Source organism: Azoarcus taiwanensis, assembly GCF_012910885.1.
Lineage (GTDB): Bacteria > Pseudomonadota > Gammaproteobacteria > Burkholderiales > Rhodocyclaceae > Azoarcus_F > Azoarcus_F taiwanensis.
In genome coordinates this window covers 1-42,639 of sequence record NZ_WTVM01000018.1, presented here as the reverse complement: position 1 = coordinate 42,639, position 42,639 = coordinate 1, and the positions used below count along the sequence as shown (strand labels likewise).

At 60.8% G+C, this 42,639-nt stretch carries 50 protein-coding genes and 4 tRNA genes; 48 read left to right on the top strand and 6 right to left on the bottom strand.

Annotated features, from left to right (window positions below; genetic code table 11):
- On the top strand, positions 1–286 hold a 286-nt coding region (locus tag GPA21_RS04820; protein ID WP_211163419.1), incomplete at its 5' end, for an AEC family transporter.
- Positions 287–298: 12 nt separating this feature from the next.
- Here GPA21_RS04820 and GPA21_RS04815 read toward each other — a convergent pair.
- The 3 genes from GPA21_RS04815 to GPA21_RS04805 all read right to left on the bottom strand — a co-directional run bounded on the left by GPA21_RS04815 (position 299) and on the right by GPA21_RS04805 (position 3,801).
- Entirely contained in the window at positions 299–760 is a 462-nt protein-coding gene (locus GPA21_RS04815) for a PhaM family polyhydroxyalkanoate granule multifunctional regulatory protein (protein ID WP_168987079.1), read from the bottom strand.
- A 157-nt stretch (positions 761–917) separates the two neighbouring features.
- Positions 918–2,846, bottom strand: coding sequence for an ATP-binding protein (locus tag GPA21_RS04810; RefSeq protein ID WP_168987078.1), 1,929 nt, complete (start codon positions 2,844–2,846; stop codon positions 918–920).
- The gene (locus GPA21_RS04805) at positions 2,839–3,801 is read right to left on the bottom strand and encodes an ABC transporter substrate-binding protein (RefSeq protein WP_168987077.1); all 963 of its coding nucleotides are present in this window, start codon (positions 3,799–3,801) and stop codon (positions 2,839–2,841) included. The genes GPA21_RS04810 and GPA21_RS04805 overlap by 8 nt, the downstream gene beginning before the upstream one ends.
- A gap of 289 nt (positions 3,802–4,090) precedes the next feature.
- On the opposite strand from GPA21_RS04805, the gene GPA21_RS04800 reads away from it, so the two are divergent.
- A complete protein-coding gene (locus tag GPA21_RS04800) occupies positions 4,091–4,726 on the top strand; it encodes a response regulator (protein ID WP_168987076.1) in 636 nt (211 codons plus the stop codon).
- 14 nt (positions 4,727–4,740) lie between these two features.
- Here the strand turns inward: GPA21_RS04800 and GPA21_RS04795 are convergent, their stop codons facing one another.
- The 3 genes from GPA21_RS04795 to GPA21_RS04785 all read right to left on the bottom strand — a co-directional run bounded on the left by GPA21_RS04795 (position 4,741) and on the right by GPA21_RS04785 (position 10,050).
- Entirely contained in the window at positions 4,741–5,445 is a 705-nt protein-coding gene (locus GPA21_RS04795) for a nucleotide-binding protein (RefSeq protein ID WP_168987075.1), read from the bottom strand.
- Positions 5,446–5,544: 99 nt separating this feature from the next.
- The gene (locus tag GPA21_RS04790; RefSeq protein WP_339379821.1) at positions 5,545–6,369 is read right to left on the bottom strand and encodes a class I SAM-dependent methyltransferase; all 825 of its coding nucleotides are present in this window, start codon (positions 6,367–6,369) and stop codon (positions 5,545–5,547) included.
- 114 nt (positions 6,370–6,483) lie between these two features.
- Positions 6,484–10,050, bottom strand: coding sequence for an indolepyruvate ferredoxin oxidoreductase family protein (locus GPA21_RS04785; RefSeq protein WP_168987074.1), 3,567 nt, complete (start codon positions 10,048–10,050; stop codon positions 6,484–6,486).
- Positions 10,051–10,334: 284 nt separating this feature from the next.
- Here GPA21_RS04785 and GPA21_RS04780 point away from each other — a divergent pair.
- From GPA21_RS04780 to rplQ, 46 genes are all read left to right on the top strand, one after another.
- Positions 10,335–10,419: transfer RNA gene (locus GPA21_RS04780), tRNA-Tyr, on the top strand.
- Between the two features lie 68 nt (positions 10,420–10,487).
- Positions 10,488–10,561: transfer RNA gene (locus GPA21_RS04775), tRNA-Gly, on the top strand.
- 24 nt (positions 10,562–10,585) lie between these two features.
- A tRNA-Thr gene (locus GPA21_RS04770) sits at positions 10,586–10,660 on the top strand.
- A gap of 75 nt (positions 10,661–10,735) precedes the next feature.
- Positions 10,736–11,926 (top strand): elongation factor Tu, encoded by a 1,191-nt coding sequence (gene tuf / locus GPA21_RS04765; RefSeq protein WP_168987073.1) that lies wholly within the window; start codon positions 10,736–10,738, stop codon positions 11,924–11,926.
- An 84-nt stretch (positions 11,927–12,010) separates the two neighbouring features.
- Positions 12,011–12,086: transfer RNA gene (locus GPA21_RS04760), tRNA-Trp, on the top strand.
- A 23-nt stretch (positions 12,087–12,109) separates the two neighbouring features.
- A complete protein-coding gene (gene secE / locus GPA21_RS04755; protein WP_168987072.1) occupies positions 12,110–12,457 on the top strand; it encodes a preprotein translocase subunit SecE in 348 nt (115 codons plus the stop codon).
- A gap of 4 nt (positions 12,458–12,461) precedes the next feature.
- Positions 12,462–12,995, top strand: a complete 534-nt coding sequence (gene nusG / locus GPA21_RS04750; protein ID WP_168987071.1) for a transcription termination/antitermination protein NusG — start codon at positions 12,462–12,464, stop codon at positions 12,993–12,995.
- A gap of 94 nt (positions 12,996–13,089) precedes the next feature.
- Positions 13,090–13,521: a 50S ribosomal protein L11 gene (rplK, locus tag GPA21_RS04745; RefSeq protein ID WP_168987070.1), complete on the top strand. Its 432-nt coding sequence runs from the start codon at positions 13,090–13,092 to the stop codon at positions 13,519–13,521.
- A 2-nt stretch (positions 13,522–13,523) separates the two neighbouring features.
- Positions 13,524–14,222: a 50S ribosomal protein L1 gene (rplA, locus tag GPA21_RS04740; protein WP_168987069.1), complete on the top strand. Its 699-nt coding sequence runs from the start codon at positions 13,524–13,526 to the stop codon at positions 14,220–14,222.
- Positions 14,223–14,495: 273 nt separating this feature from the next.
- The gene (gene rplJ / locus GPA21_RS04735) at positions 14,496–15,020 is read left to right on the top strand and encodes a 50S ribosomal protein L10 (protein ID WP_168987068.1); all 525 of its coding nucleotides are present in this window, start codon (positions 14,496–14,498) and stop codon (positions 15,018–15,020) included.
- A gap of 51 nt (positions 15,021–15,071) precedes the next feature.
- Entirely contained in the window at positions 15,072–15,455 is a 384-nt protein-coding gene (rplL, locus tag GPA21_RS04730; protein WP_168987067.1) for a 50S ribosomal protein L7/L12, read from the top strand.
- A 167-nt stretch (positions 15,456–15,622) separates the two neighbouring features.
- Positions 15,623–19,756: a DNA-directed RNA polymerase subunit beta gene (rpoB, locus tag GPA21_RS04725; RefSeq protein ID WP_168987066.1), complete on the top strand. Its 4,134-nt coding sequence runs from the start codon at positions 15,623–15,625 to the stop codon at positions 19,754–19,756.
- Between the two features lie 46 nt (positions 19,757–19,802).
- A complete protein-coding gene (gene rpoC / locus GPA21_RS04720; protein ID WP_168987065.1) occupies positions 19,803–24,032 on the top strand; it encodes a DNA-directed RNA polymerase subunit beta' in 4,230 nt (1,409 codons plus the stop codon).
- A gap of 145 nt (positions 24,033–24,177) precedes the next feature.
- On the top strand, positions 24,178–24,555 hold the full coding sequence (gene rpsL / locus GPA21_RS04715) for a 30S ribosomal protein S12 (RefSeq protein WP_168987064.1): 378 nt from the start codon (positions 24,178–24,180) through the stop codon (positions 24,553–24,555).
- A gap of 30 nt (positions 24,556–24,585) precedes the next feature.
- Entirely contained in the window at positions 24,586–25,056 is a 471-nt protein-coding gene (rpsG, locus tag GPA21_RS04710) for a 30S ribosomal protein S7 (RefSeq protein ID WP_168987063.1), read from the top strand.
- A gap of 109 nt (positions 25,057–25,165) precedes the next feature.
- Positions 25,166–27,262 carry an elongation factor G gene (fusA, locus tag GPA21_RS04705; RefSeq protein WP_168987062.1) on the top strand — a complete coding sequence of 699 codons (2,097 nt, stop codon included), beginning with the start codon at positions 25,166–25,168 and terminating at the stop codon, positions 27,260–27,262.
- Positions 27,263–27,289: 27 nt separating this feature from the next.
- Positions 27,290–28,480: an elongation factor Tu gene (gene tuf / locus GPA21_RS04700; RefSeq protein WP_168987061.1), complete on the top strand. Its 1,191-nt coding sequence runs from the start codon at positions 27,290–27,292 to the stop codon at positions 28,478–28,480.
- Between the two features lie 56 nt (positions 28,481–28,536).
- The gene (gene rpsJ, locus GPA21_RS04695) at positions 28,537–28,848 is read left to right on the top strand and encodes a 30S ribosomal protein S10 (protein WP_168987060.1); all 312 of its coding nucleotides are present in this window, start codon (positions 28,537–28,539) and stop codon (positions 28,846–28,848) included.
- Between the two features lie 117 nt (positions 28,849–28,965).
- Positions 28,966–29,610: a 50S ribosomal protein L3 gene (gene rplC, locus GPA21_RS04690; protein WP_168987059.1), complete on the top strand. Its 645-nt coding sequence runs from the start codon at positions 28,966–28,968 to the stop codon at positions 29,608–29,610.
- Positions 29,611–29,621: 11 nt separating this feature from the next.
- Positions 29,622–30,242 carry a 50S ribosomal protein L4 gene (gene rplD / locus GPA21_RS04685; RefSeq protein ID WP_168987058.1) on the top strand — a complete coding sequence of 207 codons (621 nt, stop codon included), beginning with the start codon at positions 29,622–29,624 and terminating at the stop codon, positions 30,240–30,242.
- Positions 30,239–30,544 carry a 50S ribosomal protein L23 gene (gene rplW / locus GPA21_RS04680; protein ID WP_168987057.1) on the top strand — a complete coding sequence of 102 codons (306 nt, stop codon included), beginning with the start codon at positions 30,239–30,241 and terminating at the stop codon, positions 30,542–30,544. The genes rplD and rplW overlap by 4 nt, the downstream gene beginning before the upstream one ends.
- A 6-nt stretch (positions 30,545–30,550) precedes the next feature.
- Complete coding sequence (rplB, locus tag GPA21_RS04675) at positions 30,551–31,378, top strand: 50S ribosomal protein L2 (RefSeq protein ID WP_168987056.1); 828 nt, start codon at positions 30,551–30,553, stop codon at positions 31,376–31,378.
- 10 nt (positions 31,379–31,388) lie between these two features.
- Positions 31,389–31,664: a 30S ribosomal protein S19 gene (gene rpsS, locus GPA21_RS04670; protein WP_168987055.1), complete on the top strand. Its 276-nt coding sequence runs from the start codon at positions 31,389–31,391 to the stop codon at positions 31,662–31,664.
- Positions 31,665–31,673: 9 nt separating this feature from the next.
- Positions 31,674–32,003, top strand: coding sequence for a 50S ribosomal protein L22 (gene rplV, locus GPA21_RS04665; protein WP_168987054.1), 330 nt, complete (start codon positions 31,674–31,676; stop codon positions 32,001–32,003).
- Positions 32,004–32,012: 9 nt separating this feature from the next.
- Positions 32,013–32,795, top strand: a complete 783-nt coding sequence (gene rpsC, locus GPA21_RS04660) for a 30S ribosomal protein S3 (RefSeq protein WP_168987053.1) — start codon at positions 32,013–32,015, stop codon at positions 32,793–32,795.
- Positions 32,795–33,208, top strand: a complete 414-nt coding sequence (gene rplP / locus GPA21_RS04655) for a 50S ribosomal protein L16 (protein ID WP_168987080.1) — start codon at positions 32,795–32,797, stop codon at positions 33,206–33,208. Before rpsC ends, rplP begins: the two co-directional genes overlap by 1 nt.
- A gap of 2 nt (positions 33,209–33,210) precedes the next feature.
- Complete coding sequence (gene rpmC / locus GPA21_RS04650; RefSeq protein WP_168987052.1) at positions 33,211–33,405, top strand: 50S ribosomal protein L29; 195 nt, start codon at positions 33,211–33,213, stop codon at positions 33,403–33,405.
- Positions 33,402–33,671 carry a 30S ribosomal protein S17 gene (gene rpsQ / locus GPA21_RS04645; protein ID WP_168987051.1) on the top strand — a complete coding sequence of 90 codons (270 nt, stop codon included), beginning with the start codon at positions 33,402–33,404 and terminating at the stop codon, positions 33,669–33,671. The genes rpmC and rpsQ overlap by 4 nt, the downstream gene beginning before the upstream one ends.
- 151 nt (positions 33,672–33,822) lie before the next feature.
- Entirely contained in the window at positions 33,823–34,191 is a 369-nt protein-coding gene (rplN, locus tag GPA21_RS04640) for a 50S ribosomal protein L14 (protein ID WP_168987050.1), read from the top strand.
- A 10-nt stretch (positions 34,192–34,201) separates the two neighbouring features.
- Positions 34,202–34,519: a 50S ribosomal protein L24 gene (gene rplX / locus GPA21_RS04635; RefSeq protein WP_168987049.1), complete on the top strand. Its 318-nt coding sequence runs from the start codon at positions 34,202–34,204 to the stop codon at positions 34,517–34,519.
- 9 nt (positions 34,520–34,528) lie between these two features.
- Complete coding sequence (rplE, locus tag GPA21_RS04630; RefSeq protein ID WP_168987048.1) at positions 34,529–35,068, top strand: 50S ribosomal protein L5; 540 nt, start codon at positions 34,529–34,531, stop codon at positions 35,066–35,068.
- A gap of 7 nt (positions 35,069–35,075) precedes the next feature.
- A complete protein-coding gene (gene rpsN / locus GPA21_RS04625) occupies positions 35,076–35,381 on the top strand; it encodes a 30S ribosomal protein S14 (RefSeq protein WP_168987047.1) in 306 nt (101 codons plus the stop codon).
- A 12-nt stretch (positions 35,382–35,393) separates the two neighbouring features.
- Entirely contained in the window at positions 35,394–35,789 is a 396-nt protein-coding gene (gene rpsH, locus GPA21_RS04620) for a 30S ribosomal protein S8 (protein ID WP_168987046.1), read from the top strand.
- A gap of 9 nt (positions 35,790–35,798) precedes the next feature.
- Complete coding sequence (rplF, locus tag GPA21_RS04615; protein ID WP_168987045.1) at positions 35,799–36,332, top strand: 50S ribosomal protein L6; 534 nt, start codon at positions 35,799–35,801, stop codon at positions 36,330–36,332.
- Positions 36,333–36,344: 12 nt separating this feature from the next.
- Complete coding sequence (gene rplR / locus GPA21_RS04610) at positions 36,345–36,698, top strand: 50S ribosomal protein L18 (protein WP_168987044.1); 354 nt, start codon at positions 36,345–36,347, stop codon at positions 36,696–36,698.
- 12 nt (positions 36,699–36,710) lie between these two features.
- Positions 36,711–37,238, top strand: a complete 528-nt coding sequence (gene rpsE / locus GPA21_RS04605) for a 30S ribosomal protein S5 (RefSeq protein ID WP_168987043.1) — start codon at positions 36,711–36,713, stop codon at positions 37,236–37,238.
- 3 nt (positions 37,239–37,241) lie between these two features.
- Complete coding sequence (gene rpmD / locus GPA21_RS04600; RefSeq protein ID WP_168987042.1) at positions 37,242–37,424, top strand: 50S ribosomal protein L30; 183 nt, start codon at positions 37,242–37,244, stop codon at positions 37,422–37,424.
- Between the two features lies 1 nt (position 37,425).
- A complete protein-coding gene (gene rplO, locus GPA21_RS04595; RefSeq protein ID WP_168987041.1) occupies positions 37,426–37,863 on the top strand; it encodes a 50S ribosomal protein L15 in 438 nt (145 codons plus the stop codon).
- 17 nt (positions 37,864–37,880) lie between these two features.
- Positions 37,881–39,206, top strand: coding sequence for a preprotein translocase subunit SecY (secY, locus tag GPA21_RS04590; RefSeq protein ID WP_168987040.1), 1,326 nt, complete (start codon positions 37,881–37,883; stop codon positions 39,204–39,206).
- A gap of 3 nt (positions 39,207–39,209) precedes the next feature.
- Entirely contained in the window at positions 39,210–39,428 is a 219-nt protein-coding gene (gene infA / locus GPA21_RS04585) for a translation initiation factor IF-1 (RefSeq protein WP_168987039.1), read from the top strand.
- A 22-nt stretch (positions 39,429–39,450) separates the two neighbouring features.
- Positions 39,451–39,564, top strand: a complete 114-nt coding sequence (gene rpmJ / locus GPA21_RS04580) for a 50S ribosomal protein L36 (protein WP_136349046.1) — start codon at positions 39,451–39,453, stop codon at positions 39,562–39,564.
- A gap of 53 nt (positions 39,565–39,617) precedes the next feature.
- Positions 39,618–39,983 (top strand): 30S ribosomal protein S13, encoded by a 366-nt coding sequence (gene rpsM / locus GPA21_RS04575; protein ID WP_168987038.1) that lies wholly within the window; start codon positions 39,618–39,620, stop codon positions 39,981–39,983.
- Positions 39,984–39,995: 12 nt separating this feature from the next.
- Positions 39,996–40,385 carry a 30S ribosomal protein S11 gene (gene rpsK / locus GPA21_RS04570; protein WP_168987037.1) on the top strand — a complete coding sequence of 130 codons (390 nt, stop codon included), beginning with the start codon at positions 39,996–39,998 and terminating at the stop codon, positions 40,383–40,385.
- A 13-nt stretch (positions 40,386–40,398) separates the two neighbouring features.
- Complete coding sequence (gene rpsD, locus GPA21_RS04565; RefSeq protein WP_168987036.1) at positions 40,399–41,028, top strand: 30S ribosomal protein S4; 630 nt, start codon at positions 40,399–40,401, stop codon at positions 41,026–41,028.
- 36 nt (positions 41,029–41,064) lie between these two features.
- Complete coding sequence (locus GPA21_RS04560) at positions 41,065–42,051, top strand: DNA-directed RNA polymerase subunit alpha (protein ID WP_168987035.1); 987 nt, start codon at positions 41,065–41,067, stop codon at positions 42,049–42,051.
- 27 nt (positions 42,052–42,078) lie between these two features.
- On the top strand, positions 42,079–42,483 hold the full coding sequence (rplQ, locus tag GPA21_RS04555; RefSeq protein WP_168987034.1) for a 50S ribosomal protein L17: 405 nt from the start codon (positions 42,079–42,081) through the stop codon (positions 42,481–42,483).
- Positions 42,484–42,639 lie beyond the last annotated feature (156 nt).

Below are 42,639 nucleotides of genomic sequence, written 5' to 3'. Positions count from 1 at the left end.
GGCGTTGCGCTGGGGGCGGATAGAAGGATCCTGGGCAGGCGCCGGGTGGATCGTGGTGGTCAAGCTCATGTTGCTGCCAGCGATTGCCTGGCTGCTCGGCCGCCAGCTTGGCCTGGACGGCATGATGTTCGAGCTCTTGATTCTTTTCGCGGCCTTGCCGTCGGCAAGTTCCGCCTACATCCTCGCGATGCGCATGGGTGGTGACGGACCAGGCGTGGCCTGGCTGATCTCGGTCACCACCTTGCTTGCGATGCCGACAATCGCGCTGTGGCTTCAGGTTATCTGAAACCTCTCCGTATCAGCTCTTGCCACGCGTCTTGCTGCTGCTTGCGCTGCGCGAAGTCGCGCCGCTGCGGCCTTTGGGTTTCGGCTTCTCATCGGGCTTGCTGCTGGCCTGCTCAGCCGGCTCGGCGTGCGGAGTGCCCATGAAGCTCCAGGGCCACATTGCAGCAGCAGCGGCAAACGGGTTGGCGTCGCCATCCTGCGCACCGGGTGCGCCACGGTGTTCGCTCGCCTGCTCGCTCATCGCCTTCACCGCAGCAAGGGCGGCACGCTGCATCTCGAGACCCTGGGTCGTCATCTGCAACATGTTCAGATTCATCTTGAGCCAGTGTTCGACTGCCTTGAGATCCTGAATGCGCTTGTCGAGCTCGTCGATATCCAGAGTGGGTGTCACCATCCCGGGTAGTGGAAAGCCCATGCTGTTCCACATTTTGCTCACGAACTCGAGTGGATCCTGGGCGCTATGCTCTTCGGACATCGTAGGTCTCCGGCTACATCCTGTATCCCGATAGTACCCCATCATTCTCAATGCAGGTATCGATCCCATGATCCTGGAAGCCGCGGTTGAGCGCGTAGCGGGCTCGCCCGTTTGCCATGGCCCATCCAGTGCAGGAATCCGAGTTCATGCGGGGTGATCAAGGGTGGGATGAGTCACTGCGGTTGATGCTGCGGCTGAGAAAGGCTCGCAGGCGCGCGGGGCGAACCGGTTTGTGCAACAGCGGAAGGCCCGCCTCCTGGCAACGCGCGAGCACTTCCGGTGCGGTGTCGCCGCTGACCAGGGCGGCGGGCAGTTCATTCCCGAAACGGGAGCGCAAGGCGGCCACCGCTTCCACTCCGGAGCCTTCGCCAAGCCGGTAGTCGCTGACAATGATCTGTGGTGCTTCATCGGTGGGCAGGTCGGCGAGGAGGTCTTCCAGGTTGGTTCCCATGTGCACGATGCATCCCCAACTGCTGAGCAGGCTTTCCATTGCGGCCAGTACCAGCGGGTCGTCCTCGATCAATGCCACCCGAACCCCTTCGAGGTCGCCAGGTTCGCGATCGTCGGGCTGCTGCGATGCGGTTTCACTGCTGTCATGCGAAAGCGGAAGGGCGATTGAGAAGACTGCGCCCCGTCCAGGGGTTGATCGCAACGCCAACTGCAGTTGGAGTAGATCGCTCAGCCGACGCACGATCGCGAGGCCGAGGCCGAGCCCCTGGTCGCGGGCACGCCCTGGGTTGCGCAGTTGCACGAACTCCTGAAAGACGATGCCTTGGGACTCTGGCGCGATACCCGGTCCATTGTCGCGCACTTCGATGACAACGCTGTCCCCGCGGCGTCGGCAGGCGACCAGTACTCGCCCGCCGTCTCCGTGATGAATGGCGTTGCTGACAAGATTCACGATAATGCGCTCGATCAGCATCGGGTCGCTGCTGACTTGGCAGTCGATCGTCCTAAAGCGCAGGGTGACCCCGTGCTCGGAGGCGATTTTTTGCTGCAATCCGGCAATTCGTTCGAGCAAGGGTTGTAGCGAGAAGCTGCGGATGGACGGTTTCAGCACGCCGGCATCCAGCTTCGAGATGTCGAGCAGTCCGTCCATCAGCGTTTCCATTGCCGTTGCCGACGCGGCGATCTGATCAAGGAGCTGGCGCGTCTGGGGGGCGAGTTGGTGCTGACCGAGCTCGGCGATGAACAAGCCGAGGGCGTGCATCGGCTGGCGCAAATCGTGGCTGGCTGCGGCGAGAAAACGTGACTTGGCCATGTTCGCGAATTCGGCTTCTTCCTTGCGCGCACGGAGCTCGGCGGTTGCCTCGGCAATGCGTTGACTCATCTGCTGATGCATGGCCGAGAGCTCACTGGCCATCTCATTGACCCCTTCGGCGAGCGTCCGCAGGCTGCCGCCACCGACGATTGGAACGCGGTCTTCGAAACGTCCCTTTCCGATACTGCTTACCGTCCTCGCAACTCGTCTGATCGGACCGCTCACATCGCGACTCATTCTGACCGCCAGCATCAGCGCAGCGAGCAGGACGGCGGCGACAGTGGCCGCGCCGGTGGCAAGCAGTTCGGTTCGCTGTGCGTCCAGACGCGCAAGTGACAGGTCAAGCACGATGTAACCGAGCGAGGTGGGGCCGCCATCCGGATCCGAGTCGATCGATATCGCCATGAACTCATCGCCGATATCGATGCGACCGGGTTGAATCGGCTCGGAAATACGAAGCACGTCACCGTGCCTCTGTGCAGCGGAAAGGTCTGGCAGGAGTGTTAGCGTGGCCGACACTTCGAGTGTGCCGCTCTGTGCAAGGGTGTCGCCGAACCGGTCGAAGACTGAAACACCCAGAACGCCCTCTTCCTCGAGCAGTGCATTGGTCAGTTGCTGCAATGCGTCCCGGTTGCCGGAAAATACCGCGTATTCACTTGCGGCTGTCAGCTGCCGGGTAAACGCGCTGCCACGGTTGTAGTAGCTTTCCTCCAGGTCTGCCAGGCGAACAGTGGCGTAGAAGCCGGTCAGCAGAACTGCAAGCACCAGCGTTGGAAGCACCGCGACAAGTATCACGCGGGCGCGAATGCCCCAGTTTTCAGTCACGCTCGCCCCCCCCTTCGAGCAATCGGAGCCTGGCCTCGATCACTCTGGCCGAGTTCAGTCGAATCCCGAGCGAGCGGGCTACCGTCTGGTTGATGTCGACTTCGAAGGCAACGGGATAACGGGGCGGCGGCATGGCATTGCCATGCAAGACTGCGGCCACCGCCTCGGCCGCTTGAGCGGCGACTTGGGCCGGATGGGAATAGACGGCAAGCAGCGCGCCCGCGCGCACATAGGCCGCTGAAAAGCCGACGAGGGGCGAGTTGCGGCGATAGGACGTCAGGAGAATGTTCTGTATCGTCCTGCTGTTGTACAGGTCGCGGTCCGGAACCGCGATCAGCAGTGCCGGACTCTCGAGGGTCTGTTGAAGCGCGCGGAACAACTCTCGGTCTGAGTTGATGTCGCTGCGTCGCACCGAAAGGCCCGATTGCCTGGCCTCGGTCTCGATCGCCATGCTCAGTTCACGAGTGGTCGGCCCGCTGATCAGAGCGAGGTTCGTCCAGTCGGGCAGCGCCTCGCGCAGCAGGGCGATTTGTCTGCGCACGGGCTGATCGAGAAAGACCGCGGTGATGCGCTTCATTTCGTCAGCGCTGCGACCGCTGTGAATCTGCGCGAAACTGTGGCTCGGTAGCAAGGTGTTGACCACCACGGAGGCTTCTGCTCCCGTCCCGACCTCGGCGGCGGCTTTTGCGCCGATGGTGACAATCACGCGTGTTGTGGCGGCCGGAACGGCCTCGTCCCATTGCCGCACTTCGATGCTTGGTGAAGGCTGAAGCCCCCCGAGTTCGGTCAGCAGTATGTCGATGGTCTCCTCGTAGGCGCCGCCACGTTCGCTTGGGACGATCAGGACCTCAACGGCTGCGCCGGCCTTCGACGCGGTTTCGGCTGCGGCCACCGGGGCGAGCGAGATCAGAAGCGAGAGCAGCAGCAGGAGAAGATGACCGCCCGGGTGTCGCATGGGTTGCTCAGAACGCTTGCAGCTCGTGGGAGTTTCGGCAGTCGATGCCCACGCCCGTGCCCGTGTCGGGGCGCGCGCAGAGTTCGCCGGATCGAAGCGAGGGGGCCTGCTTCCGTTCCTTTCTCATGCGGCACAGTCGGTGCAGAACGGAGAGATCGGGGTGCATTCGAAGTGTTCGGTATATATGATACTCGCTGCAACATACCGGATTTGCCGCAGGATGCAATCAGCAACATGCATGCTATGCTCCGGGCATTGACCGGCCGGTGGCCAACGTTCGAGGTACGGTGTGACGAGAATACTCATTGTCGAGGATCATGCGCTTGTACGGGAGGCGATGTCGCAGACTCTCGCCCGCCTGGAGCCTGGGCTGGAGTGTGTCGAGGCGGCATGTTCCGAGCAGGCCATTGCGATGCTGGAACAGCACGACGACTGGGATCTGGCAGTAGTCGATCTCATGCTCCCTGATCTGAATGGGATATCCCTGCTTGGCATCATGGCCAAGCGCTTCCCGGATGTGCCGGCGGTCGTTGTTTCCGCCTTCGACGATCAAGCGTCGGTTCGCCGCGCGATGCGTGCCGGAGCCTCGGGTTTCGTGTCCAAGGCGCGCAGCGGTGAAGTGCTGCGTGACGCGGTTCGCAATGTACTTGATGGTGGCGTCTATTTCCCTGACGGTGAGCCCCGGGTCGCCGCGGGCGCGGCGCGCAGCGGCGGGTCTCTCGCCGAGCGGTTCGGCCTGACCGCCGCTCAATGCAGAGTGGCGGAGCTGCTCGGTCAGGGGAAGACGAATCGCGAGATAGCCGAACTGCTCGGCCTGTCGGAAGGGACGATCAAGGTGCACATGTCCGCAATCTTCCGTGCAATGAATGTGCGTAACCGTGCCCAGGCTCTGGTGTTGATCTCGCGACGCAACAGTCGTCCGTAAGCGCGCCCTGCATTTCAGTCCGACCTGGCGCCGACGGAGAAACGCAGCGGCATGTCTTCGGCGCCCAGGCGCATGTCCGTCACCGGGCTCTCAGGCTCGTCCATCGTGTCCTGAAACTCAATCTCAAGTACTTCTAGAATCTGCCGAGCAACGGCACGGCAGGCGTTGGCCAGCGGTGTCGGCAATTGTTCGGGCACGTTCTTGTGCAGCAGCAGCTTGCTTGCCGACAAGGCATTGACGGGTTTGAGAATGCGGTGGCTGTACGGACGCATCATGCGGCCGACAGTGCGGTCGGCGTTCTCACGCTGCCAGGGGTTGGTCGGCCACTGCGTCGGAACCGCATAGGCCCGCGGGAACATCTCAAGATCGCGGATGACCGTCCGGATATCCTCATGCGACTCGCGAAACGGTAGCAGTACGATATCCGACAAGGCGTAGAGCTTGCGGTCCATTTCGGTTCGGTTGCCGCCGCCGTCGATGACGCCGATCCAGTTCTCGAGCGTTCGTAGCTTGTCGACGACTCGCGTGAGCGATTCGCGCGTGCGGGCGTCGGCCGTGATGTAGCGACGGCCCTCAGGGTGGAGCGGTTCTCGACTGGTGTCGGTGAGTATGCACGCAGAGCGGTGGCCAAGCAGCCCCAAGCCCTGGCAGAGCATGTGGGACAGGGTGGTCTTACCGGTGCCGCCCTTGTTTCCAATGACGCAGATGATTTCAGCCATGGCATCGATTCCTGGAACGCCTGATTGGTTTGCCGATGGAGCGGAATTATGCGTGGTGGGGCGGCGGCGAATCGAGGGAACACACAGCGTTTACCACAGCTATTCGACCGACTTGGCCCCGCTTCTTTCTTGTGCCCGATCTACAGTGTAGACAAACAGGCGCGTGCCGCGTTTGTCTCCAACTTCCACGATTCGTTCCGGTCGCCAACCCGGCACCTCGAAGCTGTTACTGACCAACAGGGCGCCGGGTTTGAGTTCGCGGCGCGCCTTCTTGCCGACCTCGGTCATCGGCACCGGCGAAAGGAATGCATAGATGATGTCGTACTCCGCCCATGAATGGCGGAAGAAATCACCCCGTTGCACGCACAGCGCCCTGCGCGAACGGGCCAGAAGACGTGCGATCAGGAAGGGCGCCGGAGCGGATTCGATGCCGACCAGGCGGGCGTCCGGACGCAGCTCGGCCAAGGGTAGAAGCAGGGCTCCGGTACCGCTGCCGATGTCCAGCAGACTGGCACCCCTTTGTTGTGGCAGCAACTCTGCCACCGCTTCTGCCGTTTCGCGATTGCTGAGAAACAGGGGGACGCCGGTACGGAAACTGCTCCAATAGATGAGGCCGAGCGCGACGAAGCCGCCGAGATACCAGGCAGGTGCAAGCGCCAATGATCTTGCCGCGAACAACAGTGGCGAGAAGAGGAGGTGGATCGCAACCCACCAGATGTCACTGCGCAGCGACCACGCTATTGCGGCGGCACATAAGGCTTGTGTGCCGACCACAGCCCAGACGTCATGTGAAACAAGGCCGGTTCGGGCGAGTAGCAGTGCAAGCGCCCAGCCGCCGGCCTGTGCGGCGGCGGCCTTGGCCAGCGCGGGCAGGCGGTCGCGTGGCACGGGCTGGTCGACTGGCGGATGTTCCTGATGGGTCACCGGGTATTCGGCAGAGTGTTCTCGAGCGGTAAACGATACCTCTGCCGGCATGTGTCGGGGTGGTTCACCGCCGGTTTTTCTTTGCCATGGCGACCTAAACGGGCTCCGCGTTCGTCAGGCCGATCGGCGCCCGGCACCGGCGGCAGGCGTGGTGTCCTCCCGCCAGCGCTCCAGCAGCTTTTGCCGAGATTGCTCGGCTCGTTGATGGCTGCGCAGCTTGATCGGCCCGAAGCCCCGCACAGCGTCTGGCCAGGTGGCGATGTCGACTGCCAGCGGCAGGCGCAGAAAACTCAGCCCTTCTAGCAGTTCGGCTATGTCGTTCTCGTACTGCGCGATCAGCGCCCTCTCCATGCGGCGCTCGTCAGTACGCCCGAAGATATCCCAGCGCGTGCCGCGCAGGTGCTTCATTCGGGCCAGCAGGCCGAACACACGGCGCATCCAGGGCCCATAAACCCGCTTCGGAATGCGCCCGGTGAGTGGGTCTGGTCGGGAAAGGAACGGCGGCGCGAGGTGGAAGCGCACTTCGTAGTCGCCGTCGAAGACGTCTTCGAGTTGCTTCCAGAAAGCCGGGTCGCTGAAGAGGCGGCCGACTTCGTACTCGTCCTTGTAAGCCATCAGTCTGAACAGATTGCGCGCGACCGCGGTGCCCAGGCGTGTCGATCTGGGGTCGCCGGTGACGCGCAATTCGGCCTCGCGAACCTTTTCGACCAGATTGCGGTAGCGGACTGCGTAGCGTTCGTCCTGATAGGCTGTGAGCGCTGCGACTCGCCTCTCGATGGTCTCGTCGAGCGAGTGCACCTTGATCGAGACAACCTCGGCCGGGCTGGCGAACCGTTCGACCGCCTCCAGACGGTGAGCGGCGCGGCGCCCCCAGAGAAAGGCTTTGCGATTGGTCTCGATGGCAACCCCGTTAAGTTCTATCGCGCGCATCAGTGCGTCGTGACTCACCGGGACCATGCCGCGCTGCCAGGCGAAACCGAGCAGGAAGAGATTGGTGGTGATGGCGTCCCCCATGAGACGTGTCGCCAGGTGCTGGGCGTCGAGCGTGTCGAGGCCCGTGGCTGAGCCATCGCTGGCGACCGCTTCGCGAATGCCGCTCAGCATCCTGTCGAGCGGGAACTGCCAGTCGGGGTTGCGAGTGAATTCGGATGTGGGCGTTTCCGCGCAGTTGACAACCACCCGGGTGCGACCTGCTGCCATCTTGGCGAGCGCGTCGGTGCTTGCGGTCACGACCACATCGCCGCCGATGACCGCGTCCGCTTCGCCGGCGGCAATGCGCACCGCATGCAGGTCCTGCGGGTCATCGGCAAGCCGGATATGACTGAAGACCGAACCGCCCTTTTGCGCCAGACCGGTCATGTCGAGCACCGTCACACCCTTGCCGTCCAGGTGGGCTGCCATCCCGATCAGCGCGCCGATGGTCACCACGCCGGTACCGCCGACCCCGGTCACCAGGATGCCGAACGGCTGTCGCGTGGCCGGGAGCTCGGGCATTGGCAGGTCGTCGAACATCGACTCGTCAGCCGCGAGCGCCTGTCCCTTGCGCACCGTGCCACCTTCGATCGTGACGAAGCTCGGGCAGAAACCGTTCAGGCAGGAGTAGTCCTTGTTGCACGAGGACTGGTCGATCTGGCGCTTGCGACCGAATTCGGTCTCGACGGGCAGTATCGACATGCAGTTGCTGACCCGGCCGCAATCCCCGCAGCCTTCGCACACCGCTTCGTTGATGAACACGCGACGGGCCGGATCCGGGAACAGGCCTCGCTTGCGGCGCCGGCGCTTCTCGGCTGCGCATGTCTGGTCGTAGATCAGCGCGGTGACCCCCGGTGAGGCCCGCAGGTCGCGCTGAATGGCGTCCAGTTCGTCCCGGTGCCGTATTGGTATATGAGGGATGTCCGCCGGCCCGTAGTGTCGCTCGGTACCGTCGGTGACGACGACGATGTTGCTCACTCCCTCTGCCTGCAGTTGCTGAACGATTCGAGGCACAGTCAGGATGCCATCGACCGGCTGGCCGCCGGTCATCGCGACCGCGTCGTTGAAGAGGATCTTGTAGGTGATATTGACGCCCGCGGACACAGCCTGGCGGATCGCGAGCAGTCCCGAGTGGAAGTAGGTGCCATCGCCCAGATTGGCGAAAATGTGCTGCTCACTGGTAAAGGGCGCCTGACCGACCCAGGGTACGCCTTCACCGCCCATCTGGGTGAAGGTGCCGGTACGCCGTTCGGGCATCCAGGTCACCATGTAGTGACAGCCTATGCCGGCGAGTGCCCGGCTGCCCTCGGGTACATGGGTCGACGTGTTGTGCGGACAGCCCGAACAAAAGGTTGGTACTCGGTCGATGGCGATGGTGCGTTGGGCGAGCGCCTCTTCCTTGGCCTCGAGAAACGCCAGGCGGTCCTTGATGGTTTCGGAGGTGAAGAATCGTCCCACGCGTTCGGCGATGACGCGCGCAATCATTGCCGGCGTCAGTTCGCCGGCAGCCGGCAACAGCCACTGGCCGTGGTCCACCGTCCCGTCCACCTGGATGATCCGCGCCCATTCGCCCTTCTCGTCGAACTTGCCGACGACCCGAGGGCGCACGTCCTCACGCCAGTTGTAGAGCTCTTCCTTGAGCTGGTACTCGAGCAATTGGCGCTTTTCCTCGACCACCAGAATTTCGTCGAGCCCTTCGGCAAAGTGTCTTACGCCATCGGCCTCGAGAGGCCAGACCATACCGACCTTGTAGAGTCGTATGCCGATCTCGGCGGCGAGGGCGTCGTCGATGCCGAGGTCGTCGAATGCCTGCCTCACGTCGAGGTAGGACTTCCCTGAAGTGATAATGCCGAGCCTGGGTTGCGGCGAGTCGATGACGATGCGGTTGAGCCGGTTCGCACGACAATAGGCCAGGGCCGCGTATAGCTTGTAGTGCAGCAGTCGTCGCTCCTGTACCAGCGGTGGGTCCGGCCAGCGAAGATTGAGTCCGCCCTTGGGTAATGCGAAATCGTTCGGTATGACCACTTCCACCCGCTGCGGATCGACGTCCACCGATGCTGATGTCTCGACCGTGTCCGCGAGTGCCTTGAATGCGACCCAGCAGCCCGAGTAGCGCGACAGTGCATAGCCGTGCACCCCGAGGTCGATGTATTCCTGCACGCCGGCAGGCGCCAGCACCGGCATCATCATCGACTTGAAGAAGTGATCGGTCTGGTGCGGCAGGGTGGACGATTTTGCCGCGTGATCGTCGCCGGCCACCACGAGCACACCGCCATGTCGGGAGCTTCCAGCGGCATTGCCGTGGCGGAACACGTCGCCGCAGCGGTCCACTCCAGGGCCTTTGCCGTACCACATCGCAAACACACCTTCGTGTCGCGCCTGCGGCGAAAGGTTCACCTGCTGGGATCCCCATACCGCCGTCGCGGCGAGATCCTCGTTGACGCCTGGCTGGAAAACGATGTCGTGGTCCGCCAGATGCTCGCGCGCTTTCCAAAGCGTCTGGTCAAGCCCGCCAAGCGGGGATCCGCGATAGCCGGATACGAATCCCGCGGTGTCGAGGCCCTCGGCCCGATCCCGCTCGCGCTGGATCATCAGCAGCCGCACCAGCGCCTGATAACCACTCAGGAACACCCGGCCGGAAACAAGATACTTGTCCTCGAGGCTGACTGCGGCGGGTGCCTCAGCAGTCTTCGCTACAGAATCAGACATGAACCAACCTCCTGTGAAGCGTTGGTGAGGTATCGGCCAACCGCGCCTTGTGGGTGAAGTCCGCCGGCGATGCAACTGCCCGTGAGCCCAAACGCAGTCGCGTGGCCCGGACCGCGTTCGCAACTTCGAGCCTAATCAAAACAGAAGCCGCATCAAATACATGGATACCCTGAACCGGTTGAAAGTGCCCGATCTGACGGCCACCTGTCGATTCGCCACAATCACATCCGACAAAAAGTTTGACATCCGGCCTGTGCTCCTCTATAGTGCGGCGCTTCTCGCTTGGAGGGGTACCCAAGCGGTCAACGGGAGCAGACTGTAAATCTGCCGGCTCAGCCTTCGAAGGTTCGAATCCTTCCCCCTCCACCAAGCTTCGCGAGCGAGTCGGCTAGTTTGCCGGTCGCGGTGTGGCGTGTTGCGGGTCGTCTGCGTTGTACGCGGGTGTAGCTCAATGGTAGAGCAGAAGCCTTCCAAGCTTACGACGAGGGTTCGATTCCCTTCACCCGCTCCAGGCAAGGTGCTGAAGATTTTTCGTGCCCATGTAGCTCAGTGGTAGAGCACTCCCTTGGTAAGGGAGAGGCCACGTGTTCAATCCACGTCATGGGCACCACTCTCTTTGGTCCGCTGCGCGACTGTCGAAGTGACTTTGATCCGGATTTACTGAAACTGAACTAGGGGTTCCAAGATGGCTAAAGGCAAGTTTGAGCGGACGAAGCCGCACGTGAACGTTGGCACGATTGGCCACGTTGACCATGGCAAGACGACGCTGACCGCGGCGATCACCACGATTCTGTCGAAGAAGTTCGGTGGCGAAGCCAAGGGTTACGACCAGATCGACGCGGCGCCGGAAGAGAAGGCGCGCGGCATCACGATCAACACCGCGCACGTCGAGTACGAGACGGAAGGTCGTCACTACGCGCACGTTGACTGCCCGGGTCACGCGGACTACGTCAAGAACATGATTACCGGTGCGGCGCAGATGGATGGCGCGATTCTGGTGTGCTCGGCCGCTGATGGTCCGATGCCGCAGACCCGCGAGCACATCCTGCTGGCCCGTCAGGTCGGTGTGCCGTACATCATCGTTTTCCTGAACAAGTGCGACATGGTCGACGACGAAGAGCTGCTCGAGCTGGTCGAAATGGAAGTGCGCGAGCTGCTGTCCAAGTACGACTTTCCGGGCGACGACATTCCGATCGTCAAGGGTTCTGCGCTCAAGGCACTCGAAGGCGACCAGTCGCCGATCGGTGAGCCGGCGATCATGGAGCTGGCCGCTGCGCTGGACTCCTACATCCCGACGCCCGAGCGTGCGATCGACAAGCCCTTCCTGCTGCCGATCGAAGACGTGTTCTCGATCTCCGGTCGCGGTACCGTGGTGACCGGTCGTGTCGAGCGTGGGATCGTGAAGGTTGGTGACGAAATTGAAATCGTCGGCATCAAGGCGACCACCAAGACCACCTGCACGGGCGTGGAGATGTTCCGCAAGCTGCTCGATCAGGGTCAGGCTGGCGACAACGTTGGCGTGCTGCTGCGCGGCACCAAGCGTGAGGAAGTCGAGCGTGGTCAGGTGCTGTGCAAGCCGGGTTCGATCAAGCCGCACACCCACTTTACCGGTGAGGTGTATGTGCTGTCGAAGGAAGAGGGTGGTCGTCACACGCCGTTCTTCAACAACTACCGTCCGCAGTTCTATTTCCGTACGACCGACGTGACTGGTTCGATCGTGCTGCCGGAAGGCACCGAGATGGTGATGCCGGGTGACAACGTGTCGATGACGGTCAAGCTGATTGCTCCGATCGCGATGGAAGAGGGCCTGCGCTTCGCGATCCGCGAAGGTGGCCGTACCGTCGGCGCCGGCGTGGTGGCGAAGATCGTCGAATAAGCTTCATCGGAAGAACTGTCGCAGCGACCCGAAGGTTCGCCTTCGGGTCGCGGCGCCTAGATCTTCCGAAGTAGTCTCTGCTGCAGGGGTATAGCTCAACTGGCAGAGCGTCGGTCTCCAAAACCGAAGGTTGGGGGTTCGATTCCCTCTGCCCCTGCCATTTTTCCTCATAGCAACGAATCCATGGCCGATAAGATCAAGCTGGTACTGGCACTCGCCCTTATTGGGGCCGGTATTGCCGGCTTCTACATTCTTTCCGACATGGCACTGGTCGTGCGTGTGCTCTCTGTGCTCGTCGGTCTTGGTGCCGGTGTTGCGGTGGGCTGGCAGACAGAGCTCGGTCAGCGGTTCGTGGCGTTTGCCCGCGAAGCGATCGTAGAAACCAAGAAGGTTGTCTGGCCGACCCGAAAGGAAACGGTTCAGTCTACCGGGATGGTTTTCGCGTTCGTCGTTGTTATTGCCATCTTCCTCTGGCTGACCGATAAGAGCCTCGAGTGGGTGCTTTACGATCTCATTCTGGGTTGGAGATAAGGACATGACGAAGCGTTGGTATGTCGTCCATGCCTACTCGGGTTTCGAGAAATCCGTGCAGCGTGCATTGGTCGAGCGCATCGCGCGCGCCGGCATGCAGGACTCCTTCGGCCAGATTCTCGTCCCGGTGGAAGAGGTCGTGGAAATGCGCGGTGGTCAGAAGAGCATCACCGAACGCAAGTTTTTCCCTGGTTACGTGCTCGTCGAGATGGATATGAACGACGAGTCGTGGCACCTGGTCAAGTCGACACCGAAGGTCACCGGTTTCGTGGGCGGTTCCGCCAACAAGCCGACACCGATCTCCCAGAAGGAGGTCGACAAGATCATGCACCAGATTCAGGAGGGCGTCGAAAAGCCCCGTCCGAAGGTGCTGTGGGAACTTGGCGAGGTCGTGCGTGTCAAGGAAGGCCCTTTCACCGACTTCCACGGATCCGTGGAAGATGTGAACTACGAAAAGAGCAAGCTGCGGGTGTCGGTGACCATTTTCGGTCGCGCGACGCCTGTCGAACTGGATTTCGGTCAGGTCGAGAAAACCTGAGCGCGCGGCCTTGGCCGCGAGCCGACGCGAGTCGGCATTGAGGAGCGTCGCCTGCGAGCGGCGCGATTGCACTCGTTATTTGGAGATCGCCTAAATGGCAAAGAAAATCATCGGCTACATCAAGCTGCAGGTGCCGGCCGGCAAGGCCAACCCCAGCCCCCCGATCGGTCCGGCGTTGGGTCAGCGCGGCCTGAACATCATGGAGTTCTGCAAGGCGTTCAACGCCAAGACGCAGGGTCTCGAGCCGGGTCTGCCGATCCCGGTCGTCATCACCGCGTTCGCGGACAAGAGCTTCACCTTCATCATGAAGACGCCGCCTGCGGCGATCCTCATCAAGAAGGCGGCAAAGATCACCAAGGGTTCGCCGAAGCCGCATACCGACAAGGTCGGCAGCCTCACGCGTGCTCAGGTCGAGGAGATCGCCAAGACCAAGATGCCGGATCTTACGGCGGCTGACATGGAGGCGGCGGTGCGCACCATCGCCGGTTCTGCCCGCAGTATGGGCATCACGGTGGAGGGTCTCTGATCATGGCGAAGGTTTCCAAGCGTATTCAGGCGCTGCGCGCCAAAGTCGACCGCAACAAGGTCTTCCCGGTCTCCGAGGCGCTGGCTCTCGTCAAAGAGTGCGCCACTGCCAAGTTCGACGAATCTATCGATATCTCGATCAACCTCGGCATCGACGCCCGTAAGTCGGACCAGCTCGTTCGCGGCTCGGTCGTGCTGCCTGCAGGTACAGGCAAGACCGTGCGCGTTGCGGTGTTCGCTCAGGGCGAGAAGGCTGAGGTGGCCAAGGCCGCTGGTGCAGATGTCGTCGGGTTCGATGACCTCGCAGCCGACGTGAAGGCCGGCAACATCAACTTCGACCTGTGTATCGCCACCCCCGACGCCATGCGTGTGGTGGGTCAGCTGGGCCAGATCCTCGGTCCGCGTGGCCTGATGCCGAATCCCAAGGTCGGGACCGTGACCATGGACGTCGAGACGGCGGTCAAGAATGCCAAGGCCGGTCAGGTTCAGTACCGCACCGACAAGGCGGGCATCATCCATGCCACGATCGGACGCGCCTCCTTCCCGGTCGAGGCGCTGCAGCAGAACGCAGCGGCGCTGGTTGATGCGTTGGTGAAGGCCAAACCGGCCTCGTCCAAGGGTCTCTACCTGCGTCGTATCGCGGTTTCGAGCACCATGGGTGCTGGTGTGAAGGTCGAGCCGACCAGCGTTTCGGCTGTTTGATTATTCGGGGTGGCGAATAGCCACCTCTTTGGACTTTGGGCTGTCGTCCGCAGGCTGGGCGGCAGGTTGTCAAAGACCGTTGGGGAGCAGGGTTGCCGCAAGACAACGTGCTCTTAATCTGAGTAGTACTTCAGCCCAACGCAGATGGCGTAACCCGAACCAGGATTTACGGCGTCCGGCTCCGTCCGGCGCCAAGCTCCTGACGACGGTCGCCTTGGTTGTCCGCTTCTCTGCTAGCGCTCGGAACGGACGTTTTACTAAAGGGAGATGACCTTGGGTCTCAATCTTGACGACAAGAAGGCAGTTGTCGCCGAAGTATCCGCCGAACTCGCGGACGCACAATCGGTGATCGTCGCTGAGTACCGTGGTCTCGAAGTCGGGCAAATCACCGCTCTGCGCGCTCAGGCGCGTCAGTCCGGTGTCTATCTGCGCGTTCTCAAAAACACCCTGGTTCGTCGTGCTGTAGAAGGCACGTCGTTCGAAGGTCTGGCCCAGCACATGGTCGGTCCGCTGATCTACGGAATTTCCAAGGATCCGGTGGCCGCAGCCAAGGTGCTGCAGGATTTTGCCAAGACCAACGACAAGCTCGCCATCAAGGGCGGTGCGATGCCTGGTTACGTCATGGACGCCGCTGGCGTCAAGGCGTTGGCGTCGATGCCGAGCCGTGAGGAACTGCTTGCCAAGCTGTTGGGAACGATGCAAGCGCCGGTCGCGAAATTCGTCCAGACCCTCAACGAGGTTCCGGGCAAGTTCGTGCGCACCGTCGCTGCCCTGCGCGATTCGCGAGAGACTGCGTAATTATCCAGGCGGGTCCCGCGTGGGCTCGCCAATATGAATCAGGAGTAGAAAATGGCTCTGTCCAAAGCTGAAATTCTGGAAGCAATCGGTAGCATGACCGTCCTCGAGCTGTCCGAGCTCATCAAGGACATGGAAGAGAAGTTCGGCGTGTCCGCCGCTGCCGCCGCGGTTGCCGTGGCCGCTCCGGCCGCTGGTGCCGGCGCTGCTGCCGCTGAAGAAGAGAAGACCGAGTTCGACGTGATCCTCGTCGCCGCTGGCGAGAAGAAGGTTGAAGCGATCAAGGTCGTCCGTGCTGCTACCGGCCTGGGCCTCAAGGAAGCCAAGGATCTGGTCGACGGCGCACCGAAGCCGGTCAAGGAAGGTGTTTCCAAGGCCGACGCTGAGGCGCTCAAGAAAGATCTCGAGGCTGCCGGCGCCAAGGTTGAAATCAAGTAAACCTGCTTTGAACCGCGGGGCTGGCGACCTTTTAGGGCGCCAGCCCTTTCGTGCTTTGTATTTGCCGAGAAGGCAGAACGGAGCGCACCGAACGTGTTCTCACCAGAACACGGCCTTCGAGTGTTGCGTTCTGTCTCTTTGACGTCTGACCTCTAGCCGGAGCACCCATGGCGTATTCCTACACCGAAAAGAAACGTATCCGCAAAAGTTTTGCCAAGCGCAGTTCTGCGCGGGACGTCCCTTTCCTGCTCGCCACGCAGATCGACTCCTTCGTTTCCTTCCTGCAGGCCGACCTGCCTGCGGAGCAGCGGGCCAACGAAGGCCTGCAGGCTGCCTTCACGTCGATCTTTCCGATCGTCAGCCACAGCGGCAATGCGCGCCTCGAGTTCGTCCAGTACATGTTGGGCGAGCCCGCCTTCGACGTCAAGGAGTGTCAGCAGCGCGGCCTGACCTATGCTGCTCCCCTCCGGGCCCGCGTGCGCCTGGTCATCCTCGATCGCGATGCGCCCAAGGAGACCATCAAGGAGGTGAAGGAGCAGGAGGTCTACATGGGCGAGATTCCGCTCATGACGACGACCGGCTCGTTTGTCATCAACGGTACCGAGCGGGTCATTGTGTCTCAGCTGCACCGTTCGCCGGGCGTGTTCTTCGATCACGACCGTGGCAAGACGCACTCGTCCGGAAAGCTGTTGTTTTCGGCACGCATAATTCCGTATCGTGGCTCGTGGCTCGATTTCGAGTTCGATCCCAAGGACTGCCTGTTCTTCCGCGTCGACCGTCGTCGCAAGATGCCGGTGACCGTGTTGTTGCGCGCGATCGGCATGAATGCCGAGGAAATCCTCGAAGCGTTCCACGACTTCGACACCTTCCGTTTGCAGGGCGAAGAGATCGAGTTTGCCCTCGTGCCAGAGCGTCTCCGCGGCGAGGTGGCGCGTTTCGACATCGCCGGGCCGGATGGCAACCTGATCGTGACCCGCGAGAAGCGGATCACCGCCAAGCACATCCGCGACCTCGACAAGGCCGGAATCGAGCGGATTACCGTGCCGGAGGACTTCCTCCTTGGACGTGTTGTCGCTTGCGACCTGGTTGATGGCGAGACCGGCGAAATCGTCGCGCGGGCCAACGACGAGATCACCGAGGATCTGCTGGCCAAGCTGCGGGTCGCTGGAGTGAGCGAGGTGCCGACGCTATACATCAACGATCTCGATCGTGGTGGCTACATCTCCCAGACTTTGCGCATCGACGAAACCGCCGATCAGTGGGCGGCACGCGTCGCGATCTATCGCATGATGCGCCCGGGTGAGCCGCCGACCGAAGATGCGGTCGAAGCGCTGTTCCAAGGGCTGTTCTATTCCGAAGAGCGCTACGACCTTTCGGGCGTTGGGCGCATGAAGTTCAATCGCCGCGCCTTCCCCGAGGTCATCGACGAGCGCGCGCCGGGCTGGCTGCAGCGCTTCTACGAGCGGGTCGGATCGCGCACCGAAGAAGGCGCCGGCACGCTCTCGAACGAAGACATTCTCGCGGTGATCGGCATTCTCGTGGAACTGCGCAATGGCCGCGGCGAAATCGACGACATCGACCACCTCGGCAACCGTCGCGTCCGTTCGGTGGGTGAACTTGCCGAGAACCAGTTCCGCGCTGGTCTGGTGCGTGTCGAACGTGCAGTGAAGGAGCGCCTGAGTCAGGCGGAGTCCGACAACCTCATGCCGCACGATCTGATCAACGCCAAGCCGATTTCGGCCGCAATCAAGGAGTTCTTTGGTTCCTCGCAACTGTCGCAGTTCATGGACCAGACCAACCCGCTGTCGGAGATCACCCACAAGCGCCGCGTCTCCGCGCTCGGACCGGGCGGTCTGACACGCGAACGCGCAGGCTTCGAGGTGCGCGACGTGCACCCGACGCACTACGGTCGCGTGTGCCCGATCGAGACGCCTGAAGGTCCGAACATTGGCCTGATCAACTCGCTCGCGGTGTATGCACGGACAAACCGCTATGGCTTCCTCGAGACCCCGTATCGGCGTGTCGTCGATGGCAAGGTAACTGACCAGGTCGACTATCTGTCCGCGATCGAAGAAGGGCGCTTCGTGATCGCTCAGGCGAATGCCGAGGTCGATACAGAAGGCCGTTTGCTGGGTGATCTGGTGTCGTGCCGTTTTCAGGGTGAGTTCACCCTGTCTTCGACTGAACAGATTCAGTACATGGACGTTGCGCCAGGGCAGATCGTTTCGGTTGCCGCTTCGCTCATCCCCTTCCTTGAGCATGACGATGCGAACCGCGCGCTGATGGGCGCGAACATGCAGCGTCAGGCGGTTCCCTGCTTGCGGCCCGAGAAGCCGCTGGTTGGCACCGGCATCGAGCGCACCGTGGCGGTCGACTCGGGCACCGCGGTGCAAGCCTTGCGCGGTGGCGTAGTGGATTATGTCGATGCCAACCGTATCGTAGTGCGCGTGCACGATGCCGAAACCCTCGCCGGTGAGGTGGGTGTCGACATCTATAATCTCATCAAGTACACCCGTTCGAACCAGAACACCAACATCAACCAGCGTCCGATCGTCAAGGTCGGCGATGTCATTGCCAAGGGCGATGTGGTGGCCGACGGCGCGTCGACCGATCTCGGCGAGCTGGCCGTCGGTCAGAACATGCTGGTCGCGTTTATGCCGTGGAACGGCTACAACTTCGAGGATTCGATCCTGATCTCGGAGCGTGTGGTCGCTGACGACCGCTTCACTTCGATTCACATTGAAGAGTTGACCGTCGTCGCGCGCGATACCAAGCTCGGGCCCGAGGAAATCACGCGAGACATCGCTTCACTTGGCGAAGCCCAGATGTCCCGTCTCGACGAGTCGGGCATTGTTTACATCGGCGCCGAAGTCGAGGCCGGTGACGTCCTCGTCGGAAAGGTCACGCCGAAGGGCGAAACCCAGCTGACGCCGGAAGAGAAGCTGCTTCGCGCGATCTTTGGCGAGAAGGCCTCGGACGTGAAGGACACGTCCCTCCGCGTTCCGTCGGGCATGAACGGCACCGTCATTGACGTGCAGGTGTTCACCCGTGAGGGCATCGAGCGCGACAAGCGTGCACAGTCGATCATCGACGACATGCTGCGCAGCTTCAAGACCGATCTGGCCGACCAGATGCGTATCGTCGAGCGCGATGCCTTCGATCGTATCCGTCGTCTCATCACCGGCCAGAAGGTCAATGGCGGTCCGCGCAAGCTGGCGAAGGGGAGCGAGGTCAGCGAGGCCTATCTAGACTCGCTCGAGCCCTACCACTGGTTCGATATCCGCATGGCCGACGAGGAGCTCGCTGCTCAGCTCGAGGCGATCCGTGAGGGCCTGGAAAAGACCCGCAAGGACTTCGAACTCGCGTTCGAAATCAAGAAGAAGAAGCTGACCCAGGGCGACGAGTTGCCTCCGGGTGCGCAGAAAATGGTCAAGGTTCACCTCGCGGTCAAGCGTCGCCTCCAGCCCGGCGACAAGATGGCCGGACGCCACGGTAACAAGGGCGTGGTCTCGCGCATCGTCCCGGTTGAGGACATGCCCTACATGGAAGATGGCACCCCGGTCGACATCGCGCTGAACCCGCTGGGCGTGCCGTCGCGGATGAACATCGGCCAGATCCTCGAAACCCACCTCGGGCGGGCCGCCAAGGCTCTCGGCCAGCGTATCGACGACATGTTGCGTCGCAATGCCTCTGCGACCGAAGTGCGTGAGTTCCTGGATGCGCTCTACAACCGTGAAGGCAAGCCGGAGGAGCTCGACGCGCTGAACGATGCTGAAATCGTGGAGCTGGCGAGCAACCTGCGCAAGGGCGTGCCCTTCGCGACGCCGGTGTTTGACGGCGCCAAGGAGTCCGAGATCGAAGCGATGTTCCAGCTTGCCGGTCTTGACACCAGCGGTCAGGTCACCCTGTACGATGGTCGCACCGGGGACGCTTTCGATCGCAAGGTGACCGTGGGCTACAAGCATGTGCTGAAGCTTCACCACCTCGTCGACGACAAGATGCACGCTCGTTCCACTGGCCCTTACTCGCTGGTTACGCAGCAGCCCCTGGGCGGCAAGGCGCAGTTCGGTGGTCAGCGCTTCGGCGAGATGGAAGTCTGGGCGCTCGAAGCCTATGGCGCCGCGTACACGCTGCAGGAAATGCTCACCGTCAAGTCGGACGATGTCACCGGCCGGACCAAGGTCTACGAGAACATCGTCAAAGGCGAGCACAAGATCGATGCCGGCATGCCGGAATCCTTCAACGTGTTGGTGAAGGAAATCCGCTCGCTCGCGATCGACATCGATTTGGACAGATATTGAACCGGGTCACAAGCCCTCACAGCCTACCCCGGATGGAGTACGAAACATGAAAAGCCTGCTCGCTGACCTGTTCAAGCAAACCCTGCCGAACGAGGAAGAGTTCGACGCGATCACGGTCGGCCTCGCCTCGCCGGACAAGATCCGCTCCTGGTCCTACGGTGAAGTCAAGAAGCCCGAGACCATCAACTACCGCACCTTCAAGCCGGAGCGCGACGGCCTGTTCTGCGCCAAGATCTTCGGCCCGGTCAAGGACTATGAGTGCTTGTGCGGCAAGTACAAGCGTCTGAAGCACCGTGGCGTGATCTGCGAAAAGTGCGGCGTCGAAGTCACCTTGTCCAAGGTCCGTCGCGAACGGATGGGCCATATCGAACTGGCCAGTCCGGTCGCTCATATCTGGTTCCTGAAGAGCTTGCCGAGCCGTCTCGGCATGGTTCTCGACATGACGCTTCGCGACATCGAGCGCGTGTTGTATTTCGAAGCCTTCGTTGTTGTCGAGCCCGGCCTGACGCCGCTTACCCGCGGCCAGCTGCTCACCGAAGACGACTACCTCGCCAAGGTCGAGGAATACGGCGACGATTTCGACGCCCTGATGGGTGCCGAGGGTATTCGTGCGCTTCTGCGTTCGCTCGACCTGAACCTGGAGGTCGAAAAGCTGCGCGGTGAGCTGGAAACCACCGGCTCGGAAGCCAAGGTCAAGAAATTCTCAAAGCGCCTGAAGGTCCTCGAAGCCTTCCAGTCCTCCGGCATCAAGCCGGAGTGGATGATCCTTGAGGTGCTGCCTGTGCTGCCGCCGGACCTGCGTCCGCTGGTGCCGCTGGACGGCGGTCGTTTCGCGACCTCCGATCTTAACGACCTCTACCGTCGCGTAATCAACCGTAACAACCGACTCAAGCGCCTGCTCGAGCTGAAGGCGCCGGAAATCATCGTGCGCAACGAAAAGCGCATGCTGCAGGAAGCCGTTGACTCGCTGCTCGACAACGGTCGTCGCGGGAAGGCGATGACCGGCGCCAACAAGCGCCCGCTCAAATCGCTGGCCGACATGATCAAGGGCAAGGGTGGTCGTTTCCGTCAGAACCTGCTCGGCAAACGGGTGGACTACTCCGGCCGTTCGGTCATCGTCGTTGGTCCGACTCTCAAGCTGCACCAGTGCGGTCTGCCGAAGCTGATGGCCCTGGAACTGTTCAAGCCGTTCATCTTCAACAAGCTCGAGCTTCGTGGTCTGGCCACGACGATCAAGCAGGCGAAGAAGATGGTCGAGAACCAGGAGCCGGTGGTGTGGGATATCCTCGAAGAGGTGATCCGCGAACACCCGGTGATGCTCAACCGTGCCCCGACACTGCACCGTCTCGGTATCCAGGCCTTCGAGCCGGTACTGATCGAAGGTAAGGCGATCCAGCTCCATCCGTTGGTCTGCGTCGCGTTCAACGCCGACTTCGACGGTGACCAGATGGCCGTCCACGTGCCGCTGTCGCTCGAAGCGCAAATGGAAGCGCGTACGCTGATGCTCGCGTCCAACAACGTGCTCTCGCCCGCTAACGGCGAACCGATCATCGTCCCGTCCCAGGACATCGTTCTCGGCCTGTACTACGCGACCCGGGAAGCGGTGAACGCGCTCGGCGAGGGGATGCGCTTCGCCGACGTCGCCGAGGTGCGGCGCGCATACGAATCTGGCCAGGCGTCGCTGCATGCGCGTATATCGGTGCGGATCGCGACCGTCGAATTCGGTCCGGAAGGTGAGCGTATCAATCGTCTCGAGCGCTGCGATACCACCATCGGTCGTGCAATCCTGTCCGAGATTCTCCCTGCGGGCCTGCCGTTCTCGACGATCAACAAGCCGCTCAAGAAGAAGGAAATCTCCAAGCTCATCAACGCGAGCTTCCGCCGTTGCGGGCTGAAGGAGACTGTCGTCTTCGCCGACAAGCTGATGCAGTTCGGTTTCCGGCTTGCGACCAAGGCCGGCATCTCGATCTCGGTCAAGGACATGCTCGTCCCCAACGAGAAGGGCACGCTGATCGGTGCCGCCGAGGCAGAAGTCAAGGAGATCGCCGAGCAATACACCTCGGGTCTCGTGACCGATGGCGAGCGTTACAACAAAGTCGTCGATATCTGGGGCCGCGCCGGTGACCAGGTTGCCAAGGCGATGATGGACCAGCTCGGTCAGGAAGACGTGCTCGATCGTGAGGGAAATCCCGTCAAGCAGGAGTCCTTCAACTCGATCTACATGATGGCCGACTCGGGGGCCCGCGGTTCGGCCGCGCAGATCCGCCAGCTGGCTGGTATGCGTGGCCTGATGGCCAAGCCGGACGGCTCGATCATCGAGACGCCGATCACCACCAACTTCCGCGAAGGCCTGAACGTTCTGCAGTACTTCATTTCGACCCACGGTGCTCGTAAGGGTCTGGCGGATACCGCGCTGAAGACTGCGAACTCCGGTTACCTGACACGTCGTCTCGTCGACGTCACGCAGGATCTTGTGGTCACCGAGGATGATTGCGGCACTCGCGAAGGTTTCGCGATGAAGGCCCTGATCGAGGGTGGCGAGGTCGTCGAGCCGTTGCGCGAGCGTATTCTTGGCCGTGTGTGCGCTGAAGATGTGGTCAATCCGGAGAACCAGGAAACCGTCATCGAAGCCGGCACGCTGCTCAACGAGGACATGGTCGAGCTGATCGACAGCCTCGGCATCGACGAGGTCAAGGTGCGTACCGCACTGACCTGCGAGACCCGGTTCGGTATCTGCGCAAAGTGCTATGGACGCGACCTGGGTCGCGGCAGCACGGTGAACGTCGGTGAAGCCGTGGGTGTCATTGCCGCCCAGTCGATCGGCGAGCCGGGCACGCAGCTGACGATGCGTACCTTCCACGTCGGTGGCGCCGCTTCGCGAGCTGCAGCGGCCAGCGGTGTCGAGGCCAAATCAACCGGTACGATCCGGTTCGCCGGAAACATGCGCTACGTGACCAACGCGAAGGGCGAGAAAGTCATCATCGCGCGTTCGGCCGAACTCGTGGTGGCCGACGAACTCGGTCGCGAGCGCGAGCGGCACAAGCTGCCTTACGGTGCGGTGCTGTTTGTCGATGACGGCAGCCAGATCAAGGCAGGCACACAGCTTGCCGCCTGGGATCCGCACACCCGTCCGATCATCACCGAGTACGCCGGTACGGTGAAGTTCGAGAACGTCGAGGAAGGCGTCACCGTCGCCAAGCAGATCGACGAAGTCACCGGCCTGTCGACGCTGGTCGTCATCGATGCCAAGCGTCGTTCGAGCACAGGTACGAAAGGCTTGCGTCCGCAGGTCAAGCTGCTCGACGAAGCCGGCGAGGAAGTGCGTATCGCGGGCACCGAGCACTCGGTGGCGATCACCTTCCAGGTCGGCTCGCTGATCACGGTGAAGGACGGCCAGCAGGTCAGCGTCGGCGACGTGCTCGCGCGTATCCCGCAGGAATCCGCCAAGACCCGCGACATCACCGGTGGTCTGCCCCGTGTTGCCGAACTCTTCGAAGCGCGTGCCCCCAAGGATGCAGGCGTGCTCGCCGAGTACACCGGCACCGTGTCGTTCGGTAAGGACACAAAGGGCAAACAGCGCCTGGTGATCACAGAGCCCGACGGCAACGCTCACGACTTCCTGATTCCCAAGGACAAGCATTTGCTGGTCCACGATGGTCAGGTGGTCAACAAGGGCGAGCCGATCGTGGACGGTCCCGCTGATCCGCACGACATTCTCCGTCTGCAGGGTATTGCAGCGCTCGCTCGCTACATCATCGACGAGGTGCAGGACGTCTATCGCCTCCAGGGTGTGAAGATCAACGACAAGCACATCGAGGTTATCGTTCGACAGATGCTGCGTCGCGTCGTGATCACCGAGCCAGGCGACACCCGCTTCATCCGCGAGGAGCAGGTCGAGCGTTCGGACGTACTCGAGGAGAACGAGCGGATGGAACGCGAAGGCAAGTTGCCGTGTGATTACGAGAACGTACTTCTCGGGATCACCAAGGCTTCGCTGTCGACCGATTCCTTCATCTCTGCCGCGTCTTTCCAGGAAACCACGCGCGTTCTCACCGAGGCAGCGATCATGGGCAAGCGTGACGAACTCCGTGGTCTCAAGGAAAACGTCATCGTCGGTCGCCTCATCCCCGCAGGTACTGGTATGGCTTACCACCGCAACCGTCGAAGCCAGAATGCAGGCGAAGACATGGGCGGTGAGCATGCCTGGGCGAGCATCGAGAGCGGTAGTGAGGAATCTGCGGGAGTGGACGCAGAACAGGATGTGCAGGCAGGTTGACGTTCGCAGTTGAGACGGAGTAAAATCCGGCCTCTTTATGCGGGCTGACCAATCGTAGTCAGTGTCGTGGCCGACAAGGCCTGAAAAAAACCGCCGGGGCAGCTCTAGCGTGAGCTGCCTCGGGTTATTTGGGATTTCTCTAGCTATGCCAACTATCAATCAGCTGGTCCGCAAGCCGCGGCAAAAAGTTGTGGTCAAGAGCAAGGTGCCGGCCCTCGAGGCTTGCCCGCAGAAGCGCGGTGTTTGTACTCGCGTCTATACCACTACCCCGAAGAAGCCGAACTCCGCGCTTCGTAAGGTTGCCAAGGTGCGTCTGACCAACGGTTTCGAGGTCATCTCCTATATTGGCGGTGAAGGTCACAACCTCCAGGAGCACTCGGTCGTGCTGATTCGTGGTGGTCGTGTGAAAGATTTGCCTGGTGTGCGTTATCACATCGTTCGCGGTTCGCTCGATCTTCAGGGTGTCAAGGACCGCAAGCAGGCCCGTTCCAAGTACGGCGCCAAGCGTCCCAAGCAGGCCTAACGTTTTAAAGATACGAGCAAGAGGTAAGTCATGCCGCGTCGTCGCGAAGTACCCAAGCGTGAGATTCTCCCTGATCCGAAGTTCGGTTCCCAGGATGTCTCCAAGTTTATCAACGTCATCATGCAGTCCGGCAAGAAGTCGGTTGCTGAGCGCATCGTGTATGGTGCCTTCGACCAGATCAGTGGCAAGGCTGGCAAGGATCCGCTCGAGGTGTTCTCCGCTGCGGTTGGCAATGTGAAGCCGGTCGTAGAGGTGAAGAGCCGTCGGGTCGGTGGTGCCAACTACCAGGTGCCTGTTGAGGTCCGGCCGTCGCGTCGTATGGCGCTGTCCATGCGTTGGCTGCGCGAAGCTGCCCGCAAGCGCGCCGAAAAGTCGATGGCGCAGCGTCTGGCTGGTGAGTTGCTCGAGGCGGCCGAAGGTCGCGGCTCAGCAATGAAGAAGCGCGAAGAGGTTCACCGGATGGCCGAGGCCAATAAGGCATTCTCGCATTACCGCTTCTGATCTGCGGGGTGGTGATCGAACGAGCCCCGCAGGGGGCTCGATTGTTTTTGGCTTAGCGAAAACCCAGCATCGCGTCTCTGGCGCGATCTAATGACAACAGGACAGTATCGTGGCTCGCAAGACCCCTATTGAGCGCTACCGCAATATCGGTATCTCTGCGCACATCGACGCCGGCAAGACGACGACGACCGAGCGCATCCTCTTCTACACCGGCGTCAGTCACAAGATTGGTGAAGTGCACGACGGTGCGGCCACCATGGACTGGATGGAGCAGGAGCAGGAGCGGGGTATCACCATTACTTCGGCTGCGACCACTTGCTTCTGGAAAGGCATGGAGCAGCAGTTTGCGGAGCATCGGTTCAATATCATCGATACCCCGGGGCACGTTGATTTCACAATCGAGGTCGAGCGTTCCATGCGCGTCCTCGACGGCGCCTGCATGGTGTATTGCGCGGTCGGTGGCGTTCAGCCCCAATCCGAGACCGTCTGGCGTCAGGCAACCAAGTACCGCGTGCCGCGACTGGCCTTTGTTAACAAGATGGATCGCCAGGGCGCGAACTTCTTCAAGGTCGTCGAGCAGATGAAAGCGCGCCTCAAGGCGAGCCCGGTGCCTATCGTGATCCCGATCGGCGCCGAGGAAAACTTCGTCGGCGTGGTTGACCTCATCAAGATGAAGGCCATTTACTGGGACGAAGCTTCCCAGGGCATGACTTTTGAGTACAAGGATATCCCGGCTGAGCTGCAGTCTTTGGCGGAGACCTGGCGTGAGCAGATGGTCGAGGCGGCTGCCGAGGCGTCCGAAGATCTGATGAACGACTATCTCGAGAATGGCGACCTGTCCGAGGACAAGATCGTTGCCGGCTTGCGTCAGCGCACCATCGCCTGCGAGATTCAGCCCATGCTGTGCGGCACAGCCTTCAAAAACAAGGGCGTGCAGCGCATGCTGGATGCCGTTGTCGAACTTCTGCCTTCGCCGGTCGACATTCCGCCGGTTGCCGGCGTCGATGACGACGAGAAGCCGGTTGAGCGTATAGCGGATGACGGCGAAAAGTTCTCGGCGCTGGCTTTCAAGTTGATGAGCGATCCGTTTGTCGGTCAGCTCACCTTCGTACGCGTCTATTCCGGCGTCCTCGAGTCCGGCTCGACGGTGCTGAACTCGATCAAGAACAAGAAAGAGCGTATTGGTCGCCTGCTGCAGATGCATGCCGACGAGCGCGCCGAGATCAAGGAAGTGCGCGCTGGTGATATCGCGGCTTGCGTCGGTCTGAAGGAAGTGACGACCGGTGAGACTCTGTGCGACCCGACCGCGCCGATCATTCTCGAGCGTATGGTCTTCCCGGATCCCGTGATTCACGTCGCGGTCGAGCCGAAAACGAAGACCGACCAGGAGAAAATGGGTCTGGCATTGTCGCGCCTTGCCCAGGAGGATCCGTCCTTCCGCGTGCGTACCGACGAAGAGTCCGGTCAGACCATCATCTCCGGCATGGGTGAACTTCACCTAGAGATCATCGTCGATCGCATGCGTCGCGAGTTCAACGTCGAAGCGAACGTCGGCGCCCCTCAGGTGGCCTACCGCGAATGCGTTCGCAAGGCGGTCGAGCAGGAAGGCAAGTTCGTCAAGCAGTCGGGCGGCCGTGGTCAGTACGGTCACGTCTGGATCAAGCTCGAACCGAACGAGGCCGGCAAGGGCTACGAATTCGTGGATGCGATCAAGGGTGGTGTCGTCCCGCGCGAATATATCCCGGCGGTTGACAAGGGTCTTCAGGATACCCTGCCCAACGGCGTGCTCGCGGGCTTCCCGGTCGTCGACGTCAAGGTTACGCTGTTCGACGGTTCCTACCATGACGTCGATTCCAACGAGAACGCGTTCAAGATGGCGGCGTCCATGGCATTCAAGGATGCGATGCGCAAGGCCAACCCGGCGCTGCTCGAGCCGATGATGGCGGTCGTTGTCGAGACGCCCGAAGACTACATGGGCAACGTCATGGGTGACCTTTCCGGTCGTCGTGGCATCGTCCAGGGCATGGATGACATGCCTGGTGGCATGAAGGAAATCAAGGCCGAGGTGCCGCTCGCAGAGATGTTCGGCTACGCCACACAGCTGCGTTCGTTGACCCAGGGTCGTGCGACATACTCGATGGAGTTCAAGCACTACACTGAGGCGCCGAAGAGCGTGGCCGAAGCGGTCATCAACAATCGTAAGTAACAAGCTCTATCTAACGAGGACTTCACAATGGCTAAAGGCAAGTTTGAGCGGACGAAGCCGCACGTGAACGTTGGCACGATTGGCCACGTTGACCATGGCAAGACGACGCTGACCGCGGCGATCACCACGATTCTGTCGAAGAAGTTCGGTGGCGAAGCCAAGGGTTACGACCAGATCGACGCGGCGCCGGAAGAGAAAGCGCGCGGCATCACGATCAACACCGCGCACGTCGAATACGAGACGGCCGAGCGTCACTACGCGCACGTTGACTGCCCGGGTCACGCGGACTACGTCAAGAACATGATTACCGGTGCGGCGCAGATGGATGGCGCGATTCTGGTGTGCTCGGCCGCTGATGGCCCGATGCCGCAGACCCGCGAGCACATTCTGCTTGCCCGTCAGGTCGGTGTGCCGTACATCATCGTCTTCCTGAACAAGTGCGATATGGTCGACGACGAAGAGCTGCTCGAGCTGGTCGAAATGGAAGTGCGCGAGCTGCTGTCCAAGTACGACTTCCCGGGCGACGACATTCCGATCGTCAAGGGTTCTGCGCTCAAGGCGCTCGAAGGCGACCAGTCGCCGATCGGTGAGCCGGCGATCATGGAGCTGGCCGCTGCGCTGGACTCCTACATCCCGACGCCCGAGCGTGCGATCGACAAGCCCTTCCTGCTGCCGATCGAGGACGTGTTCTCGATCTCCGGTCGCGGTACCGTGGTGACCGGTCGTGTCGAGCGTGGTATCGTGAAGGTTGGCGACGAAATTGAAATCGTCGGCATCAAGGCGACCACCAAGACCACCTGCACGGGCGTGGAGATGTTCCGCAAGCTGCTCGACCAGGGCCAGGCAGGCGACAACGTTGGCGTGCTGTTGCGCGGCACCAAGCGTGAAGAAGTCGAGCGTGGTCAGGTGCTGTGCAAGCCGGGTTCGATCAAGCCGCACACCCACTTTACCGGTGAGGTGTATGTGCTGTCGAAGGAAGAGGGCGGTCGTCACACCCCGTTCTTCAACAACTACCGTCCGCAGTTCTATTTCCGTACGACCGACGTGACTGGTTCGATCGTGCTGCCGGAAGGCACCGAGATGGTGATGCCGGGTGACAACGTGTCGATGACGGTCAAGCTGATCGCTCCGATCGCGATGGAAGAGGGCCTGCGCTTCGCGATCCGCGAAGGTGGTCGTACCGTCGGCGCCGGCGTGGTGGCGCAGATCGTCGAATAACATATATCGCCCCGTCACCAGTCGGTGGCGGGGTACGCTCTTTAGGAACAAGTAAAATGCAGAACCAGAAAATCCGCATCCGCCTCAAGGCTTTCGATTACCGCTTGATCGATCAGTCCGCACTTGAAATCGTCGATACCGCCAAGCGTACCGGCGCCGTGGTGCGGGGCCCCGTCCCGCTGCCGACCCGTAAGCAGCGCTTCGATGTCTTGCGTTCGCCGCACGTTAACAAGGCTTCGCGTGATCAGTTCGAGATTCGCACCCATCAGCGTCTGATGGACATCATCGACCCGACGGACAAGACCGTTGACGCGCTGATGAAGCTCGACCTGCCCGCCGGCGTTGATGTCGAGATCAAGCTCCAATAAAAGCGTTGACAGGGCTTGCGTGGCTCTTGTAAAGGCCGGTATAATCCGGCCTTTACGCTTTTTGGCGTAAATATTCACAGGCCCCGGTCAATCGTAACCGGGAATCAGGAGAAAAAAATGAGTCTAGGCCTTGTCGGGCGCAAGGTTGGCATGACTCGCATTTTCGCCGAGGATGGTCGTTCCATTCCGGTGACTGTGCTGGACGTGTCCAACAATCGCGTTGCCCAGATCAAAACGGCTGAAACCGACGGCTATGCCGCGGTTCAGGTCGCGTTTGGCAAGCGCCGTGCAAGTCGGGTTAACAAACCGCTTGCCGGGCATTGCGCCAAAGCCGGTATCGAAGCCGGTCATATCCTCAAGGAATTCGTCGTCGCTGCCGACCAGCTCGCTTCGCTGAAGCCGGGCGATGTCGTCAGCGTTGACATCTTTGCGGTCGGTCAGAAGGTTGACGTTACGGGTACTTCGATTGGTAAGGGCTTTTCCGGATCAATCAAGCGTCACAACTTCTCGTCGAACCGCGCCTCGCACGGTAACTCGATTTCGCACAACGCGCCTGGCTCCATCGGTATGGCGCAGGATCCGGGTCGCGTGTTCCCGGGTAAGCGCATGGCCGGCCATCTCGGCGCGGTGACCTGCACTACCCAGGGCCTCGAAGTGATTCGTGTCGACGTCGAGCGACAGTTGCTCCTGGTCAAAGGGGCTGTGCCCGGTTCTCGCGGGGGCGACGTCTTTGTGCGTCCCGCCGTCAAAGCCGGTAGCTGAGCGAGGGAGTAATGGAACTCAAACTTTTGAACGAGCAAGGCGAGCAGGCGTCGACGCTTCAAGTGTCGGATGCGCTGTTCGGTCGCGATTTCAACGAGGCGCTCGTGCACCAGGTCGTCGTGGCTTACATGGCGAATGCGCGCGCGGGCAACCGTGCCCAGAAGGGACGCTCGGAAGTGCAGAAATCGACCCGCAAGCCGTGGCGGCAAAAGGGCACCGGCCGTGCCCGTGCCGGCATGGCGTCCAGCCCGCTGTGGCGTGGAGGCGGTCGGATTTTCCCGAACAAGCCTGATGAAAACTTCAGCCAGAAAGTCAACCGCAAGATGTACCGCGCGGGTGTGGCCTCGATTCTGTCGCAGTTGGTACGCGAGGATCGTCTGGCGGTGGTCGACAGCTTTACTGTCGAGGCGCCCAAGACGCGTCTTCTGTCGCAGAAGCTCAAGGGCATGGGGCTCGACTCCGTGCTGGTGATCACCGACAGTTTCGACGAAAACCTGTTCCTCTCGTCGCGCAACCTGCATCAAGTGCTGGTGCTCGAGGTGTCCGAAGCGGATCCGGTGTCGCTGGTGAATTATCCGAAAGTGCTGGTCACCAAGGGTGCCCTGGCGAAGATGGAGGAGGCCTGGCAATGAGCGGATTCAGCCAAGAGCGCCTGATGCAGGTGTTGCTCGCACCCCAGGTGTCCGAGAAGGCGACTTATGTTGCCGACAAGAATGAGCAGGTGGTGTTCAGGGTAGCCAAGGACGCAACCAAGCCCGAAGTGAAGGCTGCTGTCGAGTTGTTGTTCAAGGTCGAAGTCGAGGCCGTGCAGATCGCCAACGTCAAAGGCAAGGTGAAGCGTTTCGGCCGTATGACCGGGCGCCGCAAGGACTGGAAGAAGGCATTTGTGTGCCTCAAGCCGGGCCAGGAAATCAACTTCGCGGCCGGGGAGTAACAGGATATGGCAATCGTCAAACTAAAGCCGACTTCCGCCGGCCGTCGCTCGATGGTCAAGGTGGTCAATGCTGATCTTTACAAGGGCCGTCCTTACGAGCCGCTGGTCGAGAAGCAGTCGCGCAATGCCGGTCGCAACAACAGCGGCCGCATCACGGTCCGTCACCAGGGTGGCGGACACAAGCAGCGCTACCGCGTGATCGATTTCCGCCGCAACAAGGACGATATCGTCGCCCGTGTTGAGCGTATCGAGTACGACCCCAACCGTTCCGCGAACATCGCGCTGATCTGCTACGCCGACGGCGAGCGTGCCTACATCATCGCCAGTAAGGGCATGGAAGTCGGCCAGCAAGTCGTCAGCGGTTCACAGGCACCGATCAAGCCGGGCAATACGCTGCCGATCCGCAACATTCCGGTTGGTTCAACGGTCCATTGCGTGGAGTTGATGCCGGGCAAGGGTGCGCAGATCGCCCGTTCGGCGGGTACGTCGGTGCAGGTGCTTGCGCGTGAAGGTTCTTATGCGCAGCTACGTCTGCGTTCGGGCGAGGTCCGTAGGGTGCACGTCGAGTGTCGTGCCACCATCGGCGAGGTCGGCAACGGCGAGCACGGTCTTCGCAAGATCGGCAAGGCCGGTGCCAACCGTTGGCGCGGTATCCGTCCGACCGTCCGCGGTGTGGCTATGAACCCGATCGATCACCCGCACGGTGGTGGCGAAGGCCGCACCGGCGAAGGTGGTGTCCCGCGCAGTCCGTGGGGCCAGCCGGCCAAGGGCTTCCGCACGCGCAGCAACAAGCGTACGGACAAGATGATCGTTCAGCGTCGGCGCAAGCGTTAAGAGGTAGAAAATGGCACGTTCAGTTAAAAAAGGCCCGTTCGTCGACGCCCATCTCCTCAAGAAGGTGGACGCTGCGCGCGCTTCCAACGACAAGCGCCCGATCAAGACCTGGTCGCGCCGTTCGACCGTACTGCCCGACTTCGTGGGGCTGACGATCGCGGTTCACAATGGTCGTCAGCACGTCCCTGTCTTCATCTCGGAGAACATGGTCGGTCACAAGCTCGGTGAATTTGCCCTGACCCGGACCTTCAAGGGTCATGCGGTCGGCAAGAAGGCCAAGAGGTAAGGAGTCATCATGGAAACCAGAGCGATTCTTCGCGGTGTGCGACTGTCGGCCCAGAAGGGCAGACTGGTAGCGGACCAAGTGCGGGGCAAGCCGGTTGATCAGGCGCTCAGTATTCTCGCCTTCTCGCCGAAAAAGGGTGCGCAGATCATCCGCAAGGTGGTCGAGTCCGCCATTGCCAACGCCGAGCATAATGATGGCGCTGACATCGACGTCCTCAAGGTCAAGTCGATCAGCGTCGAGGAAGGTGCGACCCTCAAGCGTTTCACCGCCAGGGCAAAGGGACGCGGTAACCGCATCCTGAAGCCGACCTGCCACATCTTCGTGACTGTCGGGGAGTAAGGAGTAGATATGGGTCAGAAAATTCACCCGACCGGGTTCCGCCTCGCCGTCACGCGTGACTGGAGTTCCCGTTGGTTCGCGCCGAGCGGCGACTACGCAACGATGCTGCATGAGGACCTGAAGGTTCGCGCCTTCCTCAAGAAGCGTCTCGCTCACGCATCCGTGGGCAAGGTGACCATCGAGCGTCCGGCCAAGAACGCCCGTATCACGCTGTACAGCGCGCGCCCCGGTGTCGTCATCGGCAAGAAGGGCGAGGATATCGAGGCGCTCAAGCGTGAGTTGCAGAAGATCATGGGCGTGCCTGTGCATGTCAATATCGAAGAAGTGCGCAAGCCTGAAACGGATGCTCAGCTGATCGCCGACTCTATCGCACAGCAGCTCGAGAAGCGGATCATGTTCCGCCGTGCAATGAAGCGCGCCATGCAGAACGCCATGCGGCTTGGCGCCCAGGGCATCAAGATCATGAGCGCCGGTCGTCTCAACGGCGCCGAGATTGCGCGTACCGAGTGGTACCGTGAGGGTCGTGTGCCGCTGCACACGCTTCGCGCGGATATCGACTACGGCGTCGCCGAAGCCAAGACCACCTACGGCATCATCGGGATCAAGGTCTGGGTCTACAAGGGCGAGATGCTGGGTCGCAATGAGAAGCCGGTCGCCGCTGAGCCGGAAGCCGAGCAGCGCCGGCCCCGTCGTGGCGCGCCCCGTAACGAAGGTGCGGAACGTCCTGGACGTCGTCCCACCCGCCGTGGTGGCCAGGATCGCGCGGCGCAAGAAGAAAGCAGGAGTGAATGATGCTTCAGCCGTCGAGAAGAAAATACCGCAAGGAGCATAAGGGCCGTAACACGGGTATCGCTACCCGTGGTGCAAAGGTCAGCTTCGGCGAGTTCGGTCTCAAAGCAGTCGGCCGTGGTCGTTTGACCGCACGGCAGATCGAGTCGGCACGTCGTGCCATGACCCGCCATATCAAGCGCGGCGGGCGTATCTGGATTCGCGTGTTTCCGGACAAGCCGATTTCGAAGAAGCCCGCCGAGGTGCGGATGGGTAACGGAAAGGGTAACCCCGAGTATTGGGTCGCCGAGATCCAGCCGGGCAAGGTGCTCTACGAGATGGATGGTGTCAGCGAAGCGCTGGCGCGCGAGGCTTTCCGCCTCGCTGCGGCCAAGCTCCCGCTCGAAACCGTCTTCGTCCAGCGTCAATTGGGGTAATCATGAAAGCGAGTGAACTCCGCGCGAAGAGCGCAGACGAACTGAACAACGAGTTGCTCGAACTGCTGAAGGCGCAGTTTTCGCTGCGCATGCAACTTGCTACGCAGCAGCTCAGCAACACAAGCCAAATCGGGAAGGTGCGTCGCGATATCGCGCGTGTGCGCACGCTTCTGCGTGAAAAGGCGATGCAAAAATGAGTGAACAGAAAGTGAAAGTGCGCCGCGTCCTGGTTGGTCGCGTGGTCAGTGACAAGATGCAGAACACGGTAACCGTGCTTGTCGAGCGTCGCGTCAAGCATGAGCTCTACGACAAGATCATGACCAAGACCGCCAAGTACCACGCGCACGATGCTGACAGCGTCGCTGCTGCAGGCGATCTCGTCGAGATCGAGGAGTGCCGTCCGATCTCGAAGACCAAATCCTGGCGTGTCGCACAGGTGCTTGAAAAGGCGACCGTGATCTGAGCTTGGTTCAGGTCAGTTTTTGCGTATAACAGCTTGGCAAGATGCTTGCCAAGCTGTTATAATTTTCATCTTTGCTTTTGCTCACTCGAGCGCCCTACCCAAACGGGTTCCAAGACTGACCGCTGTGGCGGGGCAAGTTGGAGATAAATTCATGATTCAAATGCAGTCCATGCTGAGCGTGGCCGATAACAGCGGTGCGCGATCGGTAATGTGCATCAAGGTGCTCGGCGGCTCCAAGCGGCGCTATGCTGGCATCGGTGATGTCATCAAGGTCACCATTAAAGAGGCCGCTCCCCGTGGGCGTGTCAAAAAGGGTGACGTCTACAACGCGGTTGTGGTTCGTACCGCCAAGGGTGTTCGTCGTCCGGACGGCGCCCTGGTCAAGTTCGATGGCAACGCCGCAGTCCTTTTGAACAACAAGCTCGAGCCGATCGGCACCCGTATCTTCGGGCCGGTGACGCGCGAGTTGCGTGGCGACCGATTCATGAAGATCGTGTCGCTGGCGCCGGAAGTGCTCTGAGGGGTCTGGCATGAACAAGATTCGTAAAGGCGACGAAGTCGTCGTCATTGCTGGCAGGGACAAGGGGCGTCGCGGCATGATCGCGCGTCGCGTCGACGCCGAGCGGGTTGTGGTTGAGGGTGTGAATCGTGTCAAGAAGCACGTGCGCCCGAACCCGATGAAGGGCGAGGTTGGCGGTATCGTCGAGAAAGAGATGCCGATCAACATTTCCAACATCGCCCTGTTCAATCCGGCTACTCAGAAGGGTGATCGGGTCGGTATCAAGGAGCTTGAAGATGGTCGCAAGGTGCGCTTCTTCAAGTCGAACGGCGAACTTGTGGACGCCTAAGGAGTGACGATGGCGCGCTTTCAGCAGATTTACAAAGAGACGGTCGCTCCCGAATTGCAGAAGCAGTTCGGCTATGGCTCCGTGATGGAAATTCCGCGTATCACGAAAATCACCCTGAACATGGGTGTTGGCGAAGCGGTTGGCGACAAGAAGATTCTTGAGAATGCAGTGGGCGACATGGCGAAGATCGCCGGTCAGAAACCTGTCGTAACCAAGGCGCGTAAATCGATAGCCGGGTTCAAGATTCGCGATGGTTATCCGATCGGATGCATGGTCACACTGCGCGGTGAACGGATGTATGAGTTCCTGGATCGCCTGATCACGGTCGCGCTGCCGCGGGTTCGTGACTTCCGTGGTGTGTCGGGCAAGGCCTTCGATGGTCGTGGCAACTACAACATCGGCGTGAAAGAGCAGATCATCTTCCCTGAGATCGAGTACGACAAGATCGACGCTCTGCGGGGTATGAATATCAGCATCACGACCACCGCAAAGTCGGACGCGGAAGCCAAGGCGTTGCTCGCGGCTTTCAAGTTCCCGTTCAAGAATTGAGGGTGATATGGCAAAAGTTGCTCTGATCAATCGTGAGGAAAAGCGTCGGAAGCTGGTCGCGAAGTTTGCTGCCAAGCGTGCCGAGCTTCTCGCTCAGATCAATGACATGAAGCTGTCCGAGGACGAGCGCATGGCCGCGCGCCTCAAGCTTCAACAGTTGCCGCGCAATGCGAGCCCGGTGCGGGGTCGTAACCGCTGTGCGCTCACCGGTCGTCCGCGTGGGGTGTTCCGCAAGTTCGGCCTTTGCCGCAACAAATTGCGCGATCTCGCCTTCCGTGGCGAGGTGCCCGGCGTGACCAAGGCGAGCTGGTAAGGAGAGTATCAAATGAGTATGTCCGATCCCATCGCCGATATGCTGACCCGTATTCGTAACGGTCAGCAGGCGCAAAAGCTCAGCGTCGTGATGCCGAGCTCGAAGGTCAAGGTTGCGATCGCCAAGGTTCTGCAGGACGAAGGTTATATTGACGGCTACACGGTGCGTGAGAATGGTGGTAAGCCGGATCTCGAGGTGACGCTGAAGTACTACGCCGGTCGGCCGGTAATCGAGCGTCTTGAGCGTGTGAGCCGCCCCGGTCTGCGTGTCTATCGTGGTAGCGAGAAGCTGCCCCGAGTCATGAACGGGCTGGGCGTTGCGATTGTTTCGACGCCTCGTGGGGTGATGACTGACCGTGCGGCCCGCGCTGGGCGCGTTGGCGGCGAAGTCATCTGCTACGTCGCGTAAGGGGGTTTCATGTCTCGTGTAGCTAAAAATCCGGTCCAGTTGCCTGCTGGCGTCGAAGTCGCGGTTGCCGACGGTGTGGTCACCGTCAAGGGTCCACTGGGTCAGCTGAGCCAGCGCCTTGGTGACGCAGTCGATGTCGAGCGTGAAGGCAACGCAGTGGTGTGCAAGGCTCGCGATGGTCAAGCCAACGCGCGTGCCATGTCGGGTACCGCCAGAGCGCTGATCAACAATATGGTCGTGGGCGTGAGCAAGGGTTTCGAGCGCAAGCTGAACCTGGTCGGCGTCGGCTATCGCGCGCAGGCTCAAGGTGACAAGTTGAACCTTTCGCTCGGCTTTTCACATCCGGTGGTTCACCAGATGCCTGCTGGCGTCAAGTGTGAGACCCCGACTCAAACCGAGATCCTGATCAAGGGTATCGACAAGCAGCAAGTCGGCCAGGTAGCGGCCGAGGTGCGGGCATACCGCCAACCCGAACCCTACAAGGGCAAGGGCGTCCGTTATGCGGACGAGGTGGTGGTGCTCAAGGAAACCAAGAAGAAGTAAGGGCGGTTCGTCATGAACAAGAAACAAGTTCGTCTGCGTCGTGCTCGCAAAACCCGAGCCAAGATCGCCGAACTGAAAGCGGTGCGACTGTCCGTTTTCCGTTCCAATTCCCATATCTACGCCCAGGTCGTCTCGGGCTGCCGCTCGCGTGTGCTTGCCGCGGCCTCGACGGTCGAGCCGGACGTACGGGCTCAGGTCAGCCATGGTGGCAACAAAGCCGCGGCGGAACTGGTCGGCAAACTGATCGCCGAGCGTGCGAAGGCCGCTGGTGTCGAAACCGTCTCGTTCGATCGCTCGGGTTTCCTTTATCACGGTCGCGTCAAGGCGCTGGCCGAGGCTGCCCGCGCCGGCGGTCTGAAGTTCTAAGCGAGGATTCGTATGGCTAAGCAACAAGGCAAGCGGCCGCAGCAGGGCGCTGAAGAGCGCGACGATTCGATGCGCGAGAAGATGGTTGCGATCAACCGGGTCACGAAGGTGGTCAAGGGTGGTCGGATCCTCGGTTTTGCTGCGTTGACCGTCGTTGGTGACGGCGATGGCGGCATCGGCATGGGCAAAGGCAAGTCACGCGAAGTCCCTGTGGCGGTTCAGAAAGCCATGGACGAAGCACGACGCAAGCTCACCAAGGTGCCCTTGAAGAACGGCACGCTCCATCACACCGTGGTGGGTCATCATGGCGCCGCCAAGGTTCTCATGCAGCCTGCGCCGAGCGGCACCGGCATCATCGCGGGCGGTCCGATGCGCGCTGTGTTCGAGGTGATGGGTGTGACCGATGTGATCTGCAAGTGCATTGGTTCGAGCAATCCCTATAACGTGGTTCGGGCGACGATCGACGGTCTGCTGGCGATCAACACCCCGGCGCAGATTGCGGCCAAGCGCGGCAAGAGCGTCGAAGAGATTCTGGGGTAAGCGATGTCTGACAACAAACTCAAAGTCACACTCGTCAAGAGCGTGATCGGCACCAAGCAGTCCCATCGCGCTACTGTGCGCGGCCTTGGCCTGCGTCGGCTGAATCATTCGGTGGAGCTGCAGGATACTCCTGAGATCCGCGGAATGATCAACAAGGTCTCCTACCTCCTGAAGTGCGAGGGTTGATATGCGTTTGAATACGATCAAGCCCGGTGAGGGCTCGAAGAAAGCGTCGCGCCGCGTTGGCCGTGGCATCGGTAGCGGTCTGGGGAAGACCTGCGGCCGTGGGCACAAGGGTCAGAAGTCGCGCGCGGGTGGTTTTCACAAGGTCGGCTTCGAGGGTGGTCAGATGCCGCTCCAGCGTCGCCTGCCCAAGCGCGGATTCGTCTCCCTGACTGGTGCTCGCAATGCTGAGGTGCGCCTTTCGGAGATCGAGAAGCTGCCGGTTGACGAAATCGACTTGCTGGTGCTGGTTCAGGCCGGCGTGGTTGCTGCTGACACGCTCTCCGCCAAGGTCATTCTGTCGGGCGAACTCACGCGCAAGGTGACGCTGCGTGGCGTTGGCGCGACCAAGGGTGCCCGTGCTGCCATTGAGGCGGCCGGTGGTGCCGTCGTAACTGAGTAAAAGGTAGAGGCGCGACCGTGGCAAAGACAGCCGCAACCGTGGGAAGCACCGGTCGTTTCGGTGACCTCAAAAAGCGCATCCTGTTCGTCCTGGGTGCGCTGATTGTGTACCGGATAGGCGCGCATATCCCTGTTCCGGGTATCGATCCGGACCGGCTGGCCGAGCTGTTTCAGTCGCAGGCAGGCGGGATTCTGGGCGTGTTCAACCTCTTCTCGGGTGGCGCACTGTCGCGCTTCACGATTTTTGCGCTGGGCATCATGCCGTATATCTCGGCCGCGATCATCATGCAGTTGATGACGGTTGCAGTGCCGGCGCTGGAACAGCTCAAGAAGGAAGGTGAAGCCGGTCGGCGGAAGATTACACAATACACGCGTTACGGAACGCTGGTGTTGGCCTTCTTCCAGGCAATGGGAATCTCCATCGCACTGGAGACGCAGGCTGGACTGGTGCTCGACCCGGGCTTGATGTTCAGGTTCGTGACCGTCACGACCTTGGTCACCGGTACGATCTTCCTGATGTGGCTGGGTGAGCAGATCACCGAGCGAGGGATCGGCAATGGTATTTCGCTGATCATCTTTGCGGGTATCGTTGCAGGTCTTCCGAGTGCGATCGGCGGATTGTTCGAACTTGTTCGTACCGGAGCCATGCATCCCTTCACGTCACTCGTGATCTGTGTCCTGGTGGTGTTGGTGACGGCATTTGTGGTGTTCGTTGAAAGAGGTCAGCGGAAGATCCTGGTCAACTACGCCAAGCGTCAGGTAGGGAACAAGGTGTACGGTGGGCAGAGCTCGCACCTGCCCTTGAAGCTGAACATGGCCGGTGTGATCCCACCGATCTTTGCGTCGAGCATCATTCTGTTCCCTGCGACCTTGGGGCAGTGGTTCGGCTCTTCCGAAGGGATGACGTGGCTGCGTGACATCTCGTCCACGCTCGCCCCGGGCCAGCCGATCTACGTGATGCTTTATGCAGCGGCGATTGTGTTCTTCTGCTTCTTCTACACGGCCCTGGTGTTCAATGCACGCGACACTGCCGACAATCTGAAGAAGAGTGGGGCTTTCATCCCGGGCATTCGACCCGGCGACCAGACTGCGCGATACATCGACAAGATCCTGACGCGGCTGACCTTGGTCGGGGCGGTGTATATCACGGCGGTCTGCTTGTTGCCTGAGTTCCTGATCCTGAGATGGAACGTGCCGTTCTACTTCGGTGGCACCTCGCTCCTGATCATCGTCGTGGTCACGATGGACTTCATGAATCAGGTGCAAAGTCACATGATGTCGCACCAGTACGAAAGTCTGCTCAAGAAGGCGAACTTCAAGGGTTCCGGATTTCCGACCAGGTGAGACATGACAAAGGAAGACGTCATTGAAATGCAGGGTGAGGTTCTCGAGAACCTCCCCAACGCGACCTTCCGCGTGAAACTGGAAAACGGGCACATCGTGCTCGGTTACATCTCCGGAAAGATGCGGATGCATTACATCCGCATTCTGCCGGGCGACAAAGTGACCGTGCAGTTGACGCCGTATGATCTCAGCAAGGCCCGGATTGTTTTCCGGACCAAGTAATCAAGAAACAGGAGTTAGGAAAATGAGAGTTCAGGCATCGGTAAAGCGCTTGTGCCGTCACTGCAAGATCATTCGGCGGAAGGGTGTTGTGCGCGTTATCTGCAGCGATCCGCGTCACAAGCAGCGCCAGGGTTGATTTGCTGGTTGCAACGTATTAAAATTTAATGTTTCGCTTTTTGGGGTAGACGAATGGCCCGTATTGCAGGGGTAAACATTCCCAATCACAAGCACGCCGAGATTGCGCTGACATCGATCTTCGGGATCGGGCGCACCCGTGCTCAGAAAATTTGCGATGCTTCCGGCGTGGGTCGCTCGACCAAGGTCAAGGACCTGACCGAGTCGGACATGGATCGGTTGCGCGAAGAAGTGGCGAAGTTCGCGGTCGAGGGCGACCTCCGCCGTGAAGTGACCATGAACATCAAGCGCTTGATGGATCTTGGCTGCTACCGGGGTTTCCGGCACCGCCGTGGTCTGCCCCTGCGCGGTCAGCGCACCCGTACGAACGCCCGCACCCGCAAGGGGCCGCGCAAGGCGATCGCCGGCAAGAAGAAGTGATAGAGGCTCATAATGGCTAAGACAGCTGCGAAAGTTCGCAAGAAGGTCAAGAAGAACGTTGCCGAGGGTATCGCCCACGTGCATGCGAGCTTCAATAACACCATCATCACCATCACCGACCGTCAGGGTAACGCTCTGTCGTGGGCGACATCCGGCGGCGCCGGCTTCAAGGGTTCGCGCAAGAGCACGCCGTTCGCTGCTCAGGTCGCCGCTGAAGCTGCTGGCAAGGCCGCCCAGGAGTGTGGCATCAAGAACCTCGAGGTTCGGATCAAGGGCCCAGGCCCCGGTCGCGAATCGGCGGTTCGCGCGTTGAACGCAATCGGCATCAAGATCTCGAGTATTACCGACATCACGCCGGTCCCGCACAACGGTTGCCGTCCGCCCAAGAAGCGTCGCATCTGACAAGGAGTTTATTGTGGCTCGTAATCTAGATCCCAAGTGCCGTCAGTGCCGTCGCGAAGGCGAGAAACTGTTCCTCAAGGGTGAGAAGTGTTTCACCGATAAGTGTGCTATCGAGCGGCGTTCTTACGCCCCGGGTCAGCACGGTCAGCGTTCTGGCCACCGCATGTCCGGTTATGGCGTGCAGTTGCGCGAGAAGCAAAAGATTCGTCGTCTTTACGGCATCCTTGAAGGTCAGTTCCGGCGCGTTTATGCCGAAGCCGACCGCCGCAAGGGTCCGACCGGCGAGAACCTGCTTCAGCTTCTGGAAGGTCGACTGGATTCCGTCGTTTTCCGCATGGGTTTCGGTGCGTCGCGCGCTGAGTCCCGTCAGCTGGTTCGGCACAATGGCATTCTGGTGAACGGCAAGCGGGTCAATATTCCGTCCTATGTTGTTCGTCCGGGTGACGTGGTCGAGGTGACCGAGGGTGCGCGTGGTCAACTGCGCGTCAAAGCCGCGCTGGAAGCTGCGGCTTCGCGTGGTTTCCCCGAGTGGCTCGAGGTGGATGCCAAGGCTGGCAAGGGCACGTTTAAGGCGTATCCGCAGCGCGAAGAGCTGCCGGCCACGATCAACGAGAACCTGGTTGTGGAACTCTACTCCCGCTAATCGGTTCGTCTGAACAAAAAGCCCGAGGAACTGCTGATGCAAAGCAATTCGCTGCTGAAACCCCGCATCATCGACGTCCAGAATGTTTCGCCGGTTCAGGCCCGCGTGACGATGGAGCCGTTCGAGCGTGGGTTCGGCCATACCCTTGGGAATGCGCTGCGGCGCATTCTGCTGTCCTCGCTGCCCGGCTGCGCGCCGACCGAGGTCAGCATCGAGGGCGTTCTACACGAGTACTCGACGCTTGACGGGGTTCGCGAGGACATCGTTGATGTACTGCTGAACCTCAAGGGTGTCGTGCTCAAGCTGCACAATCGCCCGGAGGCCACGCTTCGACTCGCCAAGAGCGGCGAGGGTGTCGTGACCGCAGCTGACATCGAAGTCGGTCATGACGTCGAGATCATCAATCCCGAGCACGTGATCGCTCACGTCGCCCCCGGCGGCAAGCTCGAGATGGAGATCAAGGTCGAGGCCGGTCGCGGCTACGTGCCGTCGAATGTCAGGCCGGATGCCGACGAGAGCAAATCCATTGGCCGCGTGATGCTGGATGCTTCGTTCAGCCCCGTGCGCCGTGTTAGCTATCTGGTTGAGAGTGCGCGTGTCGAGCAGCGTACCGACCTGGACCGACTGGTCATCGATATCGAGACCAACGGTGCGGTCGACCCTGAAGAGGCGATTCGCGATGCGGCGCGCATTCTCGTGGATCAGCTTTCGGTCTTCGCCGCGCTGGAAGGCACGGAACCGGTTGGTGGCAAGGAAGACGCCGCGCAGGCAGACGTCGATCCAGTGCTGTTGCGCCCGGTCGATGATCTGGAGCTGACGGTGCGTTCGGCCAATTGTCTCAAGGCCGAGAACATCTACTACATCGGTGATCTGATCCAGCGCACCGAGACCGAGTTGCTGAAGACCCCGAACCTGGGTCGTAAGTCGCTCAACGAGATCAAGGAAGTGTTGGCCACTCGTGGGTTGACGCTGGGAATGAAACTGGAAAGCTGGCCGCCGGCCGGGCTCGAAAAGCTCGGTTGAGAAGCGTCGGCGTAGTGAGGTAGAAAAATGCGTCACCGTCATGGTCTTCGCAAACTGAACCGGACCAGCAGTCACCGGCAGGCGATGTTCCGCAACATGGCCAGCTCGCTGCTGCGCCACGAAGTCATCAAAACCACTCTTCCGAAGGCGAAGGAGCTGCGTCGCGTTGTCGAGCCGCTTATCACCCTCGGCAAGAAGCCGAGCCTGGCTAATCGTCGCCTGGCATTCAACCGCCTGCGCGACCGGGACATGGTCGTGAAGCTGTTCGATGAGCTGGGTCCGCGCTACGCGACTCGTAACGGCGGCTATCTTCGCATCCTGAAGTTCGGTTTCCGCCAAGGCGACAATGCGCCGATGGCCCTGGTCGAACTCATGGACCGCCCCGAAGAGGAAGTGGTCGAGGAAGCGAATACCGAGGAAGCTGCAGCCTGATAGGGTGCGCTTCGCGAGGAGGAAGAAAGGTCGATTCTGTCGGCCTTTTTTTTCGCCTTGAGAGTCAGCCTGGCGCACTATCGGACACCTGGCAGATTCAGCCATCGGGTGATCGTCGTCGAAGGTGAAAACCCCTGGATTTGTAACGCGTTCGAG

Coding starts and splice junctions, on each gene's coding strand:
- rplN (WP_168987050.1), top strand. CDS start 33,823: ATGATTCAAATGCAGTCCATGCTGAGCGTGGCCGATAACAGCGGTGCG.
- infA (WP_168987039.1), top strand. CDS start 39,210: ATGACAAAGGAAGACGTCATTGAAATGCAGGGTGAGGTTCTCGAGAAC.
- rpsJ (WP_168987060.1), top strand. CDS start 28,537: ATGCAGAACCAGAAAATCCGCATCCGCCTCAAGGCTTTCGATTACCGC.
- rpsL (WP_168987064.1), top strand. CDS start 24,178: ATGCCAACTATCAATCAGCTGGTCCGCAAGCCGCGGCAAAAAGTTGTG.
- rplA (WP_168987069.1), top strand. CDS start 13,524: ATGGCGAAGGTTTCCAAGCGTATTCAGGCGCTGCGCGCCAAAGTCGAC.
- rpsS (WP_168987055.1), top strand. CDS start 31,389: ATGGCACGTTCAGTTAAAAAAGGCCCGTTCGTCGACGCCCATCTCCTC.
- rpsM (WP_168987038.1), top strand. CDS start 39,618: ATGGCCCGTATTGCAGGGGTAAACATTCCCAATCACAAGCACGCCGAG.
- rpsN (WP_168987047.1), top strand. CDS start 35,076: ATGGCAAAAGTTGCTCTGATCAATCGTGAGGAAAAGCGTCGGAAGCTG.
- rplF (WP_168987045.1), top strand. CDS start 35,799: ATGTCTCGTGTAGCTAAAAATCCGGTCCAGTTGCCTGCTGGCGTCGAA.
- rplR (WP_168987044.1), top strand. CDS start 36,345: ATGAACAAGAAACAAGTTCGTCTGCGTCGTGCTCGCAAAACCCGAGCC.
- rpsE (WP_168987043.1), top strand. CDS start 36,711: ATGGCTAAGCAACAAGGCAAGCGGCCGCAGCAGGGCGCTGAAGAGCGC.
- rpmD (WP_168987042.1), top strand. CDS start 37,242: ATGTCTGACAACAAACTCAAAGTCACACTCGTCAAGAGCGTGATCGGC.
- rpsG (WP_168987063.1), top strand. CDS start 24,586: ATGCCGCGTCGTCGCGAAGTACCCAAGCGTGAGATTCTCCCTGATCCG.
- rplC (WP_168987059.1), top strand. CDS start 28,966: ATGAGTCTAGGCCTTGTCGGGCGCAAGGTTGGCATGACTCGCATTTTC.
- rplE (WP_168987048.1), top strand. CDS start 34,529: ATGGCGCGCTTTCAGCAGATTTACAAAGAGACGGTCGCTCCCGAATTG.
- rplD (WP_168987058.1), top strand. CDS start 29,622: ATGGAACTCAAACTTTTGAACGAGCAAGGCGAGCAGGCGTCGACGCTT.
- GPA21_RS04795 (WP_168987075.1), bottom strand. CDS start 5,445: ATGGCTGAAATCATCTGCGTCATTGGAAACAAGGGCGGCACCGGTAAG.
- rpsH (WP_168987046.1), top strand. CDS start 35,394: ATGAGTATGTCCGATCCCATCGCCGATATGCTGACCCGTATTCGTAAC.
- rpmJ (WP_136349046.1), top strand. CDS start 39,451: ATGAGAGTTCAGGCATCGGTAAAGCGCTTGTGCCGTCACTGCAAGATC.
- rpsQ (WP_168987051.1), top strand. CDS start 33,402: ATGAGTGAACAGAAAGTGAAAGTGCGCCGCGTCCTGGTTGGTCGCGTG.
- secE (WP_168987072.1), top strand. CDS start 12,110: ATGGCCGATAAGATCAAGCTGGTACTGGCACTCGCCCTTATTGGGGCC.
- GPA21_RS04560 (WP_168987035.1), top strand. CDS start 41,065: ATGCAAAGCAATTCGCTGCTGAAACCCCGCATCATCGACGTCCAGAAT.
- rplX (WP_168987049.1), top strand. CDS start 34,202: ATGAACAAGATTCGTAAAGGCGACGAAGTCGTCGTCATTGCTGGCAGG.
- rpmC (WP_168987052.1), top strand. CDS start 33,211: ATGAAAGCGAGTGAACTCCGCGCGAAGAGCGCAGACGAACTGAACAAC.
- GPA21_RS04815 (WP_168987079.1), bottom strand. CDS start 760: ATGTCCGAAGAGCATAGCGCCCAGGATCCACTCGAGTTCGTGAGCAAA.
- GPA21_RS04805 (WP_168987077.1), bottom strand. CDS start 3,801: ATGCGACACCCGGGCGGTCATCTTCTCCTGCTGCTGCTCTCGCTTCTG.
- rplO (WP_168987041.1), top strand. CDS start 37,426: ATGCGTTTGAATACGATCAAGCCCGGTGAGGGCTCGAAGAAAGCGTCG.
- rpsC (WP_168987053.1), top strand. CDS start 32,013: ATGGGTCAGAAAATTCACCCGACCGGGTTCCGCCTCGCCGTCACGCGT.
- rplP (WP_168987080.1), top strand. CDS start 32,795: ATGCTTCAGCCGTCGAGAAGAAAATACCGCAAGGAGCATAAGGGCCGT.
- rplW (WP_168987057.1), top strand. CDS start 30,239: ATGAGCGGATTCAGCCAAGAGCGCCTGATGCAGGTGTTGCTCGCACCC.
- GPA21_RS04785 (WP_168987074.1), bottom strand. CDS start 10,050: ATGTCTGATTCTGTAGCGAAGACTGCTGAGGCACCCGCCGCAGTCAGC.
- rpoB (WP_168987066.1), top strand. CDS start 15,623: ATGGCGTATTCCTACACCGAAAAGAAACGTATCCGCAAAAGTTTTGCC.
- rplV (WP_168987054.1), top strand. CDS start 31,674: ATGGAAACCAGAGCGATTCTTCGCGGTGTGCGACTGTCGGCCCAGAAG.
- rplB (WP_168987056.1), top strand. CDS start 30,551: ATGGCAATCGTCAAACTAAAGCCGACTTCCGCCGGCCGTCGCTCGATG.
- rpsK (WP_168987037.1), top strand. CDS start 39,996: ATGGCTAAGACAGCTGCGAAAGTTCGCAAGAAGGTCAAGAAGAACGTT.
- rplQ (WP_168987034.1), top strand. CDS start 42,079: ATGCGTCACCGTCATGGTCTTCGCAAACTGAACCGGACCAGCAGTCAC.
- tuf (WP_168987073.1), top strand. CDS start 10,736: ATGGCTAAAGGCAAGTTTGAGCGGACGAAGCCGCACGTGAACGTTGGC.
- rpoC (WP_168987065.1), top strand. CDS start 19,803: ATGAAAAGCCTGCTCGCTGACCTGTTCAAGCAAACCCTGCCGAACGAG.
- rplL (WP_168987067.1), top strand. CDS start 15,072: ATGGCTCTGTCCAAAGCTGAAATTCTGGAAGCAATCGGTAGCATGACC.
- nusG (WP_168987071.1), top strand. CDS start 12,462: ATGACGAAGCGTTGGTATGTCGTCCATGCCTACTCGGGTTTCGAGAAA.
- tuf (WP_168987061.1), top strand. CDS start 27,290: ATGGCTAAAGGCAAGTTTGAGCGGACGAAGCCGCACGTGAACGTTGGC.
- rplK (WP_168987070.1), top strand. CDS start 13,090: ATGGCAAAGAAAATCATCGGCTACATCAAGCTGCAGGTGCCGGCCGGC.